Raw genomic sequence first — 57,671 nt, 5'->3', positions numbered from 1 at the left:
GAAAATTCGTCGCTGTCCGGATTGATAAATCGCTTACCGGCTTCTTCATTGAAGGCGGGAGTGATCAATACCAAAGGAGAGATACACACGAATTTGTTGTTGGTCTCGAGCGTGGGCTCAGTCTCCAATTCGGTGTATTCTGGCGAAAGGATTAAATTGCCCAGCTCGATTTTTGGCGTGGCAAAAACCTGCTCAAGCAAGTAATCCATGAAGTCTTCACTTTGTGAAGAAACGACGAGCGTCACCAGACTGGAGTAATAATGCAAGCCACTTCTACTTACTTTTGTCTGACCTTTGAGGCCTGAAAAGTTGAAGAAATTGTAGTTGAAGAATTCCTCTCTTCCTCCTTTTACAATTACTCCTTTGAGGAATTGCGCAAGGATATACTGGTGATGGAAAGGCAGGTAGGAGCCTTTGTTTTTAAGTGAAAATATAAGTCTAACTCTCACGGTGATTTAAAAATAAAATGAGACAATTATGAATTAAAATACTTATTTGTTTGGGTGAATAAGCAATGGTCAAAAGTACGAATAAATTTGAAAAAAAGTTAAACGTTGAACCTAAAATGCATAATATCACCGTCTTTTACAACATATTCTTTTCCTTCGATTGAAATTTTACCGTTTTCCCGACAGCCTGCTTCATTCTTGAATTGTTGGTAGTCAGCCAGTTTGATGACTTCGGCCTTGATGAATCCTCGTTCGAAATCAGTGTGAATAACTCCGGCTGCCTGAGGCGCTTTCCATCCTTTTTTTATGGTCCAAGCTCTAACTTCCTGAACTCCTGCTGTGAAATAGGTGATTAGATCCAATAATGAATAAGCGCCTGATATCAAACGATTCAAACCGCTCTCCTCTAATCCATATTCTGAAAGAAACATCGCTTTCTCATCTGCATCTTCAAATTCGGCAATTTGGCTTTCAATTGCGGCGCAAAGAATAATGACATCAGCATTTTCTTCTTTTACATTTTCCTTCAGGATATCCACAAATTTATTGCCTGTAAGAATACTGCTCTCATCCACGTTAGCTACATACAGGACAGGTTTGATCGTCAATAAATGAAGGTCTCTAACAGCCTCAAGCTCTTCCTTATCCGCTTCAATCGCCCGTGCATTCATGCCTGATGTCAGGCCTTGTTTGAATCTATTGAGAATCTCGAGCTCCGCCTTTGCCTTCGGTTCTCCGGATTTAGCTACTTTTTCGATTCGTTGGATTTTCTTTTCCACAGATTCCAAATCCTTCAGTTGGAGTTCAGTATCTATTACCTCTTTGTCAAATATAGGATCAACTCCCCCGGCCACATGGACAATATTATCGTCTTCGAAGCATCGGATTACATGAATGATGGCATCCACTTCGCGGATGTTTGCAAGGAATTTGTTTCCGAGACCTTCTCCTTTTGAAGCGCCTTTGACTAAGCCTGCAATATCGACGAACTCGATGATTGTCGGGACAACCCGTTGCGGATTGACCAGTCCTTCAAGAATTTGAAGTCTTTTGTCAGGAACCGATACTACACCTACGTTTGGTTCGATGGTACAGAAAGGGAAGTTCGCTGCTTCTGCTTTGGCGCTTGACAGCGCATTAAACAAGGTAGACTTTCCCACATTTGGAAGTCCGACAATGCCACATTGTAATGCCATTAATTCGTTGCTTTAATTTTAAATATTCGATAGGATTTGTACCCTCTGAAGAACTCCATTACGGATACTCTGAATATGGTATAAACCGGAATTGCAAAGATCATCCCCGTGATACCTGCAATTTTTGCCCCGGCAAAGATAACAACAAATATCTCAAGCGGGTGAGCCTTTACTGTTTTCGAGAAAATCATTGGCTGCAGTACCAGATTATCAGAGAGTTGAACTACTGCAAAAACTGATAATATCTTAAACAAAAAGTAGGTATACTCTGCATCGCTCAAAAAAGTACCTGTTGAAATTCCCACAATGATCCCGAAAGCTGATCCCAAAATAGGCCCTGCATACGGGATTAGATTTGCAACGGCAGCAAACAAGGCGATAGTGAGTGCGTAATCGACACCGACAAAGCTGAGTCCCAAACTGGCAATGGAAAAAATGAAAAGCATTTGGATCAGGAGGCCAAAAAGATAGTTTGAAAGCAATTTTTCAACCTTGGTAAAAGTGGCAACAGATAATTCGAAATAGGCATTGGGGATAAGATTCAAAAGATTTCTTCGCAACAGGCCATTTTCTAACAGCAGAAAAAATGTAATAAATGCCACAGCCATGATGCCGATCAAAAAGTTGCTGGTCAAATTAATTAAGCCACTGATGAAACTACCAAAGTCAAAAGTTCTGATAAAATCGATTATTGAGGTCTTTAGCTCTTCGAAAAGGGAACCGGGTTTATTTTCCAACAGCTGATACCTTAAAAGGAAACGTTCAATTCTTCCAATTGGCTCTTGAATTTGGGTATAAATACCTTCAAGGTCCATTTCAGAAAGGATGAGTATCTGATTATTAATCAGGGGAAGAAACAACAAACTCAAAAGAAAAAACAATAAAATTATGGAGGCATAAGAAATCAATATAGCCATCCATCTCGGAATATGCTGTTTGACAAGATGGAAGTCATTCAGTCTGTTTGTGAGAGGCCGCAGCAAAGCGGCAATGATCAATGAAAGAATAAGATAAAGGGTGACATTGGAGAAATACCAACCAAATAATAAAAAGGCTGCGATAAACAGAATAAGGTATAAGAAAAACCGCTGCATAGCTACAAAATAAAAGGAGGCGTTTGCCTCCTCAAATATACCGTAATGAACTGTGGATTAGCAATCACTAAGTTTTTGTTGGATTATTCCCACTTTAATTCATCGTTGATTTCATTTTCAGAATCTTCTTTTTCAAACTGGGTGAAATCGATCTCCGGCATCAACTCCTCCTTGAGGTGATCTACGGTCTCGTTAAGTGCATTCGCAAACTTGAAGAAATCTTCTTTATAGAGGAAGATTTTGTGTTTTTCATATGTAAATCCGTCTCCGTTCATTTTCCTTTTACTCTCCGTGATGGTGATGTAAAAGTCATTTGCCCGGGTGGATTTAATATCAAAAAAATAAGTTCTTTTTCCTGCTTTAACTTTTTTGGAGAAAATTTCTTCTCTGTCGTATCCTCTATGATCTTCCACAGTGCTTTCTGATTTTAGTGTTGGGTTGTACTAAATGATGGGTTAAAGTAAAACAAAAGCCCCGTAGAATTCAAAAAGGAATTTTACTTTTTTTTGAAACTGCAGTTAAAAGAGGGTTTCAAAGGTTCAAAAACAAGAATGAGTGGCAGAAATTCAACAACGAAAGAGTGGAATTGAAACCACTCTTATTCGCCGTGCATAAATGCTTTTTTTGCAAGTAACTCTTCCTCTGTTTCTCGATTGTCAGGATCATCGACGCAGCAATCAACCGGACATACAGCAGCGCACTGCGGCTCTTCATGAAAACCGTTGCATTCGGTGCATTTTGCTGTCACGATGTAATAAAACTCGTCTGAAACAGGCTCCTGTTTTTCAGTGGCGTCCACTACTGTGCCATCCTCCAGGGTTACTTGTTTTAAGGTTGTTCCTCCTCCCCATGTCCATTCTACTCCGCCTTCATAAATTGCTGTATTTGGACATTCAGGTTCGCATGCACCACAATTGATGCATTCGTCTGTAATCATTATTGCCATGGTTCAATCAATTTGAATCCCAAAAGTACAATCTCAACAGCTCCAAGGCAATAAAAAGTTGTCATACTAATTAATTTAATTTTATTCCAAGCTTAGACGGTTTTGGTACCTTTGTGCTATGGAAGTAAGATTATCGTCAAAGGAAAGGATTGAGGCTTTTTGCAGATTGGGTAATTTGCTCAGCAATTTAAACGTGGAGGAAAAGGATGATCTTTTCCGAAGAGCTAATAATCAGAATAGCTGGTTTACAAAGGTCACAATGGAGTCTGCTTTGAATGGTCTTTCCAAACTTTTAGAAAAAGAAAAACTTGAAAAATGGCTTTCTACATACTCCCTTGCTGAAACCCCAGTTTCTCGAAAAGTCGGAATCTTGATGGCGGGAAATATCCCGGGGGTTGGATTTCATGACCTGATGTGTGTCTTGATTTCCGGCCATATTGCAGTTCCTAAACTTAGTTCCGCTGATTCCTTTTTTTCACAGTGGCTGATTAACCGATTATTGCAGCTTGAACCTGGTTTTGAAAATTACATTCAGGTGGAAGAGATGCTGAAAGGAATGGATGCTTATATTGCTACAGGCAGTGATAATTCGGCCCGATACTTTAATTATTATTTTGGCAAATACCCAAGCATCATACGGGCAAATAGGACTTCGGTAGCAATTTTGACAGGAAATGAAAGTCAGGAAACCTTGGATAGATTGGGGCAGGATATATTTCTTTACTTCGGATTGGGCTGCAGGAATGTATCCAAGATTTTCGTCAAAAACGTAGTCCAACTCCAGCATTTTTTGGATGTGATGGAGAAGTTTAACTGGGTTGCTTTAAATCATAAATACCTCAACAATTACGAATACATCAAATCCATCTATTTGGTCAATAGTGAGCCCCACTTAGACAATGGTTTTTTGATTCTCAGAGAGAGCACTGAACTCGTTTCACCAATAGGTGTCCTTTTTTATGAAGTGTATGGCTCAAAGGAAGACCTTATTCAAAAATTAGATTCATTGGAATCAAAAATCCAATGTGTCGTAGGAGATCCAAATGAAATTCCGGGAGCTATTAGCTTTGGTGAAGCGCAGTACCCCGAGCCATGGGATTATGCGGATAAGGTGGACACCCTGAGATTTCTTTTAGGACTCAAGTAATCAATGTGGTAACAGATTCAGCTGCCTTAGGTATAGTTACGCAGAATTTACTGCCTTCACCTAATTTGGAATCAACAGTCATCGTCCCACCATTTTTAAGGATATATTCCCGAACTAATACTAATCCTAGACCTGTTCCAGTTTCATTCGCCTGTCCTCTTGTGGTAAAAGAGATACCATTATTTAACTTATAGAGGTTCTCCTCGGAGATTCCAGTACCAAAATCCCGTACACAAAGTTTCAGATTATCGCCTTGAATTTCATTGGTGACCAAAACCTTGGAATCCGGATTAGAAAATTTCAGTGCATTAGAAATCAAATTCCGGACAATTAATTCCAGCATATTTTTATCTGCAAAAGCCCATGCGTCTTCAAAACCATGAAGTTCGATTGTGATGGATTTTTCTATAGCTATTCGATCTAAAAGGTTTTTTTGGCTGTTGAGCAACTTTGCCAAATCCACCACTTGAGGCTGTAAGTATTCACCCCGAAGTTGTGAGCTCGTCCAAGCCAAAAGGTTTTCCAGGAGAAGAGCAACATGTTCCATGTTTTTGGATACCTCGGGAAGCATGTCCAGAAACTCTTCTTTAGAAATAACACCGCTTTGAGTTAAGTGTATAAGTTCTTTAACTCCAAAAACAGGGCCTTTGAGGTCATGAGAAATAATACTGAAAAACTTATCCTTGAGATCATTCAATTGTTGAAGTTCTACGGTCTGATTTTTCAGTTGCTCATTTGTTTTTATTTGTTCGGTGATGTCATCCATCAGGAGCAAAACGCCAAGTGCTAATGTCTTACTGTCATTTATTTGAACAGCTTCCACGCGAAGAATTCTTTCCTCACCATCAAGGGCGATTCGACTTTGGATCGTGTGATTTTTTCTCTCCTTTATTAATTTTTCGATCTCTGGCCTATGGGAAAAAATAAGTTCGGAGGCCTGCCCAATTCGAATTTTATCTGGTTGGGCACAAAAGTTTTTTGAGGTAGCGTTGAAATCAACAATCTTGTTTTGATTGTCGAAAATCAAAACTCCACGGGTCATCGCTTCTAGAATTTTATCTCTTGCGACAGGCTTTAAATTGAGAAGATTGAACTTCAAAATGGCGATTGAAATCAAAAAATAGGAGAAAAGAAAAGAGAACGGAGTCATGTCCAAGCCCTGAAAAGGCTTCAACCAAGAGAGCTGATATAAGACATTGATAACCAATGGGAAAAATCCACCTATTATCAAAAGTCTCGTTTGAAGCTTAAAGTGAATATTTGCATATTGGAAACGATTCCAAAGGACTAAGGTGCCCAGAAAATAAAAGAAATAGGAATAGATGACCAGGACAGGATACCAGATTCCTTTTTCGATACCTAGGATTGGAAAAGGGCCGTCTGCGATCAGCCAACTGTCTTTATAATGGAGATTGTGCCAGCTGTTTGTAAGTACAATCAGGTAAGTGAGGAAAGGTAGAATGAAAATTAAAGGATAAAGCCATGGTTTTTTGGAGGTGTCGTACGCAGTATATTTCAGTGCAAAAACCAACCAACAAGAAGGTGCCAATACCAGTCCTATGTATTGGAGTTTAACCCAAAAAAGCATATCCTCCAGAGTTTGAGCGGTGAGTTCGACACCGTAAAAAAAGCCCCAAATTGATGAAGCAAGCATGGTAAATGCAATCCATCTGACAGAATCTTCTAATTTGAGTCCGATGTAAATTGAAAGTCCTCCGACCAGTAGGCTCGAAAAAATGAGCGTCAAAGCATATGGATTGAGTATAAATTCCACAAATTCCAGTGTTTACCTTCGATTAGATGAAAGTTAAAAATCGGTTTAATTATTCAATATTAATAAGATAATATTTAACTAAAAAATTTTGAGAAAGCCCGGAAAAGAAAATCTTCTTGATCATTTGATTTCACCCTTTGGTTTAGTTTTAATTCTTACATTTTTAACCTTCTCTCTGGTGTTAGTCGGCAGCACAGGAGAGGAGGTGGTAAAGACTTACGATTTTACCCAAGCATTCGGATTTTGGCAAAATGGTTTTTTTGGCTTGATGGGTTTTACCCTTCAGATGATGATGATCTTGGTTTTCGGTTTTTCGCTTGCGGTGTTTAAACCTGTCAATTTATTTCTCAGAAAGCTAGCTCAGCTACCGTCTACTTTGGTCTCGGCAGTACTGCTTACCGCGGCGATTACCATGATAGCAGGTTTGCTTAACTGGGGTTTTGGCTTGATAGTAGGAGCAGTGCTCGCAAGATTTATGCAGCAGGCGCTTCTTGAAAAGGGGCAAGTTTCTAATCCTGCGCTACTTGCAGCATCGGGGTATTTGGGGATGGGGATCTGGCACGGTGGTTTTTCTGGTTCAGCACCACTTAGCGTCGCAGAAAGTGGTCATTTTCTTGAAGCAAAAGCCGGCGTGATTCCAGTTGAGTTCACCCTATTTTCAGCATTTAATCTAGTTACCACGTTTGGTCTTTTTCTGATTTTCATGGGCACTGCATGGTATTTAGCCCGAAATAGCTCAAAAACTTCTGATTCAAACCATGCGTTATCAATCGATCCCCTGGAGCCGGGAAAACAAAACGGATTAGCAAGGATTGCTGGCTTGTTTATGCTTGGAGTTATACTGGTGGGAGTGGTATTTGCAGAGGAGTCAGGACTTGGTTTTGTCTCACTCAACTGGGTCAATTTTCTCCTGTTTTCTATCACACTGATCGCATATAGAAGTTCTTTGAATTTTTCAAATGCAATTGCCAATGGTTTGAAAAGCTCCGCTGATATATTTATTCAATTTCCATTTTATGCCGGAATCCTCGGATTAATTACTGAATCAGGCCTGTTAAATGAATTTGTCAAGATGGGCAATGAGATTACAAATCCTGAATCTTTCCCGCTTTTTTCATTTTTCAGTGCCGCACTGGTAAACTTCTTTATTCCTTCCGGTGGGGGACAATGGGCTGTTCAAGGTCCCATCATTTTGGAAACTTCTGCGGCGATGGGATTGGATACCGGGAAAATGGTGATGGTATTTGCTTTTGGGGATCAAATCAGTAACCTCCTTCAACCTTTTTGGGCGCTTCCTCTTTTGTCTATCACAGGTGTGTCTGTCAGAAAAATTTTCCCCTATACGCTTGTTTTCTTTTTGGTAGGATTGGTTTGGTTGTGGGCTTCGATTTTTTTCTTTTTTTGAATAAAATGTGTGATGAAAAGTTTAAAAACTCGAACAAACACTACAATCCAGTCTGCGGTTGATTACCTTTTCTGAGGGCTTTTCCCTATATTCGCACTTGAAAAAATCGAACCTTTTATCCACATAAATATCCAAAATAATGGCTTTTGATATCGAAATGATCAAAGCGGTGTACGCCCGGTTTCCGGAGCGAATCGCAGCAGCGCGAAAGGCTGTAGGGCGCCCACTTACTTTGACAGAAAAAATTCTTTATGCGCATTTGAGTGAAGGTCCTGCTTCTCAGGCATATAGTAGAGGTGCTTCTTATGTTGATTTTCAGCCTGATCGTGTGGCGATGCAAGATGCAACGGCACAAATGGCCCTTCTTCAATTCATGCAGGCAGGCCGAGACCAAGTGGCTGTCCCATCTACTGTACACTGCGATCACCTGATCCAAGCAGAAGTAGGTGCCGTAAAAGATTTAACAAAAGCCAAAGATAAAAATAAAGAAGTATATGATTTTTTGGCATCTGTATCCAATAAATACGGAATTGGATTTTGGAAGCCGGGAGCGGGGATCATTCACCAAGTGGTGTTGGAAAATTATGCTTTCCCTGGAGGAATGATGATTGGAACTGATTCACACACACCAAATGCAGGCGGTCTCGGAATGATCGCAATCGGTGTCGGTGGTGCCGATGCCTGCGACGTAATGGCAGGCTTAGCTTGGGAGTTGAAGTTTCCGAAATTAATCGGGGTCAAGCTCACTGGAAAAATGTCCGGCTGGACCTCTGCCAAAGATGTAATTCTTAAAGTAGCCGGAATTCTTACTGTAAAAGGGGGAACTGGAGCAATCGTTGAATATTTTGGCGATGGCGCACGCTCGCTTTCTGCTACCGGTAAAGGTACAATCTGTAATATGGGTGCCGAAATTGGCGCTACTACTTCTATTTTTGGTTATGATCAGAAATCAGCAGCATACTTTCAGGGAACCGGCCGAGCGGACGTTGCATCACTTGCTGATTCAATTGCCGAACATTTGACCGGTGACGAGGAAGTTTATGCAAACCCGGGAATGTATTTTGATCAAGTAATTGAAATTAATCTTTCTGAACTGGAACCGCATGTGAACGGTCCATTCACCCCGGATTTGGCATGGCCAATTTCCAAATTTGCTGCAGCAGTAAGGGAAAATGGATGGCCTGCGAAATTGGACGTAGGATTGATTGGCTCTTGTACCAACTCCTCCTATGAGGATATCTCCAGAGCGGCCTCTTTGGCTCAGCAGGCAGTAGACAAAAAACTTGTTGCCAGATCTGAATATACGATTACTCCGGGTTCAGAGCAGGTTCGATTTACTGTAGAGCGAGATGGTTTCTTGGATACTTTTGGAAAAATGGGAGGCGTAGTGTTGGCAAATGCATGCGGTCCTTGTATCGGACAGTGGGCTCGTCATGGTGCTGAAAAACAAGAGAAAAACTCCATCATCACTTCTTTCAACAGAAACTTTGCAAAGCGAGCCGACGGTAATCCAAATACCCACGCATTTGTAGCTTCTCCTGAGATTGTAACAGCCTTGGCAATTGCGGGTAATTTGACTTTCAATCCCTTGACAGATACCCTGACCAATGCGGATGGTAATGCCGTGATGTTGGACGAACCGACGGGGATGGAACTTCCGCCAAGAGGATTTGCAGTGGAAGATGCCGGCTATCAGGCTCCTGCTGAAGATGGTTCAAAAGTTAGTGTACTGGTTGATCCTAATTCCGATCGACTACAATTACTTGACTCTTTTAAGCCTTGGGAAGGGACAGACCTGAAAGGATTAAAACTATTGATAAAAGCAAAAGGAAAGTGTACCACTGACCACATCTCCATGGCAGGTCCTTGGTTGAAATATCGAGGTCATTTGGATAACATTTCAAATAACATGCTGATCGGTGCAGTCAATTATTTCAATGATTCAACCAATAGTGTAAAAAACCAATTGACTGGTGAATATGCTGAGGTTCCTGCCACTCAGCGAAATTACAAAGAGAACGGAATCGGTTCAATTGTGGTGGGTGACGAGAACTATGGAGAAGGCTCCTCCAGAGAGCACGCTGCTATGGAGCCTAGATTTCTTGGAGTAAGGGCAATATTGGTGAAGTCTTTTGCACGTATTCATGAGACAAACCTTAAAAAGCAGGGAATGCTGGCATTGACTTTCGCTAATCCTACTGATTATGAATTGATTCGTGAAGACGATTCCATTGACATCGTGGGTTTGACTTCGTTCCTGCCTGGAAAACCTTTGGAAGTGGTTTTGAATCACAATGATGGAACTGCCCATACGATTACCGTGAATCATACCTACAATGAAGGCCAAATCATGTGGTTCAAAGCAGGTTCTGCATTGAACTTGATCAAGGCTGCGATTTCCTAATTTTAGCAAAATTAAAGTAAAGCCGTAGCGTCCTCGTTACGGCTTTTTTTCTACCCAACGATGAAGAATTGTTCTCCAAATGGTTGCTTTCCGGTCTTTCTGTCAATCCTCCTATTCAGTTTGATTTCTTCAACAGCATTCGCTCAAGTAGAAAGTGATGAAAGAGCGCTGCTTAATGTGAAGAATGGGATCAGTATTTCCAAGGATTCACTTTTCATGCTAAATCTCAGATTTAGAATGCAAAATCGGTTTGGATTTAAAACAGAGAGTGGAGAAAATTTATCCATTGAGGAAACTGATTTTCGGGTAAGAAGACTAAGGTTGCGTTTTGACGGGTATGTTTTAAATCCAAGAATCCAGTATTACATCCAATTAGGTTTTTCTAAATCAGATCTTGACTTGGATGCCGGTGAATTTGCACAGCCGATTCGGGATGCAATTATTTACTATTACCTGAAACCGAATCTATATTTTGGATTTGGTCAGTCTAAATTACCCGGGAATAGAGAACGGGTGATTAGCTCCGGAAACCTCCAATTTGCTGAACGCTCTATCGCAAATGGAGTTTTTACTCTTGACCGAGATTTTGGTTTTTTTGGATATTATACCCTGCCGACAAGGGGCAAAGCAGAATATCAATTGAAAGGAGCTTTAAACACAGGGGAGGGAAGAAATCCCTCACCTGGTGATGGAGGCCTGAGCTATACAGGGAGATTTGAATATCTGCCATTTGGCAGCTTCCTGAATAATGGAGACTACTCTGAGGGCGATCTCGAATTCGAAACGAGTCCAAAATTGTCAGTTGGCTTGACTTATAATTTGAATAAAAATGGTGCAAGGGCTAGGGGGCAAATCGGACAGTACCTCTATGAACAGCGGGATCAGAATGTATTTATCGCAGATGCCATGTTCAAATACATGGGGTGGGGAGTGCTCACAGAATACTTTCATCGAAGTTCTTCAGATCCGATTACTGAGAATGCACAGGGACTTAAGCGAGCCGTTTGGGTTGGCAAGGGTACAAATGTCCAATTGAGCAAAATGATTTCTGGAAAATCGGAGTTGGCATTTCGTTATGCAGCTATAAGACCTGACGGATCCATAGAAGGGCTTGAAAAAAGAGGTGAAGAAACCAACTTGGGGTTTACCCGATATTTGAATGGGCATCGGATCAAAATTCAGGCAAATTTTGGATACAGTTGGTTTGATGGTGTATTAGAACTGCAGGATACTGACAATTTTTGGTTTGGAACCTTCCAAGTTGAGTTTGGGATTTAATTTTTTTGCAAAAAAATGTATTTATAATTTATTTTATTTGGCATGAAATACAAATTGCTGTATGTTTACAGGATGAAAGTGGTCTTAACTGATTACTTTCAGTGTAAAGACCCAGGAATAATAATTCGATGCAAGACAAAGGAATAAACAGCACGTTTAAAAAGATCATTTACGAATCTTCGGAAATGGTCTTCCTTGCTGACGATTCCTATCCCTATTCCATTTTTTATGCAAACGAATCCTTTGAGGAGGAGATCGGAGAATCCTTAAAAGACAAAACTTTGGTCGGGCTGGGGCTTGATATTAACGCTTACATTTTCAAAGAAGAGCTGATTCTTTCCCATAAAAAAAAGGATTATTCGTTCAAACTTGAATTGCCACAAGACAGTGGATCAAATTATTTTCTTTTCTACAAAGGGAGAGAGGTAAAAACCCACGGACTTCCAAGTAAAAAAGAAGCCTATCAATTTTTTACTTCCAAACTCGATCTGATAGCTATCGGAAAATATGATCATCTGACTTATTTAAATTCGACCGTTTTACCGGTACTGGGTTACGAAGCGGAGGAATTATTGAACACAAATCTTTGCCCATTCATTCATGAGGAGGATTTAGACCGAGTCCAGCAAATCTGGAAAACTCACCAAAAAAGTCAGGAAGTTGCTTTTTGTGAATTGCGTTTTTTAGGAAAAGACGGAATATATCGAAATCTGGAATGCTCGGTGCAATTCAATCCAGAGACATTTTTTCTTATTGCGAGGGATATTACGAATCGAGTTATCCAGTCAAAAAATGACAAGAAATTAGATTCTTTGCTTGATAAGGTACCGGAATTGACAAAATCCGGAAAATGGAGAGCTGATTTGGATTCCAATGAATTAGTATTGGAACTAGCCACTGAAACTATCCTAGCGAAACATTTGGAGAAAGGAGTGCTTACTGATCTGTTTAAGGCTAATTTTTTAAATCAAATCAGAGAGTCTGCTTCAGCTATGAATCCCCAACAGGAAGAGTTTGAAGGGGAAATCCAGATTTCAGAAAAGTTAAACCTTGGCTATACGGCCTTTTTCCCGGAGAAAAAGAGAACCCTTGTTTGGGGAATAATCTGGGATGATAGCTTGGGTCGAAAAATTAAAAATGAATTAAATTTTCATCAAAGGCTTTGGGTCGAATCGCCAGAGGCGATGATGATAGTGGAGCCGAATGGGAAAGTTTTTTTGACAAACCATCAAATGCTTGAATTTTTCGGGTTCGAAAAAGACACCGAAATTTCTCATTTGAAGGACTTGAATAGCTATTTTGAAGAATCTGATCAGTGGTCTGAATGGATTCATTCTTCAACTTTGGACCATTCGATCACGAGGTTTACAACTCTTTTAACTAACGAAAAGGGAAAACAGCTTACCCTCGAAGTGGCTGCCAAAAATGTAGCGTTTAACGATTCTGAATACATCTCGCTTTCCTTCAGGAATATATCCGAAAAAATAAAACTTGAGGAAAAGGTAGAAGCCAGCAGTAATTTCCTGATGAATCTTACTGAGCAGGTTCCCGGAGGATTGTACCAAATGGTATTGAATGCTGAAGGACAAATGAATTTCTCCTTTCTTTCGAAAGGGATTAATTCTGTATTGGGACTATCGCCTCAGGAAATTCAGGACTTCTCAGACATTTCTTCCGCAATATCAAAGGTACATCCACAAGATCTCCCTCAGGTAATTATGTCTTCGGTAGCGTCTGCTCGAAAATTGGAACCATGGCAGTGTCAATTTCGGGTCAAATCAGGGGAGAATAATCAAGATTACCGTTGGGTGCTCGGAGCTGCCAGACCTCAAGCTTTGGAAAACGGAGATATGGTCTGGTATGGTTACCTTACCGATATTTCAAAACAGAAGGAATTCGAGGCCAAATTGGATGAGGCTAGGATGGCTGCGGAAAAGGCCAATCAAATCAAATCAGATTTCCTTTCCATGATCAGTCATGAGTTGCGGACGCCCCTCAATGCGATCTCAGGATCAGTTTATTCCCTTTTCCACGATGAACACACGGAGAATCAAAAATCCGCACTCAATACGATCAATTTTGCGGTTGACAATTTGATTATCATGATCAATGATCTTTTGGATTTCCAAAAAATCGAGGCTGGAAAATTAACCATTGAGAAGGTTCCGTTTAATCTGAAGAATATTGTCGATCAGGTATTGAAAGGTTTGTCTTTCCATGCCAAAGACAGCAAAAATAAACTTGAATTGCACTTGTCAGAAGGACTTGACATCGCTGTCAAAGGAGACAAAACCCGACTTTCACAGGTAATGAATAATTTAATCACCAATGCCCTCAAGTTTACCAATGAGGGAAATGTGGATGTGAAAATCGAACTGCTTGAACAAGAAAGAAATAAGGTAAAAGTTTACTTTGAAGTAAAAGATACTGGAATTGGAATTGCACCGGAAGATCAGGAAAAAATCTTCAATGATTTTGACCAGGTCAAGCCAACATTCAGCTCAAAATATGGAGGTACAGGCCTTGGGCTATCGATCACCAGAAAACTCCTAAACTTGATGGGGGGTAAAATCGGGTTGGATTCTGATGTAGGAAAAGGAAGCAGATTCTTTTTTGAATTGGAATTTGATTTAGCTGAATTGGAACTTACACCTCCATCCAAAGTTGAGAATTCCACCCCTTCATTTAAAAGTCTTCATCTTCTGATGGCTGAAGACAATGAGGTGAATTCACTGGTCTTAGGAAAAATCATTAAAAAATGGGGCTATACTTTTGAGCGGGCTCACAACGGACAAGAAGCTGTGGAGGCCGTGAAAAACGGGAAATTTGACTGCATTTTGATGGATATTCAGATGCCCGTTATGGATGGTTTTGAAGCTACTATCGCGATAAAGAAATTTTCCAGTACTCCCATAATTGCCTTGACTGCTGCGGCAAAGCTCGAAATCATGGAGCGAATTGATGAATGTGAGTTCGAGGGCTTTGTAGCCAAACCAATTGATGCAGCTGAACTTCTGAAAAAGATCAAAGAAGTGATCGCGGAGAAAAGCTACAAGGCCTGAGCCTTTTGATAGTATTCCTGGACCAAATCCATTTCAGGATAATTTTTGACAAGATCAGTTAGGTATTGCAAAGCAGAAATTTTGTCCCCTTTCATTACATAGTAAATCCCTTTATTCCGTAAGGCAAATGGGTTTTTGGTGTCTAATTGAATACTTTGATTGATGAGATCTATAGCTTCCTCAGGTCGGTCTAAAAAAAGCAGGTATAATCCTTTATTGTTGTAGAAATAGGCTTGTCTGTTGTCAAGTACGATGGCCTTCTCCACGGAAGTTAAAGCGTCTTTCAAATTCCCTTCATCGAAATAAATCATCGATCGGAGGTTGTGCAGGTTGGGTTCCGATGGATTTATAACTTCCGCCTTGGAAAGTATAGCTTTAGCAGACTCGTATTGTTTTAAATAATATCGGATGGTGGCCTGATTGACCAGCAGGTCTGAATTGGTGGGGTCCAGTTCAGATGCTTTTTCAAATGCCTGAAGTGCTACAGGGAAATCTTTAAGTTTTTCCTGACTAAGCCCTGTTAGGAAGTAGCTTTTCCAGTTGTCGCTTTCAAGCTTTAGCAGTCGATCGGCATCCTCCCGGGCTTTATAAAATTCTCCATTGTCCAAGTAATTTAGACCTCTTTGAAAAATAGCCTCAAAGTATTCCGGACGGAATTGGATGGCTTTACTTAGGTCTTCTATGCTTTCATCCAGCTGATTGAGTTTAAGATGTGCCATTGCTTTATTAAAATAAGCGTCAGCATAAGTGGAGTCCAACTTGATGGCCTCGCTGTAGAAGACAATCGCAGATTTCGGGTCGTTTTCCACCAGTTTCTCATTTCCTTTCAACAGGAAACGACCTTTTTTATTTTCTTCACTATCACAGCTGATTAAAGTGAGGATCAAAATTCCCAGGATAATTTTATTCAGTATTCTCATTTTTTGATTTAGGCTTTTCGTCTTTTTTTTCCTCACCCAAAAGCATAGCAAATGGTTTGGTGTTTTCACTCAGGTCAAATATTTCCCTAAGAATAGCCATGGCTGGAATTACCAGAATCATCCCGGCAACTCCCCAAATTGCGGCTCCTACAAGTAAGCCCAAAAAGGTAATGAATGCATTCAAGTTTACGTTTCCACCGACAATTTTTGGAGTCAGGAAGTTACTTTCTACCATTTGAATCACTTGGTAAATCGCCAAGGCAGCAATCGGGACAAACAAACTGTCCATGGTCAAAAACGAATAAACAGCTGGCAATAAAGCGCCGACAAAAGGTCCGATGTAAGGAATGATGTTTAATACTGCCCCAATAATCCCAAAGAAAATTGCATGCTTGATCCCCAATGCCGAATAGGCGGTGATATTCAGAATAGCCAATATGACCATGACTTTACCTACACCGGTGATGTAATTTTGAATTACCTTCCTAAGGTTGGTTATTCTCATTTTCACCAAAGCCGGGTCTTTGTCTTGATATATTTTCACCATCATTTTGGTAAGATGATCCCGATAGAGAAGAAAGAAAAACATAAATACCGGAATTAATACCAAGCCCGAAAGCGAGCCAATTGCCTTCAGCGCAAACGCAGAAATGCTAGTGCTATTTTCATTAAGCATCTTCGCAATCGAATCTGACTGAGCTTTTTCTGCCAAATTTTCACTAAATCCCAGTTTGTCGGTAGTCCAAGTGTCTATTCCTTCGGCCACAGAGACCAGACGGGCTGAGACATTATTGAAGTCCTTGGTGAAGCTCACTACGTTTCCGATGATAAAGCTGATCAAACCTACCACAATGGCTATCATAAGCAATAATGAGATCACACTTGATAATGTTCGTGGAACCTTATACTTCTCCAAAAACATACTGAAGGGTGTGAAAAGAATTGCGAAAAATCCGCCCATGAAAAGCGGTACCAAAAGGCTTTTGCCAACAATCAGGAAGAAGATTAAAACAATAATGAATGCCATCACCGAAAGGGCTTTTAAGTAGGCAGGCATATTCATTTGCTTGGGTATCATAAAATATAAATTTGGAAAAAAGTGCAGGACTAATCTATAGCTTTTTTAATTAAGCAGAAATTAGACCAGAGCGCTTTAGCAATGCTTCAGGTTTGGGTTCTCTACCCCGAAACCTTCGATACAGGATCGAAGGATGTGCTGTGCCTCCTGCCGAAAGGATATTTTTTTCAAAGGAAGATGCAGTTTCCTGATCAAAAACACCTTTTTCCAAAAATAACTCGAACGCATCAGCATCCAGTACTTCTGCCCACTTGTAACTGTAATATCCTGAAGAATAGCCCCCCTGGAAAATATGGGAAAAGCTCGTGCTTGCCATAGTTCCTTCTACTCGTGGTAAAAGATCAGTTTTCTGCATGACTGCTTCCTCAAATTTCCTTACCTCCGCTATTGGGCTTGGGTCTTGACTATGGTAGGCCATATCCAAAAGCGCAAAACTGATCTGCCGCATCGTCATATAGCCCTGTTGGAAATTGGAAGCGTTTTTGATTTTCTCAATCAGTTCTTCGGGGATTTTTTCACCGGTTTCATAGTGTTTCGCAAAAAGATCCAAGCATTCTTTTTCGTAGCACCAGTTTTCGAAAATCTGGGAGGGGAGTTCTACAAAATCCCAAAAGACACTTGTTCCGGTGAGCGATTCGTAGGTTCCTCTGGCCAGCATTCCATGAAGTGCATGGCCAAATTCATGAAAAAGCGTGGTGACTTCATTGAAGGTCAAAAGGCTTGGTTTGCTCTTCGTCGGCTTTGTAAAATTACAGACGATCGAAACGTGCGGGCGCTGCTCCAGTCCATTTTCTGTGCGTTGTCCTTTGAAAGAGGTCATCCAAGCCCCGTTTCTTTTGCCTGATCTTGGAAAAAAATCCGCATAAAATACAGCAAGGTGCATTCCGTTACGGTCCTTTACTTCATAAGCTGTGACATCCGGATGATATACCGGAATGTCGGAGTTTGGTTGAAATGTAATCCCAAAGAGCTTACCTGCAGTTTGGAAGACACCCGCAATGACATTTTCAAGTTTGAAATACGGCCGGAGCAATTCATCATCCAAGGCATATTTTTCTTTTTTGAGGAGTTCGGAATAGAATGCAAAATCCCATCGCTCAAGGTTTTCTAATCCATTCAGTTTTTTTGCAAATTCGGCCACTTCAAGTACTTCCTTCTCAGCTTTTGGCTTTGCTTTAAGAAGCAGTGACTCCAAAAACTCCAGTACTGCTTTTGGACTTTTGGCCATACGCTCCTCCAAGACAAAATCTGCATGAGAGGCATATCCAAGCAGATTAGCCCGCGCGTGACGAAGTTTGAGAAGGTTTTTGATGATCTCCTGATTGTCGAGTTCATCTCCCTTGGATGATTTGGTGTTGTAAGCCAAAAACAACCGCTTGCGGAGTTCCCTGTTTTTGGCATAGGTCATCGCCGGGATGTAGCTTGGGTAATCGAGTGTAAAAGCCCATTTGCCTGGATGACCTTTTTCCTCTGCTATCTGGGCAGCTGCTTCTTTGATACCTTCGGGTAGGCCATCGATTTCAGCCTCATTCTCTATCAAATGAACATATTTATTGGTTTCAGCAAGGATGTTTTCTCCGAATTTGAGACTGAGTTGAGCCAATTCCTGGTCGATAGTTCGAAGTTTTTCAGCATCCTCCGGACTCAGGTTTGCGCCATTCCGGACAAAGGATTTGTAGGTTTTTTCCAGTAGGGTCTTTTGTTCTTCGGTGAGTTTGAGAGTTTCTTTTTCATTGAAAACGGTAGCTACTCGTTGGAAAAGATCTTGATCCAATAATATGTCATTGGAGTATTCGGTCAGCAGGGGGGAAATCTCCCGAGCCAGCTTTTGAATTTCGTCATTGGTCTCCGCAGAATTGAGGTTAAAAAAGACAGCCGAGATTACATTCAGTTTTTTACCTGATCGATCAAGTGCTTCAAGGGTATTTTGAAAGGTAGGCACTGATTCAGATTTGATTTTTTCTACATCTGCCTTGGCCAATTTTATGGCCTCTTCAATTGCAGGAAGAAAGTGATCGTTTTTTAGAAGATGAAAAGGTGCAGTTTCAAATGGGCTTGTAAATTCAGCCAAAAGTGGGTTTTTCATGAGGAAGGATAAACGTTTGGGTAATTAATCAGGCGCGATCCATTTTGGTTCGAGGAGATGCCCTACTTTTTTCAATTCGGTTGCTAAATTACCAATTTGTTCAGTAAAGCTTTCAAGTTGCCATTGGTGAAATGGAACTTTGTTGGATTCTTTGAGGCTTTTCCGATGGGTTTCAAAATCGCCCAGTCCAAAGGAAGATTCTGCACGGTTGACTAAAATCCAGTATTTCTGTCTGTTGTAAAACTCTTGTAATTCTTTGCCTTCTTTTGTTCCTCCATTGATCAAGAGCTGATCATTTTTTTCTTTTTGCACCATGATTTCCCAATCCCTGTCACACAAAAAAAGAACACGCTTCCAGGTACGTCGGGCAAAAATCAAATCAGCTATTCGCTCTTGGTCAGATTTGACCAGATTGGATGTCGCGTGATAGACCAAAGTCAAGGCTAGATTTATTCCATTGTATCGATTGTTGAGTAAATAGTAACTTCTTTGGTAGTATAAAATAGAATCTTCCAAATGTTGATCTCCTTGGCCACATTCATAGAGTTTCTTCTCCACAGCTCCTGCCGAAGATACCGTTTCAGGGTCATTGGTATGGGCCAAATTAATCGAATGGAGGTAGCTCAAAGACCTATTGAGGGCAGAGACTAAATCCGGCTCAGCGGCCTTGTATGTAGTAAAAGAAAGTCGGTGAAATAAATAGGGATCTTTCTGACCGGTATTTCCTCCTGAAAGTAAAATAGCCGAATGAAAAAGGTCCCGGGCTTTGGCAAACTCCATGATATCTATGGCATCTTCTGCTTCCTGAATTATCAAAGAAAGCGCTTTTCCCACTTCAGGGATCGGCTGGGACTTGTCGCGATCGACCACTGCTCTTTCTAGTTCTGCTTGGAGTTTGGGAGGAATGAGTGAGTTGAGGTAGGTATAAACAGGACTATCGGCTTCGTTCTTATCCAATACAGTTTGGATCACAAGGTCCAGTGCTGCCCGAAATCGTTCCACTTCTTCATAGTCTATGGCGTCTCCCAGATGTTGATAGCTATGAATGACTACATGATTGAGGTCAAAGGGATACACCAGCTTGTCTTCCGAAATTACTATGGTTGTATAGGGGCGCAAAGCATGCCTTACACCCAATTCATACAGCGCATTGGCATTCAGTGTAGACAGGTCAGCTATCACTAGATCAGCCTGGAGCAATTCTTTATACATTTGCACATCGATGGATCCGGAGTGTGTAATTTCATCAGCCCGGACACATTCAATGTTTTTGGCTTCCACCACAGGTTTGATCAGGAGGCGATAGGATTTGTTTAAGTCCAGTTTTCTGCCGTTGATGTAGTCGGTTTTTATACCGAAACCCATGACTACAAAGCATCTTTTTTTAACATCACTCATTTCGAAAAAAATTAATTTTGAAATTGATCGGTAAAGTAAAGATTCTGAAAGGTAAGGTTTTATAAAAGTAAAATCTGCGAAACAATTTTTTTCGCTTATTAAATTTTGAATAAAGAAATTATCCAACCGGATGTAGCTTTCTCAAAAATCGAAATTTATGAAAGCAATTCTTATCAGTACACTATTCATTCTTGGATTCCTTACTCAAGCAAAAGCACAGCTTGTCATTAAAGATGGGCTATATTTTAACAAGGCAGGGAGACAAGTTTGGATTGTGGAGACCAATGGAAAGAAACATCAGCGTGCACTGCTCTACAAAGTTTCCAAAGACTCGCTTTTCTTTGTTGAATCCAATCTTAAAACTCTTTCTCCACAGTATGCAGACCTTGAAATAAAGAGCTTGCATTATTCTGATATAGATACGCTGGTGACTCAAAAAAACAGGCCCGGTGCTAAAGGTGCTGTAATTGGAGGGGTGATTGGGTTTGCTGCAGGAATGGCGATTAGGGCCGCTACTTATGATCCTGACCCGATTACAAAGGTTGTTGTAATTCTTACGGGAGGAGAATCGGCCCATTATTTTATGTCAGGACTTTTGGGTGCCTCAGCAGGAGTGGCAATAGGTGCTGGTATCGGTGCAATCGCTAAAAAGAAGTGGGTCATTGGTGGAAATAAGGAAAACTTCGAAAAGGCCCTTCTTCTTCTCGACGAAAGAGCCTATTGGAATAAATCAAGCAGACCAAGACCAAGTCCTAACCTGTGATTCAATGAAAATTTACTGCCTGTTCAATTACTTATCATGTTATAGGATTAATGGATAGCTAAGGGAAGCAAAGTCAAAACTTTCAATATAACCGAATACCAAACCTGAGTTTCTCCATTAAATTTTCTTATTTATGAATCAATTCAAGCAATTGGGATAGAAAAATCTCAACTGCACTAAATGGGAGCATTTGAGGTAATAAATAAGAGGTGAACGGTTTTCCGGCCACCTCTGGTTCTGTTATAGATATCCTAATTTAAAACTCAAAATCACAACTCATGGCTTCCATTCCGATCGGAGCTCCGTCAGGAATACTTAGCGACTGTTGGGGGCTCAGCTCCTCCGGCAATTTCAAATAGGTCTGGATTTTTTCATTGAGAATTGCCTTTGAAAAATGGAAAATGTTTCCTATTATTGCCTTTGAAAAATGGAAAAAAAGGTTTGAACTGCCTTTGAAAAATGTATATTCCCCGAAATATAGATAAAGAACTGCTGGCATGGCGCAAGGAAAAGACCGGCAAGCCTTTACTGGTCAGAGGTGCCCGTCAAGTAGGGAAATCCACTGCCGTAAGGGAACTGGCCAAACAGTTTGACCATTTTCTTGAAGTGAATTTCGAGGAACAACGCACCCTGCATTCCTTGTTTGAAGGTGATCTCAACCCTTTGGAATTGTGCGAAAACCTGTCCATTGTATCCAATGTTCCGGTTGTTCCCGGAAAAACCCTGGTGTTTTTTGATGAAATACAAGCCTGCGTACCGGCCATTTCTTCTCTTCGTTTCTTCTACGAAAAACTTCCGGAACTGCACGTCATAGCCGCGGGATCTTTATTGGAGTTTGCACTGGCTGAAATACCTTCTTTTGGAGTGGGTCGGGTACGGTCAATCTTTGTTTACCCACTTGGTTTTGATGAATTTCTGACTGCTATGGGGGAGGATTCTCTTTTGAATGCCAAGAAAAAAGCCTCAGCATCCCGGCCTCTTGCTGAGCCTCTACACCACAAACTGCTCACGTATTTGAAACGGTTCCTGGTTTTGGGTGGCATGCCTGAGGTTATCCGTAATTATAGCCAATACAGGGATATGAAGGTAGCCGGACAACTTCTCGATGATCTCATCATTTCGCTCAGGGCCGATTTTGCAAAATACAAACACCGTGTCCCCTCTTTGCGTATTTCGGAAGTATTTGATGCCGTGGTCAGGCAGTCGGGTGGCAAGTTTGTCTATGCAAAAGTGGCAACGGAAGCTAATCATAAACAAGTGAAAGAAGCTGTGGATCTATTGTTGATGTCGGGTCTGGTGATTTCGGTCACCCATACCTCTGCCAACGGACTGCCCCTGGGTGCGGAAAGCAATCCCAAAAAGCAGAAAATGCTGGTTCTTGACACAGGTATATTCCAGAGGATACTCGGACTGAATATTACCGAAGTTCTTTTTGACGATGACTTTGATGCAGTCAACAAAGGGGCCATTGCCGAGCAGTACTGCGGGTTGGAACTCCTGAAAGCGGTTTCCTGCTACCGACAGGAGAGATTGTATTACTGGCATAGGGAAGCCCTGAACAGCAATGCGGAGGTGGATTACCTTGCCCAAAAAGGGCAGGACATTATTCCAGTGGAAGTGAAGTCCGGGAAAAAGGGTTCGATGCAAAGCCTCCATCTGTTTCTCAAGGAAAAAAAAAGTCCCTATGGGGTCCGGTTCTCCAACGAACCCTATGCCGCCTTTGAAACCATACAGGTCTGGCCCTTATATGCCGTTTCGGATTTTGTGAGGGGCGGATGATCTGGGGAAAAAATCGGTATAAAATACAGCAAGGTGCTTTTCATTCCGGTCCTTCACTTCGTTTGCTGTGACTTCTGGATATTACCATTAAGCTATGCCCAGTGTCCTTTCAAAACTTTTAATAACGGGAATCTCCGACCATACCGATTAACTTGGGCTCCAAGACAAATTAATCGCCTTAAATCGCCTGGAATCAAACTTTTTTAGCTTTTAAAAAAGACTCGTATTTAAATCTATTTTTTTTAAAATTTTATGGGGTCACTTTCGGGCATTACCTCCTCTTAATATCAGAAGGTTGCACTAACCCGGTACTTCTATGATTAATAACCCAAAATTGCCAAATAAAGAAGAAGTCAATGTTTATCCTTTGGGGCATTCTGAATCCATCAAGGTTTATGAGAATAAATCTGACATGGATATCTGGAATGCTTTTAACAAGGGGGATGAATTTGCCTTTAATTATATCTACAGAATGTATGTCATAGTTTTGTTTAAATATGGCTGTCAGATGTGTAAAGATCAAAGCCACATTCAAGACTGCATTCAGAATATTTTTATTGACCTGAGAAGAAAAAGGGGCTCGCTCAGCGAAGTACAGAGTATTAAATCCTATCTGTTTAAAATCTTATACCGGGAACTGATCAGGAAATCAAACAAATCCAAAGAGGAGATCTGTAAGGAGCCTGAGAAGATCCAAAAGAATTTTAGCATTGAATTTTCGCAGGAAACAAAAATTATTCATCAGGAAAATGACCGGGAAAAATTTGAAAAAATACAGGATGCTATTAATAAACTTACCTGCCGACAGCGGCAAGCCATTTTATTGCTCTATGAAGAAGGAATGACTTATAAGGAAATTTCAGTAGCAATGGATTTAAATGAAGTAAAATCAGCACGGAAGGTTGTTTACAGAGCTTTGAGCACATTGAAATCATTGCTCCAAAAGAAATAAGACAGAAAATTATAAACAGATGAACTACAAAGATTACGATATAGCCAACTTTATTACCGATGAATTTTTCATTCAGTGGATTAAAAGCCCGAATGAAAACAACAGTCATTTTTGGGAAAAATGGATGGCTCAGCATCCGGAGAAAAGGGCTATGGTAAATGAAGCAGCAAATCTGATCCGGTCTGTGAAATATGCTCACAGTCCTGAATTTACAGACAAAATGTATGTGGAGACCTTCGAACAGATCCTTAAGGCAGATAATGAACATAGTTCGGTCAAAAATTCCAAGCCTACACCCATTTCCTCCTCCTCAAAAGGCAGCTTTTTGTTTTTTATACCACTGAGAGGAATTGCAGCCTCCGTGTTGGTTTTATTCTGTCTCTGGGCGCAATATGAGGCATTCAATTACCGTCCTGAGCCTGTAGAGAAAGCCGAAATACCTCTGATCAAAAGATCCAACCTGGCTGGGCAAAAGTCCATTATTGATCTGCCTGATGGAACCAGGATTCACCTAAATTCAGAAAGTGAAATCGAATTCCCCAAGGAATTCTCAGCCGATTTCCGCTTGGTAAGGTTGAAAGGCGAGGCGTTTTTTGAAGTGAAAAAAGAGCAGCGCCCATTTTTGGTGGAGAGCGGCAGTACAAAAATCCGTGTGCTGGGCACTTCATTCAATGTCAGGCAAAAAACCAATGAGCCACTTTATGTGGCTTTGGTCACCGGTAAGGTCAGGGTCGATGCGGTCAACGGAGATCAGGTAATCCTGAATCCCGATGAAATGCTAGTCATGGAAAAAGACGGAAAATTTTCCAAGACAGGATTCGACCCCATGGATGTTACCGGATGGAAGGACAATTATCTGGTATTCAAAAGTGCCAAATTTTCGGAAGTAAAGAAAAAGCTGGAACTCTGGTATGGAGTCAATATAACATTTAAAGGAAACCCTGATAAGGACTGGACTTACTCCGGAGTCTATAAAGACGAGATGCTGGAAAACGTACTGCGTGGAGTCTGCATGACTTCGGGAATGACTTTTAAAATCGATAAAAAACAAATAACCATCACCAACCCAAAATAATATGAAAAACCTAGTCCTAAATACCAGTTAACAAAAAAGGCAGGAGCTGTTCTTGGCGGAACAGGATCCTGCCCGTGTAAATGCCTCTATCAAATTGGAATGCGAGGGAGGCATTAGTCCAAGTATTTCTACACTTAAACCATTCAAACTTATGGATAATAATTTACGCAGACAACTGATTATGCTGTCCAAACGATTAATATATGCTTTTCTGTTCCAGCTATTTCTATGCACGGTCATATTGGCTAACACGGGCAATGCCCAGCGGAAAACCATCGATCAAGTAAAGGTTTCTTTAAATCTTAAAGAAAAGTCCCTTGCCCAGTTTTTCAGGCAGGTGGAATCCAAAACGGATTTCAAGTTTACTTATACGGATAATCTGCTGGATCTAAACCAGTCTATCACAGTTACGGAGAATAATAAACCGCTTTACGATGTTTTGGTGGCTGTCTCTAAACAGACCAATTTGAATTTTGTACAGGTCAATGAGAATATCCATGTGAAAGCCCCCAAGAATAACAAAAACACCGTGGAAATTTCCCCATTCGTGGATATTATCATTTCTGGAAAAGTTACGGATAGTAAGGGAGATCCCTTTCCAGGAGTATCTGTACTTGTTGAAGGAACTACGACGGGCACTGTTACTGATATTGATGGCAAATACGCAATTGAAGCACCTGAGGGAGGGGTTTTATTGTTTTCGTTTATTGGTTTTGAAAAGCAACGGATAAGAATTGATAATCTAACAACTATTGATGTCATATTGAAGGATGATGTTAGATCCTTACAAGAAGTTGTTGTAATTGGATATGGCTCTGTTCAAAGGGCCGATATTACCGGCTCTGTGGCACAAATTTCAAGTAAAGATATTGATGCCTTACCTGTTCCTAACGTCCAACAAGCCCTTAGGGGAAGAGCTCCTGGTGTAAGAGTAATTCAGAATTCAGGACAGCCGGGTTCATCCGTTCAAGTTCAAATTAGAGGAGGAAATTCCTTTCTTGGAAGCAATCAACCATTATATGTGGTGGATGGATTTCCTTTGGCAGGCGGAATAGATTTTCTTAACCCTTCAGACATTGCTTCGATAGATATCCTTAAAGATGCTTCTGCCACTGCAATCTATGGAGCAAGGGGTGCAAATGGAGTAGTAATTATAACCACCAATAAAGGTAAAGAGGGTGTTAATAGGGTTTTGATTGATAGTTATTATGGTGTTCAGGAAATCGCCAAAAAGTTCGACTTGATGAATGAAAAACAGTTTGCAGAGATTGCGAACGAATTGGCAAGAAATGATGGGCGACCTGAGGTTTTTGATATCAATAATCTCCCTAACATTAATACAGACTGGCAGGATGAAATTTTTCGAATTGCTCCAATCCAAAGCCATACTCTAACATTTGATGGAGGTAATAATCAATCCAGGTATTCAATTTCCGGTAATTATTTTCAGCAAGATGGTATTGTAATTGGCTCAGGCCTTCAAAGAGGTTCCTTACGAATCGGACTTGAACAGAAAGTGAAAGATTTTTTAACTGTAGGGTCCAATATTATAGCAACCCGTCAAATGACCGATAATGTAAATGCCAATAATGGCCATAGGGGTAGTGGAATACTTTCTGCAGCCTTTGTTTCTCCTCCCACTATAGCACCTTTTGATGAAAACGGAAACTTTTCCCAAGTAACCAGATACTATTTTAGCCCAAATGTCCTACAGAATCCTTTGCTCTTCGCAGAAATATTCAACAAAACCACAAGTTCAAATCTGCTGGCTGATGTTTCACTAAATTTTAAAATCACTGAGGATTTGTCGTTTAAGGTGATTGGTGGAGCCGAACAGGGCTTTTTCGAAAATGATTTTTATTCCCCATCCATTCTAAGGCTATCGTCTCCAAATGGAAATGCAAGTACCTCCATAAATCGAAATATTTCCTTTTTGAATGAAAATATTTTAACCTACAACAAGGCATTAGGAGCCCACAGACTCAATCTTGTTGGAGGATTTACATTCCAGGATTTCAGAAGTAAAGACAATAGGTCAAGCGGAAGCGGATTTGTAACCGATCTTTTGCTTAATAATAATTTGGGAGCAGCCCAATTAACCAATCCCAATTCATCTGATTTCTCGGAATGGACAATTTTATCTTGGTTGGGTAGAGCCAATTTTTTTCTAAACGACAAAATTCTTTTTACAGGCAGTATCCGGGCGGATGGATCTTCTCGATTTGGGGCAAACAATAAATGGGGATATTTCCCTTCAGGTGCAGTTGCTTATAGATTATCTGACGAGACATTTATGAAAGAAATTTCTTGGATCAGTAACCTGAAAATAAGAACGAGTTATGGTGTAACGGGAAGTACTGCAGTTTCCCCTTTCCAATCACTAAACAGATTGGGAGTTCAAAGGGCAACTTTTGGGAATAATGATGCAATTGGATTTGTTCCGGCTGCTGTACCCAATGACAATTTAAAATGGGAAACTACAGAGCAATTGAACGTGGGTATTGACTTTGGCGTGATTGAAGAGCGTTTTAGGCTTACCGCAGATTACTATGTGAAAAATACACGTGATTTATTGGCAAGGGTAACCCTGCCGGGCTCTACAGGGTTTAATTCTGTTTTAGTAAACTTAGGAGAAATTCAAAACAAAGGATTTGAGTTGGGTATTTGGGGAGATATTTTAGTCAAAGAATTCAAGTGGGATGCTTTTGGCCAAGTTTCTTTCAATGAAAACAAGGTGGTCAACATAGGTGGCAGTGATGTATTTGGTGGAGGATTGAGTTTGCCATTCGGATCACCAATAAATATTGCCAGGGAAGGTCAGCCACTTGGGATGTTTTGGGGATTTTTGGAAGACGGTCTAAATGAAAACGGATCCATAAAATTTCAGGATTTAAATGGAGATGGGATTATCAATAACCAGGATCAAACCATCATTGGTAATCCTTATCCTGATTTCATTTACAGTTTGAATAATAATTTCAGCTATAAAAACTTTGAATTGAACATTTTTATTGAAGGTGTACAAGGTGCGGATATGTTTTTCGCAACGGGTGGGTCTATATCCAATTCCTTCAATACCGGAGAAAATCAATTGGTCAGTGTATACAACGACAGGTGGACACCAGAAAATCAAAACGTTAATGCTTCTCATCCAAAAATCAGTTCCAATACTGTTTTCAGAGCCTCTAATCGGTTCATACATGATGCTTCTTTTCTAAGATTAAAAAATGTCAAATTGGCCTACAATCTTCCTTTCAGCAAGTGGAATATAAAAGGAATCAGCAATGCGCAGGTATACATAAGCGGACAAAACCTGATCACAATCACAGAATATCCGGGGCTTGATCCTGAAGTGAATACAAGAGGTGAAACGGGTGATTTGAGGATTGGCATAGACGAAACAGGCTATCCCATTGCAAAATCTTATACAGTTGGATTAAGAATTGGATTCTAAACATAAAAATTCGAGCTATATGAAAAAAATATATATTCTTCCATTGATCTGCATCTTGCTAACCAATTGTGTTGGTATTTTAGATGAGGATCCTAAGAGCTTTATTTCTAAGACAAATTTCTACAGAAATGAATCTGATGCTTTTGCCGCTCTATTCGGTACATATGGAACACTCGGCAATGGTTCATTTCCCACCATTTGGTTTATGGCTTTATTGGAGTGTAGATCAGACTATGCAAATGGCAGAGGAAGCCAAGTTTCCATTAGTAATTATGAGCAACCTTTAGATGCTTCAAATCAGGTGAGAGCTTGGAATTCGTACAATGAAATTTATCAGGGGATAAATAGGGCCAACGCGGTTTTGGATAATGTTTCCGGAATCCAAATGAATGAGAATACTAAGAAAATCATTTTGGCAGAGGCTAAATTTCTTAGGGCTTTCTTTTACAGTAACCTTGTAAAATATTGGGGAGGGGTTCCGATTAGAGATAAGGAATTTACAAACTTTGCTCAGATAGCTGCTCCAAGGGCATCCAAACAAGTTGTATGGGATTTTATCATTAAAGATCTCACTGAAGCAATTCCTGATATGGCAAATAATTTTCCATTAAGTCAGGCAGGAAGAGCGACTTCATGGTCCGCGAAAATGCTTTTGGCTGATAGTTATTTGAATTTAGAGAACTGGCAAGCTGCCGCCAATTTAGCCGAAGATGTGATTAAAAATGGTCCGTTTAGCTTTGTGGATATAGATGAACCCAATGACTTTAACCGAAAATTATATGGAATCGATGTAACTTCTCATACCGAAAATATTTGGTCCATTCAACATTCTGAAACAAACGGCAATTCTGTTCCTAATTTTTTGCATAGGACTCAACCCGGAGGATATGGGGTGGGCGGTGTATTTGCTTGGATACCTGTTATGACTTCTTTTTTAGGCACTTGGGATAAAAAGGATTTTAGGCAGATCTACAATACATATACTTTTACTGTAGCGCCTTCAGGACAGATAATTCCTTTGCCAGCTCCTTCCCCCTTGTTTAAAAAATATCAGGATGGGAGTGCTGCATCAGGCTCAGCTCACAGAAATAATATCCCGGTTTATAGATTGCCCGAAGCTTATTTGATTTATGCCGAAGCCAGTGCTAAGGCATCTAATTCTGTAAATCCGCTAGCTGTTGAAAGGCTGAATGCAGTAAGAAGGAGGGCATATGGATTTGATCCACTTTCACCATCTTCTATAGATTATCCTTCCAATTTACCGGTTAACCAATTTATCGACCTTGTAATTCAGGAAAGAGGATATGAATTTATCCTTGAAATGAAAAGATGGAATGATCTTTTGAGAACAGGTAAAGCGAAAGAGGTGATTCAAGCTACCGGTAAGGTCTGGAATGATGTGAGCCTTTTGTTTCCTATACCAGTGGATGAGATAAATAACAACCCGGCCATGACGAAAGAAGATCAAAACCCAGGCTATTGATAAAATTACCCTAGGATACAGTTCCTAGGGAAACTTTTTTATTTTCTGTCTCAATACCTACCAAATTAGGATCAGTAGAATTGAATGAAAACATTCTGATTTAAATATTTCATTCTTTTAAAAAAAGCTTCATTTAAAAACTCAATGTTCATGAAACAATCATCATATACGAATTTTAATACAAAATTAGTTTACTTCTTGCTTTTTATTATTCTTGGATGGCAATCTTCTTGTACTCCCAATGACAATAAAGTTATCAATGATTCAAATTATGAATCTGACCTCATCATTTATGGGGGCACTTCAGCCGCAGTAACCGCCGCCGTTCAGGCCAAAAAAATGGGCAAATCTGTGATTATTGTATCACCTGACATTCATCTTGGTGGGCTTTCTTCCGGAGGACTGGGCTGGTCCGATACGGGAAAAAAAGAAGTTATAGGAGGGCTTTCCCGTGAATTTTACCAGAGGGTATATGAAAAATATCAAAAAGATGATGCATGGAAATGGGAAGACAAGTCGGAGTTCGGAAATGTGGGGCAGGGTACTCCTGCTCTTGACGGGGAGTTCCGGACCATGTGGATATTCGAGCCACATGTAGCGGAAGCAGTATACGATGAGTGGATTGATGAACTTGGGATAGAAGTGTTGCGGGACGAATGGTTGGATAGAGAAAGTGGCGTCACTGTAGAAGGTGGGAAAATAACTTCTATACGCACCCTAAGTGGAAAAGAATTCAAAGGAAAAATGTTTATCGATGCCACTTACGAAGGGGACTTGATGGCTGCTGCCGGCGTAAGTTACCATGTGGGTAGAGAGGCAAACGCGGTGTATGGAGAAGAATGGAATGGCATTCAGACTGGCGTTTACCATCATCGTCACCATTTTAAGGTGTTGGATCAGCCAATCGATCCTTATTGGACACCAGGTGATCCTTCTTCGGGTTTACTGCCACGGATCAGTGGAGAGCATCCTGGGGTAAAGGGGCAAGGAGATGACAAAGTTCAGGCCTATTGTTTTCGCATGTGCATGTCCAACCATCCAGATAACCGGATTCCATTTCCACGACCAGCAAATTATGACTCGACCCAATATGAAATACTGGTTAGGATTTTTAATGCTGGCTGGGATGAGTGGTTTGGTAAATTTGACATGATACCCAACCGAAAAACAGACACCAATAACCACGGTCCCTTCAGTTCGGACAATATCGGCATGAATTACGACTATCCGGATGCCAGCTATGAACGGCGCAAGGAAATCATCCAAGAACACCGGGATTATCAAAGTGGACTGCTTTATTTTGTTCAAAATGATCCAAGAGTGCCGGAGAAAATCCAAAAGGAATTTCAGAAATGGGGATTGGCCAAGGATGAATTTACGGATAACGGTAACTGGCCCCATCAAATATATGTACGAGAAGCAAGACGTATGATTGGCAAATATGTAATGACAGAGAACGAGCTCTTACAAAAGAAACCTACTCCAGAATCTGTGGGCATGGGATCGTATACCATCGACTCACACAATATTCAACGCTTTGTGGATGAAAACGGACATGTGCAAAATGAAGGGGATATCGGGGTTTCCTTACCTGGTCCCTACGAAATTGCCTATGGTTCCTTGGTTCCGAAAAAAGAAGAATGTACCAACCTAGTAGTTCCCGTAGCGGTTTCTTCCAGTCATATTGCTTTCGGATCCATCCGAATGGAACCTGTATTTATGATTTTGGGCCAATCAGCTGCCACTGCTGCTGTAATGTCACTTGATGAAGGAATTGCTGTACAGGACTTGCAATACATCAAGCTACGTGAAAGATTGTTGGTTGATGGCCAAGTACTTACTTTAGAAGATAGGATTATTTCTAAATAATTCAAAAGACCACATATTAAAGTGGAGCACTCAAGCACCAGATAGTGGCAGGTTTTTATACTACAGAAATAGGGTTTAAAGATGTAGGTTATCTGGCAAACCGACCGAATGTTTAGGATGGAGTACCAAAAGAAGTAATGGACTGCTACGGGCTTGAACCGGAAAAAAAATTGCCGGAAATTATTTGAAGCCGGAAGACAACTCCACACTCGCTTCATGGGATGATCAAGGTAATTTGATTGCTTAATTTTCAAATATTGATCAGACAAAATTTAACTTAATAGAATTATGGAAAAATTAATTGGTTTTTTGACTGCGTATTTAGTTTTATCTTTCTTGCCAAATCAATCAGTGGCGCAGAAAAATCAGCCTAACATAATCATTATCTATATTGATGATCAAAGATGGGATGCTTTAGGAGCTTCAGGTAATGAAGTTATTCAGACTCCGAACATGGATTCGTTAGTTGAATCCGGTATGTATTTTCCTAATTCTTTTGTGACTTTATCGATTTGTACTCCAAGTCGGGCAGCGTTGTTGACAGGCAAATATGGAAGCAGTAGTGATGTGATGAGTCAAAATCTGAATACAGTAAATCCAGATATTAAAACTGTAGCTCAATATTTTAAAAAAGAGGGATACAATACATCTGTTTTTGGGAAATGGCATATTTCAAATTCACCACAATCAATGGGTTTTGAACACGAATATTATTTTAAGGGATTGGCCCCGTTTTGGGATGTGCCTTTTATTAAAAATGGTGTTGAAGTTAAAACAATTGGATTTATAGAGGATGTAATTGGAGAAGGGGCAATTGAATATTTAAGAGAAATTAGTAATAGTGATAAACCTTTTTTTATGTGGTTCAATACATTTTCTCCTCACATGGATAAAGATTTTAGCTGGCCTTCAAAAGGCAGGACTTTGTCAAAATATCCAATTGAAAGTATGCCTCTGCCAACTAACTGGCCCGCAGATTTTACAGATAAGCCACCTTACATAGAGCATAACAGACCGCATCAAAGGGCATTAGAATATGGGTATTCAAGAGCCTACCCTCTTCAAGACCATATAAGAGGATATTATGCAGCCACTACAGATATGGATGCAGCTTTAGGGAATCTTATTTCCGCTATATCTGAATTGGGTCTATTCGAAAATACATTTATTTTATTGATGGGTGATAATGGTTGGTTTATGGGCGAGCATGGATTAACGAGTAAAGTCTTGGCTTATGAGGAATCAATTAGAGTGCCTTTAATAGCTATTGGTCCAGGAATAAATCCAGGAAGATCAGATGAATTAATATTGAATATTGATTTAATGCCGACTGTTTTGGATTTGGCAAATATTGAAGTTCCATCCAATCTGGATGGTAAGAGTTTTAAAAATCTTTTGGGGTTTGAAAAAAACAAGAACAGTATCTGGAGAGAATTTGTTTTTTATGAAGCACCCATTCCTGTACATGGCACAAAACCTCATTATGCTATTCGTACGAAAGAATGGAAATTAATACAAACATTCGATGAAAATGAACCTGATAAGTTGATTTTTGAGGAACTATATGATATTAAAAATGACCCTGATGAAATGCATAATTTAGTAATGGATAGTACCAAAGAACCAATTTTAGAATCGCTTAGAAAAACAATTGAAAATAAAATTTACTGGAGTAATGAAAATAGGTTTAACCGATAGATTTGGACTCAAAAAAAGGTTTATTACATATGGATTTGCAATATCTTTTATAAGATCATTTGATAGTTGAAGGAAGACTTTTTCTGCAAACAAATATGGTGAATTGTAACGGTGTTGAGGACGATTAGGAGTATGATTTTGGGGTATAGCCGCTACTTTAGATGGTATCATAGCAGCTGCTACAGTGGTTCGAAAGGGACGTTCTGTTATTCTTATTATACAGTCCATTCATCTTGGTAGGTTAACGAAAGTAGGATGGGGTGCAACCGGTATTAATATAGAAATAACCACTAAACCTTTTGAGAGTTGTTTGTACATATAGTTCTCAAACTACTTTCGGATCTATCAGGATGCAACCTGTATTTATGAACTTGGGGAAGTTAGTGGCTACTGCTGCTGTCTCGTCAATGTTTGAAGGTATAGCTGTTTTGGACTTGCAATACAGCAGGCTAAGTGAAAGACTGCTGGGTGATTGACAGGTCCTTACCGTAAAAGATAGGATTATTTCAAAATAAATCAATAGTCCACAATTTAATGGTAAACAGTCAAGTGGTTCCGAAAAATTGTAATAAGCTGAAGCTTAAAATTAATCCAAACAGAATTATGAAAAAATTATTACCATTTCTCTGCCTTTCCATACTATGGGCAACTTTGGCCTGTTCGCCAAATGGGGAGAATGAACCGGAACAATTTGATGTAGTAGTTTATGGTGCCAATTCCGCTGGAATCATAGCTGCCTATACCGCCAAAACCATGGGGAAATCAGTGATTCTGATCGAACCAACCGCCCACCTTGGGGGATTAACCACAGGCGGGCTTGGTTATACGGATATTGGGAACAAATATGCTGTAACCGGGCTTTCCAGGGATTTCTATCGCAGATTGGGTAACCATTATGGAAAATTCGAGCAATGGATATTTGAACCCAGTGTAGCCCAAAAAACATTTCAGGAATATTTGGACAGGGCAGGTATTGAGGTGTACTATGATTATCGGGTGATTGCATCAGAAAAGAAAGATGGTTACATCAGGGAAATCGAATTGGAGCAGTCCAGCAATCCTTCCTTAAAGACCAATTGGAAAGTAGCGGGAAAGATGTTTATAGATGCCACTTATGAAGGCGATCTCATGGCCTTGTCAGGGGTAAGTTATACCATAGGCAGGGAGGCTAATGAAAAATATAGTGAAACTTATAACGGAGTGCAGTTGATGAAGGGTCACCAGTTTCCGGATGGAATAGATCCTTACAAAACACCGGGAGATCCTTCCAGTGGATTGCTTTGGGGGATCAGTGATGGGAAACTGGAACCGGATGGCACAGGGGATGATAAAATTCAGGCTTATAATTATCGTATTTGCCTGACCAATGACCCAGGCAATCGGGTGGAAATTACCAAGCCGGAGGGATATGACCATTCCATGTTTGATTTTTTGGTCAGGCTTTTTGAAGCACAACCCAACAGCAAAAATCTCAATAACTATTTTATCTGGAGTCAGATGCCCAATAACAAAACCGACATCAATAATAGAGGGGGGTTCTCTACAGATATGATAGGCATGAATTATGAATATCCTGAGGCCGACTATAGGCGCAGAAAAGAAATCATCGATGAGCATACTCATTATACCAAATCTCTGCTTTATTTCTACAAAACGGATCCCCGTGTGCCTAAGGAAATCCAGGAACAGATCCAGGAATGGGGCTATCCTAAGGATGAGTACACGGACAATGGCCACTGGTCACCACAGCTTTATGTGAGGGAAGTGCGAAGGATGGTGGGTGAATACGTGATGACGCAGGCCAATTGTGTGGGAGACGAAGTAGTGGAAGATGGAGTGGGGATGGCTGCCTATACCATGGATTCCCATAATATACAGCGGATTGTTATAGAAAAGGATGGAAAGACGATGGTGAAAAATGAAGGCAATGTGGAAATCGGAGGATTCGGTCCTTATCCCATTGCTTACCGTTCGATCATTCCCAAGGCTGAAGATGCCAAAAACTTATTCGTGCCTGCAGCCATGTCAGCCAGTCACATCGCTTTTGGTTCCATTCGGATGGAGCCAGTATTCATGGTTCTGGGGCAATCTTCTGCGGTTGCAGCCTGCTTGGCCATTGATGAAGGGAAGACCGTTCAGGAGGTGAATGTTGCAGCCTTGCAAAAGGAGTTGAAAGAGAATCCTCTGGCCGATGGAAGCATTGCGGAAATCCTGGTGGACAATGATTCCTGGGAAGGTGTCAAAGTCACCGGAGACTGGGAGAGGGTGAGTAGTGGAGGATATGGTCCCAGCTATTTGAGGGATGCCTCCAAAGGTGCCAGCCAAAAATCCGCAAGGTTTAGCCCTTCCATTCAAAATGATTCCCAATATGATGTATATGTTTATTTTTCAAGGACAAAGGAGGCCAGTTCCCGGACTTTGATCGAGCTTTTTGATGGGAAAGAGAAAAGGGAAATTATGGTCAGGGAAGAGGACATCCGAGTGGAAGGCCAAACTTCCGGTGAATGGGTTCATTTGGGGCAGTTTGCTTTCAAAGCAGGAACAGGCCCTTATGTGGAAATAAGCAATAAGAAAGCAGATGGGGTTGTTGTAGCCGATGCAGTTTTATTTGTACCAAAAAATAAATAACCTAAAATGGCCGGTTGGAGAAATGCCTTTATTTTATAAGAGGAGGAGTTGTTATATCAATTGATATTAAAAATTTAACTAGTGGCAATATCTAATTGAATAATTGAAAGTTATCATAAAAAGGCAAACACTAAAATATTATGAACCTCATTATTTTATTGATCTCATCTGCAAGTATCCTGCTGATAGCCTATTTTACCTATGGTAAATTTGTGGCAAGCAAACTAAAGATCAATAATAAGAATATAACACCTGCTCATACGCTTGAAGATGGAATAGATTACATCCCCAGTAAAACCCCGGTTGTACTTGGTCACCATTTTGCCTCGATTGCCGGTGCCGGACCGATTATCGGGCCGATCATTGCCATTGCTTTTGGCTGGATTCCGGCAGTGATCTGGATACTGGTGGGTGGCATATTTTTCGGTGCTGTCCATGATCTGACCAGTATGGTGGCATCCATGCGTCATGATGGAAAATCCATTGGTGTGATTATCCAAAAATATATAGGCCGGAATGGAAAACAACTATTTCTGATTTTCAGCTTTGCCACATTAATATTGGTTATTGCGGTATTTGCGGATATCATTGCCAAGACTTTTGTCAATAATCCGAGTGTCGCTACGGCTTCTATTTTGTTTATTATTTTGGCAATATTTTTTGGTTTTGTAAATAAGATCACAAAAAACAAAAAGGGGGCTTTTACTATTGCGTCAATAGTAGGAGTAGTACTGATGTATTTTTTTATTTATGTAGGTATTCAGATTCCATTTGCACTGGACTATAAGGTATGGGTAGTGCTTCTTATGCTTTATGCATTTATCACTTCAGTTACGCCTGTCAGTTTTTTGCTTCAGCCACGCGATTACCTCAATAGTTTTTTATTGTATGGATTAATGGTCTTTGCTGTCATTGGGGTTGTGATAGCAAATCCCGAAATTAAAATGGATAATCAGGTACAGATAAATGCGGAAAATTTAGGATACATTTTTCCAGTACTTTTTGTTACTGTTGCCTGTGGGGCAATCAGTGGATTCCATTCTCTGGTAGCTTCCGGTACGACTTCCAAACAGGTAAATAAAGAGGAGGATGCAAAAATGATTGGTTTTGGAGGAATGTTGATTGAATCCTTTCTGGCTATCATTTCTATTGGGGCTGTAATGGTAATCACTAGAGCAGAATATACCAGTCGGTTAATTTTGGAAGGCCCGGTGAGCTTATTTGCTGGAGGTCTCGGTGGCATCATTTCGTCGACGGGAATATCTGTTGGGCTTGCAACTACTTTTGTTGCCTTAACCGTATCGGCCTTTGCACTGACCACATTGGATACCTGTACACGATTGGCGAGGTTTACTTTTCAGGAGTATTTTGAAGATGTGGATAACAAAATCGGGAAAATGTTTGCAGGAAATCGATATGTAGCCACTTTTATAGTGGTTGCATTCGCTGTTTTTCTCCTCACTTCGGGTGAATTTACAACGCTGTGGCCGATTTTTGGATCTGCAAACCAAATGCTTGCAGCTATGGCGCTTCTTGCCGTGGCCGTATGGTTGATAAAGCGAAAAGTCAATTCCACATTTGTATTGATTCCCATGTTCTTCATGTTTGCGGTTACGCTCAGCTCCCTATTTCTTTTTGCTGTTCAAAATTTTAACAAGGGGATGTATATATTGGCTATTTTGGCTGGACTGCTTTTTCTACTTTCAATTGTATTGATCTATCTGGCTAAAAAAAGCTTGAAAAAAGAGCTGAAAAAACCACAAGTAGAATTAAAAAAGTATGTTTAAATAACCGCTAAAATAAAGCCATCACAATGTGAAAATATTTTTTTCCATCGCTGTAGGTTTGAAGGATGAGGGTTATCTGGGTAACCGAACGAATGTTCGGGACGGCGTGCCACAGGAAGTCAAGGACCGGCATGGCCCTGAGCCGAAAAAATATATCCTAATATTATTCATGTGTTTATAATTTGTTTTTTAATGGCCACATGGAATACCCCCAGATAATCATGCTCATGTGTGTCGTTCTTTCGACATGGGTATTTCACCACCTCTTCTCCCCTAAAAAATCCCAATAAAATCAATTTTTAAATCCTTATGGGGTCATTTAACATCTTAATACACTCTTTAATATAGAGCACCGAATTAAGGAAATATCAGGATAGGTGTTTAATTCAAAAAATAATATTCATACGCAAGTTGGGTTATATGTTAATTGATAAAACCAGCCAGGACTCCTGACTGGTTTTGTTTTTGAATTTTTCTGCCAAAATATATTTAAGTCCAATTCATTTCTTTCTAAGATAGGCTAACCTTATAAGCCTACAACCCATTCTGGCATTTGGCTCCGAATTTAAAACTCAAAATCACAACTCATGGCTTCCATACCGATCGGAGCTCCGTCAGGGACACTCAGCGGTTGTTGAGGTGTCAGCTCCTCCGGCAATTTCAAATAAGCCTGGATTTTATCATTGAGATAGGCCCGATGTGCCTTTAGGTTTCCGCTGTTTCCTGCCATGGCACCGATTTTTCCGAGGTGCATACGAGTTATGGCTCTTACCGTCTGAGAAGCATTCGAATTTTTAGAGAGCGCAACCAAATGGTCCACCAGTTTAGCTTCCGTCATCAGTTTGATCTCGTCTTTCAATCCGCCCGGCATGGTGGCAGAAAAAACCTGTGCGGTCACCTGATTGAGTAAAGTCTCGAATCCGGGGAGTGATTTGTCCTGCAAATTTTGCAGGTAAACCCGGTTGATCCGACCACTTTCGAAAAGGAAGCCGAATGTGGCATCCACGATATTTTCCGCAGGTGCAATGGGGTCAAAAGTAGGTCCGGTGCGGGAAGGGAAGGTCTCACGATTCCTTGTATACCCATAAGGTCTTGGAGGAATCAATGCCAACACATGGGCGGGAACCTCAAGCTGATTGCTGGAAATTGTAGCCAATAGTGCAGAAAGAGCTTCATTTTGATCTTTTGCGGATATCCATTTTTGATTTGTCTGATTGTCACCTTTGATTTTATAAGTATAATCCAAGCCGCCGATCAACTTGCTTGTGGCCTCCAGTTGGTAGCGATGCATCAGATAAAGCGGCACAAACACTTCCTCAAGAATCGCCTGCGGCTCTCCGGTACGGATGGCATTGAGGCCAAAGGATTTCATGCGGTTTTCTCGCAACTTGAGCATTCGCATCAGTTCTCCCGGGGCTGAGGCTCCGTTGTCCCAGAGGTGGGAGCGGGGATGTACTCCACTCGGATTTCTGGAATCCGAATCGGTGATAAACTCAAAGCCTGCGGCGTAGGTATCTGTCAATGTTTTCTCCAAAAATTCTTCTTCGCTCTGCCCTGGAGCAGGATTTCCATAGCCGTATTTGATCGCCCATTTGTCCCATTCTCCGATTTTCAGGTCATAGGCTTGACTGAAGTCCAGCTCGCCGTTTGCGCCTTCGGTAATTACAGGATGCGGATAGTCCATCACGGACGCCCGATTGGTTGGCGAGGTGGCATAGCTGTGTGCCACACCGATGGTATGCCCTATCTCATGGGCAGAAAGTTGTTTTAATCGATCCAATGCCATTTGCATCATGCGGGGATTAACAGGCTTCCCTTCTTCAAAGGGCTGAAGCAAACCCTGAGCAATCAAATAATCTTGCCTTACTCGCAATGAGCCCAAGGACACGTGTCCTTTCAAAATCTCGCCTGTCCGAGGGTCTCTGACGCTTGAGCCGTAAGACCAGCCTCGGGTAGAGCGGTGCACCCACTGAATGACATTGTATCTCACATCCAGCAAGTCCAAGCCTTCGGGGGCAAGTTCTACACGGAAAGCATTTTTGAAACCGGCAGCTTCAAAAGCCTGCGCCCACCAGTTTCCTCCTTCGATCAGAGCAGAAGCCACAGGCTCCGGTGTTCCGCGATCCAGGTAATAGACGATCGGTTCTACCACCTCTGAAACTGCCGCTGCAGGATCTTTCTTCTCCAGTCGGTGGCGGGAAATAAATCGTTTCACCAATGGCTCGTCGATTGGAGTGGTGTAATCTTGATAGCTAATAAAGAAAAATCCAGCCCTTGGGTCAAATTTCCGCTTGGCATAGAGTTCAGGAAGTGCGATAAACGAATGTCTCATCCGGACTGTGACCGCCTCAGGAGTTGGGGTAACCGATCTTAAATATCCACCTGCGCCAGTTCCGGTCAGGGTGATGGTAGCTTCCACTTCGGTGTTTTGAGGAAAGTTTTTGATCATTTGAAAATACAAGCCGCTTCGTGTGGCATCCACGCGATAGGTGCCCTGTCGGGATCGAGTGAGCGTTTCGGCTACACCATGGGCATCTTGAAGGTAGAAGTTGGTTGCATCTACAATCAGCTTTTCTCCTTCTTTCTGGACGATTTCAAACCCCCAAAGGACTGATTCTGCAAAAGCATCTTGGATGGACTTTGCCTCATAGGGATTGTCAGTGTAGGCTCTGAAACCGTAGTTTTTGTGTACTAAGAGGATTTTACTGCCCGTTCGACGGAATTCGACCACGCGATCATCGCCCAATTGACCTCTATCCAGACCGATATCATTGGAGCCTACTCCGGCAGTCAAGGCATTGACATAGAGGAATTCCTTATCGAGGCTGGAGATTTCAAGGTAAATTTTGCCTTTTTCCTCATCAAGGTAAAAGGGCACAAATCCGTCTTTTTTGCTCATTTTGTTCAGATCAAGGTTTTGAGAAAACCCTAGAAACGACAAAAGCATCAAAAAACTCAGAAGGTAAAGTGGTTTTTTCATAGATAATTTGCTTTGTCCCAAATTATCAAAAAGCCAAGGGACTTCAGCACCATTAATGGAAAATCACCGAAGAAAATATCGGATCATCAGGGAGGTGTCTGTTTGATTTGGACCATCGATAGTCTGAAGGCCACTGCTGATCACCTCCCGATCGGTATAGCTGGTTCGGGAAAACCTGAAATAGGCGGTTAGCTTTGAAGTTAATTGATATTGCCCCAGCAGGTAATACCGCATTCCCTGCCCAAAAAATGCCGGAATGGAAAAAGTCCACAGGACATTGTTTTCAAAAGCATACAGCCTGTTGTCATAGGTTTCAGCATCGAAAAGTGCAATTCTTCCTGTCAGTCGCCAGCGGTTTTGTCCGTATTGCACATCCTGTAAAACCATCCATCCATAAGTAGGATTTTCCCCAATTTTCAGCCTGCTCGTGAGGATTCTCGATCTGATGAAAAAGTCTTTGGACAGGTGGGTTTCAAGGCTGAGCATACCATTGATTTTATTGACGGGATGTACCAGGTAGGGGAGGGAAGGTTCGCCCGAGTCAGGGAGATTTCTGTCCTTTTGCTCTTCCCGGATTTGGATGAATGCAATCAGATTCCGGGTGGGTTGGTAGCTAAAGCGCGCAAGCCATTCGTATCCTTTGGAAGGGGCATAAACGCGATAGCGAAGCCAGGGGAAATTGAAATAATCATAGTACGCATTGATTTTCCAGCGTTTTTCTGGTCTTATCTGAATTCCCAGATATACCCCCTGCTCATTGATTGGCCGGGTGTTTTCAGAAAATCCTGAGGAATAGAAGCTGTGGAAATCTTTGTCATACTTTCTCCAAAGCAGGGAAAAATCTACCTGTTTGCTCAGGCTACTTACGAATCCCAAAACAGTTCCTGTACCTCCGCTTTGGGAAATGGCAGATTCCCCAAAAAGGAAGAAGTTTTTCCAATTGTAATTGAAATACAAGCTGGAAACCAAGTTGCTTTGCCCTGCAAATTCGAAGCGATTGTAGAGCTGTGGGGTTCTGACCCAAGGCCGGTCAAATCGTGTGAATAAGGAATTTGCACCCAATTGAAATCTTCCGGAGGGGTGAGAAAATTGTGCATTTCCTCCCAGATTGGTTTCTTGAAACTGATTTTTTGTAGACAGTTCACTTGGAGTTCGGTGAAGGCCGGATTGGTTAAATGAGCTGATGAAGATTCTGGAAGATTCCAAACTGTCAAGGGTAGCTGAGATTCTCCCATCCCTAGCGGCATGAGAAGTGATCAGGGTACCTTGCCAATTTCTAAACTGCCGGGTAACTCCTATTCCTCTGAAAAAACCGAATTCCAAGGCAGCGGTGTATGGCATAATCCCGATGCTGCTTCGCCTGACTGTGGGTACTGTTTCCGCTCCTTTTCCAAGCGAATATCCCGCACCAAAGATCAATCCCTGACCAAAAGATGCCTGATAATCACCCAGCGAAATGGTTTTCCATTTGCCGACATAATACCGCGTAAAGTGAGCGGAGAGAAAATTAAATCCATAGCGAGCCGTTTTTCTGTCCCAGATGAATTGCTCACCGGCATCTTTTTCTAAGGTGACTCCCATACTGAAATCCCGTGCATGCTGAATTCTAAACCTTAGGTATATCGTATTCGGATCGCCAAGGTATCTGCTTGAAACAATTCCGTTTCTGCTGGTATCAGCAGGGGTATATCCTCTACGGGTCTGCCAAGTTCGCTGATGGCGAAAAAGGAGATAGGCTTGTTCCTCCTCCTTGACACGATCCCAGAATTTTTTACTTCTCAGGCCTGAGCCTCCCAAGGTGATGAAAGGCATCAGGCTTTCGATGGTTTGAAGGTCAAACTCAGGCACGGCTTGAAGTTCATAGAGCGAAAGCAGAGGACCAAGCGTATTTCTGTAATTGATCAAGCTGCTGACTTGCAAAGTGCTGAGCAGATAAGTGGATTGTAGGACTTCTGCATCTGCCTTATTGATATCGATTGGATTGAGGTAAAGCTGGAATAGGGCCTCATAGATTGATTCATAGTCTATTTCCTCATCCTGAACAGGAAAAAGCCGTTCCATGAAGGACTCCATGTCAATGGGTTGTTTTGGAGGACTTTGTGCGCTCGTTGCAAAAGTCATTAAGTAAAAAACCAAAAAAACACAGATTGACTTCATCATTCCCCAAGTTTCATAACCAAGCTCAAATGATGTGTTCTTCCCAATGCCGTATTTTGGCCGTAGGAATAGTCAAACCCGAAATGATCTTTTCTTATTCCCAAACCGAAGCTCATTCGGGCAGGATTGCTGCTGATCCCTGTCCTCAGATAAACCCAATTCCTAAGCTGATATTCTAATCCTGTTTTGAATACCGGATTCAATGCAATGTCTTTTTCGATCTCAGCGAGGAGTCTAACTGTTTCAGTGGGTAAATAGCAAAACCCCATCTGGACGGCTGTCGGTAACCTTTGCTCATTATTTTGGCTGAGTTTGGCTCTGTTTAGATTGGAAAAGTTGGCCCCAAGGAAAAACTTTGGGCCAAGTTCTGCCACACCTCCAAAAGAAAAAATGAAAGCATTTCCAGTCCCGAATCCTTCAATCTGGGTTTGAAACCAATCCACTTTGGCTCCTAAACTTACTATCCCCAGGGTATTGGAGAAGCCGACTCCCAAAAGTTGTTGGTTGAAAAGCTTACCTCCAAATCTGGAAATGCCGAGTCCTATTGTCCCGAATTCATTTTTCCAGCCCAATGCCAAATCAACCGTGTTTAGGTCCGAAATCCCAAAGCGGGAATCAAATCCAGCGGAAACCTGAGTTTCCCGGATCCGGTCTAATGCACCGATATTATTGAAATAGGTCCAAGCATCGGGTAGAAAGATTTTTGTATTGCCCATACCTTGGCTTCGGGCGCCATGAGCCTGAGTGATTGGATCAGACTGGGCTTTTAAATCGCCAACAGCCCAAATCCAGAAGCACAAAAAAAGGAATTGCTTCATCGGGTTCGGTAAAAAATCTGAACCTAATTTAGTTAAAAATCGAACTTAAGAAAAGTAATTCTCTGAAAATCAGAATGGAGCCTTGAAGTTGAAGAATAGGTTCCCTTCGCCTTGATTATTCAGGGAGTATTCGAATCGAAATACTGCATCATAAACACCAACGATATCCAATCCTAAACCATAGCCAAACAGGTATTTATTGGTCAATCTCAGATTCTCGGGGATATTATTTCGATCAGTCACCGTGCCGTGATCGAAATTGCCACTTAGGTAAAATTTAAAAGGTATCGTGCTGAATTGCTCAAAAGGCATGTAGCTTGAAATATCAAATGATAGATCCAAAAGCTTGTATCGAAGACTGTTTTTTTGCACGTAGAGTTGCTGTCCTTCTATGACATTCAGTTCATATCCGCGAATAAAGTTTGGTGAATATCCTATTCCACGGATCAAGGGGTAAGGTTGGTTAGGACTGAGGTACCATACGCCGGTCAATCCTGTGGCCAGATGGAATCTGTCATTGATTTGAAAATATTTATTTGCGATAAAATTCAATTCAACCTCATCGATATCCTGAGAATTTATCACCCCATATTTGGTTGCAGTCAATTGAAGAAACTCCCCCTGAGTTGCATAGGCTATATTATCCCGTTTGTCGTGACGAAATGAATACTGAAGAAAAGGATAACTCAGGGTATTATTTTCTCCGGATAAGTAATTTGGATTTTCGATCAAAACATCAGGATTGACCCATGTTCTGCTAAACCCCAAGGTTAGAAAATGAAAATTGTAAAACGTTCTTCTATAGGTGTACCTCAATGCCGTGGAGAAAGTTTTTCTCAATACATCCTCGGTCTCATTGGTGTAAAATACCTGCTTGTTGTTTGCTGATCTTATGGGGATTGTCTTTTGATCTGCGTAAGTCATCTGAAAAGCAAGTCCCTGTTTTTGCTTCTTGTCAATGTAGGGTTTGGTATAGACCAGGTCCAATTCTTTTGTGAAGCCAAGCTGCCCGGAAAACCGAAGCTTTTCATTTCTGCCACCTACATTGCTATGGTTGATTTTCAACCCGTAATTTACCCGTGAAAAATCTCTTCCCTGATTAGTCCACCATTCTGAAAAATTCCGGTCTGCAAGTTGGAAAATGACCGATGGAATTACATACCAGCGCTCTTTTACAGAAATGAGGATCTCGACTTCTTCATCTTCAGTGAAAAGTGGGGTGATTTCCACTTCTGTAAACAGCCGAAGATTATAGATTTTTTGTTGGTCAGCTTTGATGATTCCCATGAATGTCTCCCAGTCGTAGAAGAAATCGGTAGTAAAATCAAGCTCTCGAAGAATGATGCTTTTTTGGGTTTTTATATTTCCAATAATGAAAATATTATTCACTTTTACCCGCTCGGGAGTAGGTGGGTTGACAGGCTCTAGAGTAGTGTCTTGCGCCTTGATCTTACCGAGGCCCATCAGCAAAAAGATAACCGAAAGGGTAAGTAAATTTCTCAAAATGGGAATCAAAGAAATTGTATTTGAAATCGAGCCTGCCTTGGGTAGACTGGCTTGGCCCATCCGACCCACAGTGGGGTTATTATTAACCAAGCAAGATTCATCCCGATAGCTATCGAGATGGCTGCTGCAAAACAATTTATAATCATTTGAATTTTTTGGTTGCAACTTGCGTACTTAACTTAAAGGTTTCTTGAATGGTAAAAACATACTTGAGAAAGATAGCCATATTTCCAGTCTTGGTTTATCAATATGTGATCTCTCCGCTGTTTCCGGCTAGTTGTCGCTATACTCCGACCTGTAGTCAATACATGAAAGAAGCGATTCTGAAGCACGGTGTTTTCAAAGGAATCTTCTTGGGATTTAAGCGGATCGGGCGGTGCCATCCATGGGGAGGGCACGGTCATGATCCGGTTCCTTAAATTTTTTCGGCCTTAATCCCATTTTTTAGAGCTCTTCCCACTAAAATTATTCCAATTAGCACTAAGGGAATACTTAACAGTTGTCCCATATTGAATTGCATGGATTGCTCAAAGTCGACCTGTACCTCCTTGAGAAATTCCCATACGAATCGCATACCGAATACTGAGATAAGGAATAGCCCCAACAGTAAACCTTCCGGTAATCTCGACTTGTATTTTGCCCAAAGTGCAAGCAGGATTAAGAAAATCACAAAATAAGACAGCGCCTCGTAGATCTGCGTCGGATATTTGGTTCTGCCAAAAGTCTTCACGGTAACCAAATAGCTGTTTGGCTGTTCAATAATTTCGAAGTTTAAAGGACTTTCTACGGGTTCGGCCAGGTATTCTTTGGATGATTTAAATTGCGTCAGTGCATATTTGATGTCCCGTTCGAGGATTGCAGAAAGGTCTTCTTTTGAAAAATTCCCCTTATTGATCTTCAGTTCAAAATTCACAGGAACTATGCCCGTTCCCTGAAGTTCGTCCGATCGGTCTATGGGCTTATACGCTTCAATTGATTCAAAAGGGACTTTGAGCGTTTCCAGGATTTCCTCAGCATCTCTTGCAAAAACAAATCCGCTGTCTGTGCCGGTATCTTTTCCTCCGATTTCAGAGTTCATCAAGTTGCCGAATCGAATCAATGCTCCGGTCAGAGCTGTGACAATCACGATACGATCTACTACCCAAAGATAACTTTGTCCCGGTGTTCGTTTGGAATATATCCAAAGTGCAAAAAGAATGGCAATGGCAGCCCCATGAGAGGCCAAGCCACCTTCCCATACCTTTAGGATATCGATGGGGTTACTCAGATACTTTTCCGGCTCATAAAATAGAACATGGCCTAATCGTGCACCAATAATCGTCGCCAATACCATGTATATGGTCAATTTGTCCACAAGGGTTTCGTCCTGCCCCTCTTTTCTGAAAAAATACACCATGAATTGCTGCGAGATGATAAAGCCCATTGCAAAAAACAAACTGTACCATCTCAAGCGCTCAAAGCCGGAAAAAACAGCCTGATTAGGATCCCATACAACGTAATTCAGCAAAGATTCAAGCATAATGTCAGATTAGATTTGGTCTAATAGTTCGAGTTCTTCAGCAAAGCCACCGGAAAGAATCGGAAAGCGATACCAGGTTTTAGGGTCAACGTTGAATTCATCAAGGTGAAATGAAGGAGCCAATCGCTCGCGTTTCCACTGATTTCTGGACCAAAGTCGGAAGAATTTTTTGATATAATCCTTCAATACGGTTTGTTCAAGTCCAAGTTCATCATTTAATAACAGGAAAATATCCATTGGAGATCTTTTGTCCCGAATGGCCAAGCGCTCTATTTCTACAATAACAGCATAAGGCATCAAGTCTTTTTCATCCGTTTGGGTTCGTTCCAAGGGACGGAGTTCGGCCGTAGGAGTCAGGGAATTTACATACGAAAGACCTGGTCGATCCAGATTTTTTTCGGCCCATTGTAACCATTGCAGGATGAAGTGCTTATCCACGGCGGCAATCGGGGAGATGCTTCCGCTGGTATCTCCGTCCATGGTGGTGTAGCCGACGTCTCCTTCACTGCGATTGGAAGTGGAAAGCAAAAGCGCATTCTTCAAATTGGCAAGCATCCAAATGATTGGAGATCGGGCCCGTGCCTGAATATTCTGTAAAGTAATATCGTCCTGTTCCCAAGTCAGTTTTCTTCCGATTGCGGTTTCTATTTTTGTAGTGTAGGAGTTAACCTCATCATCAATAGTCCAGGAGTAAAATTTAGCACCCAAGCTTTCTGCCAATGATTTGGCAGACTGAAACGTGTCAATTGAGGAATTTTTTGTGCCCTGATAAGCTGTGGTCAGAAGTCTTCCGACGAGTTCTTTCTCCGGATTGTCGGATTTTGGAGAAAAGGATAGCTCCAGTTTTTTTACAAACTCATTCAATCCCAATTCCTTGATTCCCCTTCGAACCATTTCCGCGACCAAAACGGCGATCGTTGAGGAATCTGCACCTCCGGAGAGCGACAATACAAATCCGTTACTTTTACTTTTTCGCAAATAATCAAATAATCCCAAGGCAGAAGCCTGAACAAACTCCCATTCTTTTGGATGGATGGGTGCGATATTCTGAGCTTTATCTTCCAATTCAAAGTGAAAAACCTGAAAATCCCGGAAGGAGAGTAACTGGTTTCTGCCGACTGTTTTTCCGGATCTTGTCAAGAGAATTTCTCCGTCAAATATCATTCTGCCAGCTTCATTGCCCAGCAAATTGACATAGCAATAGTAGCAATTGAAGATTTCAGAGCTGTATTCAAATAGCTCTTTTCTTTCTGCAGTTTTTCCCATTGCAAAATGTGAGGCACTTGGATTGAAGATCAAATCTACTTTCCGGTCCCGAAGTCGGTATCCGGGGCGGACTTTTCCTCTCCAGGCATCTTCGCAGATTTCAAATCCATAATGAATTCCCCTGTGATGAAAAGTGAGATCCCCAAGGGGGATGTTTTTCCCTTCAAATTCAAAATCTATGACCTGATTTGCTTCCCAGGGAGTGAACCATCGAAATTCATAATGTACGCCATCAATGGCCATAAATTGCTTTGCTACAAAGCCTTTCAATTCCGCGTTTTCGATAACAGCGACGGTATTGTAAACTTTGTCCTGAATCCTGACCGGCAGTCCGACAGCCACGGTAATGTCTTGACAGAATGGAATCAATTTCCCGAGTTGGGCTAAGGCTTTTTGAGGATACCAATAGCTTAAAAATAGATCCTCGGATCCGTAACCGGTAATTGCCAATTCAGGAAAGCATAGAATTTCTACACGTTCAGATTTTGCCTCTTGGATAGCTTGCAGGATTCTATCCAAATTGCCTTTCCAGTCGAGTGGAGTTTGATTGACGGTAGCACCTGCTAGTTTGATTGCAGCCATAGATTTAACGAAGTTGATAAAAATGTAGGTCTAAACGGCAATGTTCAGGATATCGCAGGCATTTTTTGAAGCTTCCTGTTCGGCTTTCTTCTTTGTACTTCCTTTTCCCTGTGCAATAGACTCCCCGTCGACATTCAGTTCTACAACAAATTCTTTGTAGCGTTGGTTACCGTTGATTTGCAAAACTTTGTAGTCTACCGTTTTGGATTCTTTTTGGGACCATTCGATAATTTTACTCTTGTAATTGGTTACAGTACTGATCATTCCATCCAGATCCATGTGAAGCAATATTCGCTGGAGGATAAATTTTTGGGTGAATTTGTATCCTCTGTCAAGGTATACTGCTCCAAGGAATGCCTCAAGGATATCTCCAAAAAGGGATTTGTTTCCCGTGAATTGTCTATTACTGACAACTTGCTCCAAGGTTTTCTTGAGCCCTATTTTTATTCCTATTTCGTTGAGTGTTTCTCGATTTACGAGTTTGGATCGGGTTTCAGTGAGGAATCCTTCGTCTCGATAGGGGAATTTTTTGAAAATATGCTCGGCTATTACCGACCCCAAAACAGCATCTCCCAGAAACTCCAGTCGCTCATTGGATTTTTTAAACCCCGAGGACGTTTCTTCGCCGAGACCTGAGGGAGTAAGCGCAAGACGATAGAGGGACAAATTTAAAGGCTTGCGTCCAATGATCATTTTGATCGAGGATGCAAGCCTTTTGTCTTGTGAGTTAAAGAATAGAGTGTGGATTCCGAGCCTCTGGAAAATTTTCACTCTGATCAGTTGTATTTTTTAAATATGACGGAACAGTTGTGACCGCCAAATCCAAAGGTATTACTCAGCGCATAGTTGATTTCTCTTGCTTGCGCTTTGTTAAACGTTAAATTGAGTCCAGGATCAAACGCTTCATCGTCAGTAAAGTGATTGATCGTTGGAGGAACGAGACTATGATTGATAGCAAAGATTGATGCTATCGCTTCGATTGCCCCTGCTGCACCCAGCAAGTGTCCAGTCATCGACTTTGTACTGCTGATATTCAATTTATAAGCGTGCTCTCCAAAAACCTTTTGGATTGCTTTGGTCTCTCCTACATCTCCCAGTGGAGTAGAGGTGCCATGTACATTGATGTAATCAATGTCTTCCGGATTAAGACCAGCATCTTCCAAAGCAATTTTCATCACGCTACTTGCACCTAAGCCTTCAGGATGCGGCGCAGTAATATGATAGGCATCTGCAGTCATTCCTCCACCTACAAGCTCGGCATAGATTTTTGCTCCGCGTGCTTTTGCATGCTCCAACTCTTCAAGGATCAATGCCCCTGCACCTTCGCCAAGAACAAAACCATCACGGTCTTTGTCAAAAGGTCTGGATGCTGTAGTAGGGGAATCATTTCGCTGGGATAGCGCTTTCATTGCGTTAAATCCACCAACTCCTGCCTCAGATACAGCTGCTTCAGATCCGCCACTTATAAATAAGTCGGCTTTTCCAAGTCGGATGTAATTGAAAGCATCAATAAGTGCATTGGTAGCCGAAGCACAGGCTGATACGGTTACGAAGTTTGGACCTCTGAATCCATATTTTATGGAAATGAAACCTGCCGATATATCAGCGATCATCTTGGGAATGAAGAAGGGATTGAACCTTGGGGTTCCGTCTCCTCTGGCAAAATCAGTCACCTCTTCTTGGAAGGTTCTGAGTCCACCTATTCCTGATCCCCAGATTACACCAGCTCTTGACAAGTCAATGGATTCGAGATCAAGTCCCGAGTCTACAATCGCTTGATCGGCAGTAATCATGGCATACTGGGTGAAAGCATCCATTTTCCTGGCCTCTTTTCTGTCCATAAACTGGTCCAGATCGAGGTTTTTGACCTCGCAGGCAAATTGAGTCTTGAAAAGTGAAGCGTCGAAGCGAGTGATAGGCGCAGCGCCACTCACACCATTAGCCAGTCCCTTCCAGAATTCTCCGGGGGTGTTACCTATGGGGGTGAGTGCGCCTAAACCCGTTACAACAACTCTTTTTAAATTCATATAATGAATTCAGCAGTACTTATTTTACGTTTGCCTCAAGGTAGGTAATAGCCTGACCTACAGTGCCAATTTGCTCGGCTTGGTCGTCAGGAATAGAGATATTGAATTCTTTTTCGAATTCCATAATCAATTCAACAGTATCTAGAGAGTCAGCACCAAGGTCATTGGTGAAGCTTGCTTCCATAGTCACTTCAGACTCTTCTACGCCAAGTTTGTCAACAATGATGGCTTTTACTTTTTGTGCAATTTCAGACATTTTGTGATCAGTTTAGTTATTAACACTCCGCAAAGAAATATATTTAAAACCTAATTGACAAAGAAAAGACCGAAGTTAATTTTTATACAATTTGTCTGATCGCATGGGTCAATTTAAATTTCTACCTTTGTTTCGATCACCTTTCTTCCTCCATGAAGAAGACCAAATTATACATAGAACCTACTTTTGAATTTGAACTTTTAGGGCTTGTTTCGCCTGTCAAAGACTATAAAATGGCTTGGTTGATCAATCGGGAACTGGATATTGATTTGGTCAAATCCGAAGATCTTCAAATTGAATTTCTGTCCTCACCTAGGCTGGAAATCTCCCAATATTTACTTTCTTTACCGCATGGTTTTATCCAACTTTTAAAAAATAAAGCACTTAATACATCCCAGCAATTGGCGTATTTGATACCAGAATTGCGAAATTTGGATTACTTCCTCTTGGTACAAGACCAAACACAACAAACCAGTATTAGTATATTTGTCGATCAACTTGCTAAAAACCCCTTTATTCAAAGTGTGGTCCGGCTGGACATTTCAAAAATTAAATCAAAAGAAAACCTATTAACATATTAAAATCCAATGAGCCACCTCCCATTTAAAAAAACAAAAATACTAGCCACCATCGGTCCGGCATCGAATAATTACGAAACGATTAAAAGTTTGGCTGCTGCCGGTGCAAATGTTTTTCGATTGAATTTTTCGCATGGAACACACGAAATTCATCAGGAAGTCATACAGATTATTCGAAGAATTAATAAAGAACTGGATTGTAATCTTGGGATACTTCAAGATCTGCAGGGGCCTAAAATCCGTGTAGGGGAGGTCGAAAATAATGGAGTGGAAATAAAGGCTGGAGAACTGTTAACTATCACTAATGAACCTGTGATTGGAAGTTCTTCGCTGGTGAGCACAGTTTACCAGAATCTTCCCCAGGATGTAATTCCCGGCGACAGAATCCTCATCGACGATGGTAATCTGGAAGTAATAGTAAACAGTACAGATGGCAAAAATGTAAATACCACGGTAATTCACGGAGGAATCTTGAAATCCAGAAAAGGCATCAATCTTCCCAATACCAAAGTTTCTGCACCTTCCCTGACTGAAAAGGACATCGAAGATCTTGAATTTGGTCTGTCTCAGGATGTAGATTGGATTGCACTGTCTTTTGTAAGATCAGCAGAGGATATTTTGGATCTAAGAGAGCGGATTATTGCAGCCGGAAAAGATTGTAAAATCGTCGCCAAAATCGAAAAGCCTGAAGCACTCGAAAATATAGATTCAATCATCGAAGCGACAGACGCCATCATGGTTGCCAGAGGTGATTTGGGTGTAGAAGTGCCAATGGAAATCGTTCCTCTTTGGCAGAAAAAAATGGTCGAGAAATGTAAGATTGCCTGTAAACCAGTGATCATAGCTACCCAAATGATGGAAAGTATGATCCAAAACCCTCGACCAACCCGCGCCGAAACCAACGATGTCGCCAATGCAGTATTGGATGGTGCGGATGCCGTGATGCTTTCCGCTGAAACTGCTTCGGGAAAATATCCAGTCAATGCCGTCAAAGCGATGACCAGCATCATTACATACCTGGAAGAGAATGCAGACATTTACCATAACCTGTATAAAATTCAAGAAGACGACTTAACATTCCACAGCAATAACCTGATCCTAATGGCCTCGAGATTGTCCAGAAATGTGAAGGCCAAGGCAATTGTTGGAATTACTTCTTCTGGATTTACCGGGCTTAGATTGGCATCCCACCGACCTTCGGCCAATATTTTTGTTTTTACCAGAAATAAAAAACTCCTTACGCAACTCTCATTGGTTTGGGGTGTGCGAGCTTACTATTATGAAAGTCAGGTATCTACTGACGCGACTTTCACGGATATAGAAAATACTTTACAAAAAGATGGTCATGTGAAGTCAGGTGATGTAATCATCAACACCGCCAGTATGCCGCTGAAAGAAAAGGGAAAAACCAATATGCTTAAAATTCACTTGGTTGAGTGAGGTTAAAGGCAAATACAGGAATTTAGTTTTCTGATTTTAGGTCAATTCAAAGGATGAATTTAACAGTTCATCCTTTTTTTTATACAGTTGAGCGGTTATGATTAGACCTGTTGACTTGACTTTGGTTATAGATCCAAATAAACCAAATCAAACTATGACAAAACTATTCAAATACTTGCTCATGGGATCGCTGTTTTTTTCGATCCTGTCGTGTAGTGATGATTATCAGGGACCAATCCCCTTTCCTACACTTATCGAAGCTGCAAATGAAGCAGGCTTAACAACACTTGTAGCCAGCGTCCGTGCTATTCCGGGTTTAGAGGCAACGCTTCAAGACCAACCTGCCATTACGGTATTTGCGCCAACCAATGACGCTTTTGCAAATGCTTTGCGCACTTTTGGTGCCACTGATCTCAACGATTTGGTGATCAAACTAGGAGGAGCCCAAAATTTGCAGACTGTTCTTGGTTTCCATGTCGTTCCTGCCGTTGCGTTCTCAAGAAATTTGAATGAAGTAAACATTTTTACAACCCTTGCTGGTCAGCAGTTAAGAGTAAATTCTACTCCAGGCGCAGTAACAGTCACTGACGCAGCTGGTAACGTGGCCCGAGTTATTCAGGCGGATGTACAGATAGAGAATGGTGTGGTACATGTGATCGATCGTGTATTGATTCCTTCCATTGAATTGCCAAAGCCAAATTTGGTAGAGGCGGCAACTAAGGCAGGATTAACTACACTGCTAACAGCAGTGACCGCTGTTCCGGGTTTACCAAGTGCATTATTAAGTGCGCAGGCTATCACGGTCTTTGCGCCAACCAACGAAGCATTTGCAGCTGCGCTAACCGTATTTAAGGCAAAAGACTTAAATGAATTGGTAATCAAAATCGGTGGACCTGCCAACCTTGAAAAAGTATTGGGCTTTCACGTGGTGCCTGCGGTGGCTTTCTCTGCTAACCTGGCAGCTACAAATTCCTTTACTACGTTATCTGGACAAACTATCGTTGTTGAGAAAACAGGATCAACTGTATCCGTAAAAGATCAATTGGGTAGAGTAGCTCAAGTCGTGGCCGCTGATATTGCTATTGCAAACGGTGTCGTCCATGTGATTAATGGAGTAATGTTGCCTGATTTGAAGCTTCCGACCGTAGTAGAGGCTGCTACAGCTGCAGGATTGACAACATTATTAAATGCGGTGACAGCTGCCGGTTTGGGTAACACACTACTCAATGCTAACGCAATCACTGTCTTCGCACCTAGCAACGCTGCTTTTACTGCTGCTCTTCAAGCATACAAAGCTGAAAATTTAAATCAACTGGTCGCTAAAATAGGTGGTATTGCCAATCTCCAAAAATTGCTTGGATTCCACGTTGTGCCGGCTGTAGCATTTTCTTCTGACCTAGCCGCTTCCAATACATTCACAACTTTGGCAGGTCAACAACTTACAGTAACCAAAACAGCCTCCGGAGTAGCGGTAAGAGACGCTCTTGGAAACACTGCAAATGTGGTAGCTGCTGACGTAGCGATCAAGAATGGTGTCGTGCATGTGATTGATAGGGTTCTTCTTCCTACTATAGAACTTCCAAATGTGGTAGAGGCTGCGCAAGCTGCCAATCTTACTACACTTCTTCAGGCAGTAACTGCCGCAGGACTGGGGAACACCCTTTTGAATGCGCAAGCTATCACTGTTTTTGCTCCAACCAACGCTGCTTTTTCTGCGCTGCTGAGTAGCCTTGGCTTCAGTTCACTTGATGCTATGGTGAGTGCGCTGGGTTTACCTGCCGTTACCAAGGTCCTTGGGTTCCACGTCGTTCCTGCCACTGCTTTCTCCTTTGATTTGGCTTCAGGTTCGCAGATGGTTCCTACTTTGGCCGGAGAGATGCTCACAGTAACTCGAAGTGGTAACAATGTAACCGTCACTGATAAAGCAGGGAAAACCTACAATGTTGTGGTAGCCGATGTTGCTATCAAAAATGGCGTTGTTCATGTGATTGACGGTGTTCTATTGCCCACCCTTTGAAAAACTAATGGATTAAAAGAGGAACAGAAAAATTCTGTTCCTCTATTTTTTTTAAAAAGGAGAAACGAAGCTTAAATCAAGCGCTAGGAGGGGAAATATGTTTAGTCATCGCTACAGTCATTGGTTTGCCGGAATCTTGGGCAGCTATTCTTTTCTGAATATATATTTCCTTGATGGTGACCGACTGTTTGCGGTTGCTATTGAGCCATTTGCTTTGTTTATTCTGATTTTGGCTTTGACGTTTTCGGTTTGGGGCCTCAATCGACTAATCGAAAAAAGGATTGCCGGCCATGATTTGTCCACCCACCCTTTAATTTTTCAATTCGGAATCAGCGTAATAGGGGTATTGGTTTTATCATTTATTTCCTCCCATGCTACGGGCTTAATTTTAAGCGGACCGTACTCATTTACTTGGCAGAATTTTCTTCTCACTACAGCGTTCACATCCAGAATCAATCTTTTTCTAAACTGCATTAATGCAATTTATTTTTTCAATCAAAAGCTTCACGAGAAAGCTTTTGAATCAGAAAAATTAAAAACATTGACCATCGAGGCCAAACTTGAATCTGTTAATTCACAACTGAATCCACACTTTTTTTTCAATAATCTCAGTACACTTTCAGTGCTGATCCATCAGGACATCCATCTGGCTGACCAATATCTTCAAAAGCTGAGTGAGATCTATCGCTACATTCTCAAGAATAAAGGAAACGAACTCATTTCCCTGGCAGAGGAGATTGACTTTCTAAAAAAATATCTGGAATTGCTTACCATCCGCTTTGAAGACTCCCTGAGATTTTCATTGGACTTGAAAAATCCGAGTTTTGAAAAACTGATCCCTCCAGCGGTGCTCCAACTTTTGGTAGAAAATGTGGTGAAGCACAATTTTTTCACCAAAAAGAAGCCACTTGAAGTTTCCATTACTTCTGACGGTTTTTTTCTGAAAATTCATAATAAAAAACAACCAAAAACAGTGGTTGATTTTTCTTCGGGTATCGGCCTTCAAAACATATCAGATAGATATAGGTTTCTAAACAGTAGTATTCGAATTGAAGATGAACCGGGTCATTTTCTGGTCGAACTGCCACTGATCGATGACAAAACACTTACTTCTAGTCGAAGACGAGCCACTAGCACAAGCACGAATTAGCACGATCATACGGAAGCATCGTCCTGATTGGGTGGTCGCAGATACGGTTCAAAGTATCTCCGAGCTGGAACAAGCTCTGAAAAACCAAGCTATTTTTGACCTTATTCTTTGTGATATTCATCTGGCTGATGGGCTGAGCTTTAGGGCTTTTCAAAACAAAAAAATTAAGATCCCGATAATTTTTATTACAGCGTATGATGAATATGCATTGCAGTCTTTTGAGCATAACTGCATCGATTATGTCCTGAAACCAATACAGGAAGAGCGCTTGGTCAAAGCTTTTGAGAAAGTGGAAAGTTTAAGTCAAAGTCCCGTATCAGAGGGTTTTTCATCTGAATTTGTTGATAAATTTATCCAGCGTTATACCCAAAAAACTTTCAAAAGACGCTTTTTAACTAAAACTGGAACAAAGCTTTCCTTTACCTCGGTGGAGGAGATAGCGTTTTTTTATGCGGAAGGTGGGGTCACCTTTTTGGTTACTTCAAATTCTTCCCAGAAATTTATGATAGATCATAGTCTCAATGAACTTGAAACTGAACTTTTGGATCCAAATAAATTTTACCGAATCAATAGATCCTTCATCATTAATTTAGACAATCTGTTGGAAATGAAACCTTATCATAATGGTCGGCTGGTGTTATCTTTGAATGCAAAAAGTGAAGAGGTAATTGTCGTGGCAAGAGAGCGGGTTAACGAATTCAAATCCTGGATCGATCAATAAAATGAATAAAGTCTTTTTTTTAATCCTTTTTTTTGGGGCTTTTACTCAATTAAATGGCTTTGCGCAAACCAAAGATCAAGCATCCTTCGATTCGCTTAAGCGTGCGCTAATTCAAGTAGATCAAGAATTGTATGCTGTACAGCTCAACTTGCATCAAGCCCAAAATCAACTCCAAACCGGAATTTTGGTCGCAACACTCGGCTACACTGTAACAATTATCGGAGGTCAATTGCTAGGCACAAAACCTGAATTGGGAGAGACTTTACTTTATGTGGGTGGCGCAACTGGTATTGTAGGAACAGTGATTCTGTTTAAGGGGTTTAAAAAAATCAGTCTTGGGCCTCCGGTTTCCCGGAATCGCTAGCTTTTATTTCCGGGCTGCAGTTTCTTCATCCGGACCAATTGGAGTCACCATCACCACTTTTTCACGATCAACCATTACGGAACCGGGAGCGGCACCTTTCACTTTTCTTACAAATTTTGCCTCGGTGTAAATTACAGGTGCAAATGATTCTGTTTTGAACTTAGAGTAAAAAGCAGCCAAGCCTGCGGCGCGTTCCAAAACTGTATTGGGCAATGCCGACATCCCTTTCATCCGGATCACCACGTGAGAACCAGGGACCTGACGGGCGTGAAGCCAAAGATCATCCTTGTGAATAAATCCCCGAAGCATTTCATCGTTGTCCTTTGCTGACTTACCTACCCAAATCGTAAAACCTTCAAATTCAAAAACCTTGAATGGCAATCCGCTTATTTCTTTAGTGATTGCCTTGTCCTCCTTGTTGGTTTTTTGATAGGTTTTGAGTCCTTTATGCCCAGTGATTTCTTCGATGGATTGGATTTTTTGTTCTAGTTCTATTCTGAGATTTACTTTTGAGGCGATTGTTTTTTCGATTTGATCCAATTCGATTTGCCGGTTTTTGGATTTT

The 57,671-nt window shown here is 41.2% G+C and carries 43 protein-coding genes (2 of these 43 cut by a window edge); 23 read left to right on the top strand and 20 right to left on the bottom strand.

Going from position 1 to position 57,671, the window contains the following annotated elements; all coding sequences use genetic code 11:
* From cas6 to Q8M62_RS00580, 5 genes are all read right to left on the bottom strand, one after another.
* Positions 1 to 449: the beginning of a CRISPR-associated endoribonuclease Cas6 gene (gene cas6 / locus Q8M62_RS00600; RefSeq protein ID WP_304900086.1), read on the bottom strand. 451 nt of this gene lie to the left of the window's left edge; only the first 449 of its 900 coding nucleotides appear in the window; the start codon lies at positions 447 to 449; its stop codon lies off the left edge, out of view.
* Between the two features lie 98 nt (positions 450 to 547).
* Positions 548 to 1,645, bottom strand: a complete 1,098-nt coding sequence (gene ychF / locus Q8M62_RS00595) for a redox-regulated ATPase YchF (protein WP_304900087.1) — start codon at positions 1,643 to 1,645, stop codon at positions 548 to 550.
* Positions 1,645 to 2,739: an AI-2E family transporter gene (locus tag Q8M62_RS00590; protein WP_304900088.1), complete on the bottom strand. Its 1,095-nt coding sequence runs from the start codon at positions 2,737 to 2,739 to the stop codon at positions 1,645 to 1,647. Before Q8M62_RS00590 ends, ychF begins: the two co-directional genes overlap by 1 nt.
* An 83-nt stretch (positions 2,740 to 2,822) precedes the next feature.
* On the bottom strand, positions 2,823 to 3,152 hold the full coding sequence (locus Q8M62_RS00585; RefSeq protein WP_092729619.1) for a DUF3276 family protein: 330 nt from the start codon (positions 3,150 to 3,152) through the stop codon (positions 2,823 to 2,825).
* A 185-nt stretch (positions 3,153 to 3,337) separates the two neighbouring features.
* Positions 3,338 to 3,685, bottom strand: a complete 348-nt coding sequence (locus Q8M62_RS00580; RefSeq protein WP_304900089.1) for a 4Fe-4S binding protein — start codon at positions 3,683 to 3,685, stop codon at positions 3,338 to 3,340.
* A 175-nt stretch (positions 3,686 to 3,860) separates the two neighbouring features.
* Between Q8M62_RS00580 and Q8M62_RS00575 the strand changes: the two genes are divergently transcribed.
* The gene (locus Q8M62_RS00575; RefSeq protein WP_304900090.1) at positions 3,861 to 4,832 is read left to right on the top strand and encodes an acyl-CoA reductase; all 972 of its coding nucleotides are present in this window, start codon (positions 3,861 to 3,863) and stop codon (positions 4,830 to 4,832) included.
* Here the strand turns inward: Q8M62_RS00575 and Q8M62_RS00570 are convergent.
* Positions 4,825 to 6,606 carry a histidine kinase N-terminal 7TM domain-containing protein gene (locus Q8M62_RS00570; RefSeq protein WP_304900091.1) on the bottom strand — a complete coding sequence of 594 codons (1,782 nt, stop codon included), beginning with the start codon at positions 6,604 to 6,606 and terminating at the stop codon, positions 4,825 to 4,827. The genes Q8M62_RS00575 and Q8M62_RS00570 overlap by 8 nt on opposite strands.
* Before the next feature lie 88 nt (positions 6,607 to 6,694).
* On the opposite strand from Q8M62_RS00570, the gene Q8M62_RS00565 reads away from it, so the two are divergent.
* The 4 genes from Q8M62_RS00565 (at position 6,695) to Q8M62_RS00550 (ending at position 14,755) form a co-directional block, all read left to right on the top strand.
* Complete coding sequence (locus Q8M62_RS00565) at positions 6,695 to 8,011, top strand: TIGR00366 family protein (protein WP_304900092.1); 1,317 nt, start codon at positions 6,695 to 6,697, stop codon at positions 8,009 to 8,011.
* Positions 8,012 to 8,150: 139 nt separating this feature from the next.
* On the top strand, positions 8,151 to 10,415 hold the full coding sequence (locus Q8M62_RS00560) for an aconitate hydratase (protein WP_304900093.1): 2,265 nt from the start codon (positions 8,151 to 8,153) through the stop codon (positions 10,413 to 10,415).
* A 60-nt stretch (positions 10,416 to 10,475) separates the two neighbouring features.
* Positions 10,476 to 11,693: a porin gene (locus Q8M62_RS00555; protein WP_305667993.1), complete on the top strand. Its 1,218-nt coding sequence runs from the start codon at positions 10,476 to 10,478 to the stop codon at positions 11,691 to 11,693.
* 128 nt (positions 11,694 to 11,821) lie between these two features.
* Entirely contained in the window at positions 11,822 to 14,755 is a 2,934-nt protein-coding gene (locus Q8M62_RS00550) for an ATP-binding protein (protein ID WP_304900095.1), read from the top strand.
* Here Q8M62_RS00550 and Q8M62_RS00545 read toward each other — a convergent pair.
* Genes Q8M62_RS00545 through Q8M62_RS00530 form a run of 4 tightly spaced genes read right to left on the bottom strand, consistent with a single transcriptional unit; the run spans position 14,743 to position 20,237 of the window.
* Entirely contained in the window at positions 14,743 to 15,675 is a 933-nt protein-coding gene (locus Q8M62_RS00545; RefSeq protein WP_304900096.1) for a lipopolysaccharide assembly protein LapB, read from the bottom strand. The two genes, Q8M62_RS00550 and Q8M62_RS00545, sit on opposite strands and share 13 nt — an antisense overlap.
* Entirely contained in the window at positions 15,659 to 16,753 is a 1,095-nt protein-coding gene (locus tag Q8M62_RS00540; protein WP_304900097.1) for an AI-2E family transporter, read from the bottom strand. The genes Q8M62_RS00545 and Q8M62_RS00540 overlap by 17 nt, the downstream gene beginning before the upstream one ends.
* Positions 16,754 to 16,802: 49 nt before the next feature.
* Positions 16,803 to 18,839: a M3 family metallopeptidase gene (locus Q8M62_RS00535; protein ID WP_304900098.1), complete on the bottom strand. Its 2,037-nt coding sequence runs from the start codon at positions 18,837 to 18,839 to the stop codon at positions 16,803 to 16,805.
* A 24-nt stretch (positions 18,840 to 18,863) separates the two neighbouring features.
* Positions 18,864 to 20,237 carry a tetratricopeptide repeat-containing protein gene (locus tag Q8M62_RS00530; RefSeq protein WP_304900099.1) on the bottom strand — a complete coding sequence of 458 codons (1,374 nt, stop codon included), beginning with the start codon at positions 20,235 to 20,237 and terminating at the stop codon, positions 18,864 to 18,866.
* A 157-nt stretch (positions 20,238 to 20,394) separates the two neighbouring features.
* On the opposite strand from Q8M62_RS00530, the gene Q8M62_RS00525 reads away from it, so the two are divergent.
* The 11 genes from Q8M62_RS00525 (at position 20,395) to Q8M62_RS00475 (ending at position 37,725) form a co-directional block, all read left to right on the top strand.
* The gene (locus tag Q8M62_RS00525; RefSeq protein WP_304900100.1) at positions 20,395 to 21,000 is read left to right on the top strand and encodes a hypothetical protein; all 606 of its coding nucleotides are present in this window, start codon (positions 20,395 to 20,397) and stop codon (positions 20,998 to 21,000) included.
* 459 nt (positions 21,001 to 21,459) lie between these two features.
* Positions 21,460 to 22,779, top strand: a complete 1,320-nt coding sequence (locus Q8M62_RS00520; protein WP_304900101.1) for an ATP-binding protein — start codon at positions 21,460 to 21,462, stop codon at positions 22,777 to 22,779.
* A gap of 316 nt (positions 22,780 to 23,095) precedes the next feature.
* Positions 23,096 to 23,731, top strand: coding sequence for an RNA polymerase sigma factor (locus Q8M62_RS00515; RefSeq protein ID WP_304900102.1), 636 nt, complete (start codon positions 23,096 to 23,098; stop codon positions 23,729 to 23,731).
* Between the two features lie 19 nt (positions 23,732 to 23,750).
* Positions 23,751 to 24,806, top strand: a complete 1,056-nt coding sequence (locus Q8M62_RS00510; RefSeq protein WP_304900103.1) for a FecR family protein — start codon at positions 23,751 to 23,753, stop codon at positions 24,804 to 24,806.
* Between the two features lie 151 nt (positions 24,807 to 24,957).
* The gene (locus tag Q8M62_RS00505) at positions 24,958 to 28,260 is read left to right on the top strand and encodes a TonB-dependent receptor (RefSeq protein WP_304900104.1); all 3,303 of its coding nucleotides are present in this window, start codon (positions 24,958 to 24,960) and stop codon (positions 28,258 to 28,260) included.
* 19 nt (positions 28,261 to 28,279) lie between these two features.
* On the top strand, positions 28,280 to 29,743 hold the full coding sequence (locus tag Q8M62_RS00500) for a RagB/SusD family nutrient uptake outer membrane protein (protein WP_304900105.1): 1,464 nt from the start codon (positions 28,280 to 28,282) through the stop codon (positions 29,741 to 29,743).
* Between the two features lie 150 nt (positions 29,744 to 29,893).
* On the top strand, positions 29,894 to 31,612 hold the full coding sequence (locus Q8M62_RS00495; protein WP_304900106.1) for an FAD-dependent oxidoreductase: 1,719 nt from the start codon (positions 29,894 to 29,896) through the stop codon (positions 31,610 to 31,612).
* 288 nt (positions 31,613 to 31,900) lie between these two features.
* Positions 31,901 to 33,310 carry a sulfatase-like hydrolase/transferase gene (locus Q8M62_RS00490; RefSeq protein ID WP_304900107.1) on the top strand — a complete coding sequence of 470 codons (1,410 nt, stop codon included), beginning with the start codon at positions 31,901 to 31,903 and terminating at the stop codon, positions 33,308 to 33,310.
* A 299-nt stretch (positions 33,311 to 33,609) separates the two neighbouring features.
* On the top strand, positions 33,610 to 33,786 hold the full coding sequence (locus Q8M62_RS00485) for an FAD-dependent oxidoreductase (RefSeq protein WP_304900108.1): 177 nt from the start codon (positions 33,610 to 33,612) through the stop codon (positions 33,784 to 33,786).
* Between the two features lie 127 nt (positions 33,787 to 33,913).
* The gene (locus tag Q8M62_RS00480) at positions 33,914 to 35,938 is read left to right on the top strand and encodes an FAD-dependent oxidoreductase (protein WP_304900109.1); all 2,025 of its coding nucleotides are present in this window, start codon (positions 33,914 to 33,916) and stop codon (positions 35,936 to 35,938) included.
* A 140-nt stretch (positions 35,939 to 36,078) separates the two neighbouring features.
* The gene (locus Q8M62_RS00475; protein WP_304900110.1) at positions 36,079 to 37,725 is read left to right on the top strand and encodes a carbon starvation protein A; all 1,647 of its coding nucleotides are present in this window, start codon (positions 36,079 to 36,081) and stop codon (positions 37,723 to 37,725) included.
* Between the two features lie 565 nt (positions 37,726 to 38,290).
* On the opposite strand, the gene Q8M62_RS00470 is transcribed toward Q8M62_RS00475, so the two are convergent.
* The 4 genes from Q8M62_RS00470 to Q8M62_RS00455 all read right to left on the bottom strand — a co-directional run bounded on the left by Q8M62_RS00470 (position 38,291) and on the right by Q8M62_RS00455 (position 45,246).
* Positions 38,291 to 40,705 carry a zinc-dependent metalloprotease gene (locus Q8M62_RS00470; RefSeq protein WP_304900111.1) on the bottom strand — a complete coding sequence of 805 codons (2,415 nt, stop codon included), beginning with the start codon at positions 40,703 to 40,705 and terminating at the stop codon, positions 38,291 to 38,293.
* 63 nt (positions 40,706 to 40,768) lie between these two features.
* Positions 40,769 to 42,865: a helix-hairpin-helix domain-containing protein gene (locus tag Q8M62_RS00465; protein ID WP_305667992.1), complete on the bottom strand. Its 2,097-nt coding sequence runs from the start codon at positions 42,863 to 42,865 to the stop codon at positions 40,769 to 40,771.
* Positions 42,862 to 43,680, bottom strand: a complete 819-nt coding sequence (locus Q8M62_RS00460) for a hypothetical protein (protein WP_304900113.1) — start codon at positions 43,678 to 43,680, stop codon at positions 42,862 to 42,864. Before Q8M62_RS00460 ends, Q8M62_RS00465 begins: the two co-directional genes overlap by 4 nt.
* 69 nt (positions 43,681 to 43,749) lie before the next feature.
* Positions 43,750 to 45,246, bottom strand: a complete 1,497-nt coding sequence (locus Q8M62_RS00455) for a BamA/TamA family outer membrane protein (RefSeq protein ID WP_305667991.1) — start codon at positions 45,244 to 45,246, stop codon at positions 43,750 to 43,752.
* A gap of 134 nt (positions 45,247 to 45,380) precedes the next feature.
* Here Q8M62_RS00455 and yidD point away from each other — a divergent pair, with 134 nt between their 5' ends.
* Positions 45,381 to 45,605 (top strand): membrane protein insertion efficiency factor YidD, encoded by a 225-nt coding sequence (yidD, locus tag Q8M62_RS00450; protein ID WP_304900114.1) that lies wholly within the window; start codon positions 45,381 to 45,383, stop codon positions 45,603 to 45,605.
* Here yidD and Q8M62_RS00445 read toward each other — a convergent pair.
* The 5 genes from Q8M62_RS00445 to Q8M62_RS00425 form a co-directional block, all read right to left on the bottom strand.
* The gene (locus Q8M62_RS00445; RefSeq protein WP_304900115.1) at positions 45,602 to 46,705 is read right to left on the bottom strand and encodes a prolipoprotein diacylglyceryl transferase; all 1,104 of its coding nucleotides are present in this window, start codon (positions 46,703 to 46,705) and stop codon (positions 45,602 to 45,604) included. The two genes, yidD and Q8M62_RS00445, sit on opposite strands and share 4 nt — an antisense overlap.
* A 9-nt stretch (positions 46,706 to 46,714) precedes the next feature.
* On the bottom strand, positions 46,715 to 48,553 hold the full coding sequence (nadE, locus tag Q8M62_RS00440) for an NAD(+) synthase (protein WP_304900116.1): 1,839 nt from the start codon (positions 48,551 to 48,553) through the stop codon (positions 46,715 to 46,717).
* A 30-nt stretch (positions 48,554 to 48,583) separates the two neighbouring features.
* Entirely contained in the window at positions 48,584 to 49,246 is a 663-nt protein-coding gene (gene rnc, locus Q8M62_RS00435; RefSeq protein ID WP_305350997.1) for a ribonuclease III, read from the bottom strand.
* 83 nt (positions 49,247 to 49,329) lie between these two features.
* The gene (fabF, locus tag Q8M62_RS00430; RefSeq protein ID WP_304900118.1) at positions 49,330 to 50,580 is read right to left on the bottom strand and encodes a beta-ketoacyl-ACP synthase II; all 1,251 of its coding nucleotides are present in this window, start codon (positions 50,578 to 50,580) and stop codon (positions 49,330 to 49,332) included.
* A 19-nt stretch (positions 50,581 to 50,599) separates the two neighbouring features.
* The gene (locus tag Q8M62_RS00425) at positions 50,600 to 50,836 is read right to left on the bottom strand and encodes an acyl carrier protein (RefSeq protein ID WP_026950184.1); all 237 of its coding nucleotides are present in this window, start codon (positions 50,834 to 50,836) and stop codon (positions 50,600 to 50,602) included.
* 152 nt (positions 50,837 to 50,988) lie between these two features.
* On the opposite strand from Q8M62_RS00425, the gene Q8M62_RS00420 reads away from it, so the two are divergent.
* The 6 genes from Q8M62_RS00420 to Q8M62_RS00395 all read left to right on the top strand — a co-directional run bounded on the left by Q8M62_RS00420 (position 50,989) and on the right by Q8M62_RS00395 (position 57,106).
* The gene (locus Q8M62_RS00420) at positions 50,989 to 51,417 is read left to right on the top strand and encodes an IPExxxVDY family protein (protein ID WP_304900119.1); all 429 of its coding nucleotides are present in this window, start codon (positions 50,989 to 50,991) and stop codon (positions 51,415 to 51,417) included.
* A 6-nt stretch (positions 51,418 to 51,423) separates the two neighbouring features.
* A complete protein-coding gene (pyk, locus tag Q8M62_RS00415; protein WP_304900120.1) occupies positions 51,424 to 52,854 on the top strand; it encodes a pyruvate kinase in 1,431 nt (476 codons plus the stop codon).
* 154 nt (positions 52,855 to 53,008) lie between these two features.
* Positions 53,009 to 54,871 carry a fasciclin domain-containing protein gene (locus Q8M62_RS00410; RefSeq protein ID WP_304900121.1) on the top strand — a complete coding sequence of 621 codons (1,863 nt, stop codon included), beginning with the start codon at positions 53,009 to 53,011 and terminating at the stop codon, positions 54,869 to 54,871.
* A 97-nt stretch (positions 54,872 to 54,968) separates the two neighbouring features.
* Positions 54,969 to 56,021, top strand: a complete 1,053-nt coding sequence (locus tag Q8M62_RS00405) for a sensor histidine kinase (protein ID WP_304900122.1) — start codon at positions 54,969 to 54,971, stop codon at positions 56,019 to 56,021.
* A complete protein-coding gene (locus tag Q8M62_RS00400) occupies positions 55,966 to 56,742 on the top strand; it encodes a LytTR family DNA-binding domain-containing protein (RefSeq protein WP_304900123.1) in 777 nt (258 codons plus the stop codon). Before Q8M62_RS00405 ends, Q8M62_RS00400 begins: the two co-directional genes overlap by 56 nt.
* 1 nt (position 56,743) lies before the next feature.
* The gene (locus tag Q8M62_RS00395) at positions 56,744 to 57,106 is read left to right on the top strand and encodes a hypothetical protein (RefSeq protein WP_304900124.1); all 363 of its coding nucleotides are present in this window, start codon (positions 56,744 to 56,746) and stop codon (positions 57,104 to 57,106) included.
* 3 nt (positions 57,107 to 57,109) lie between these two features.
* Here Q8M62_RS00395 and Q8M62_RS00390 read toward each other — a convergent pair whose 3' ends face one another.
* A protein-coding gene (locus Q8M62_RS00390; protein WP_304900125.1) for an NFACT RNA binding domain-containing protein crosses the window boundary here: on the bottom strand, positions 57,110 to 57,671 show its 3' portion. The gene runs 1,019 nt beyond the window's last position; 562 of the gene's 1,581 nt are visible here — the last part of the coding sequence; its start codon lies beyond the right edge, outside the window; it ends in the stop codon at positions 57,110 to 57,112.

The sequence above is a fragment of the Algoriphagus sp. genome (assembly GCF_030694375.1).
Classification (GTDB): domain Bacteria; phylum Bacteroidota; class Bacteroidia; order Cytophagales; family Cyclobacteriaceae; genus Algoriphagus.
The sequence above is the reverse complement of the archived record's forward strand: the minus strand, read 5'-3'. Positions and strand labels throughout refer to the sequence as shown.

Excerpts from the sequence above, each read along its gene's own strand:
- Q8M62_RS00480 (WP_304900109.1), top strand. The coding sequence starts at position 33,914 with ATGAAAAAATTATTACCATTTCTCTGCCTTTCCATACTATGGGCAACT.
- Q8M62_RS00405 (WP_304900122.1), top strand. The coding sequence starts at position 54,969 with ATGTTTAGTCATCGCTACAGTCATTGGTTTGCCGGAATCTTGGGCAGC.
- Q8M62_RS00420 (WP_304900119.1), top strand. The coding sequence starts at position 50,989 with ATGAAGAAGACCAAATTATACATAGAACCTACTTTTGAATTTGAACTT.
- pyk (WP_304900120.1), top strand. The coding sequence starts at position 51,424 with ATGAGCCACCTCCCATTTAAAAAAACAAAAATACTAGCCACCATCGGT.
- Q8M62_RS00540 (WP_304900097.1), bottom strand. The coding sequence starts at position 16,753 with ATGATACCCAAGCAAATGAATATGCCTGCCTACTTAAAAGCCCTTTCG.
- Q8M62_RS00530 (WP_304900099.1), bottom strand. The coding sequence starts at position 20,237 with ATGAGTGATGTTAAAAAAAGATGCTTTGTAGTCATGGGTTTCGGTATA.
- Q8M62_RS00475 (WP_304900110.1), top strand. The coding sequence starts at position 36,079 with ATGAACCTCATTATTTTATTGATCTCATCTGCAAGTATCCTGCTGATA.
- Q8M62_RS00505 (WP_304900104.1), top strand. The coding sequence starts at position 24,958 with ATGGATAATAATTTACGCAGACAACTGATTATGCTGTCCAAACGATTA.
- Q8M62_RS00520 (WP_304900101.1), top strand. The coding sequence starts at position 21,460 with ATGTATATTCCCCGAAATATAGATAAAGAACTGCTGGCATGGCGCAAG.
- Q8M62_RS00470 (WP_304900111.1), bottom strand. The coding sequence starts at position 40,705 with ATGAAAAAACCACTTTACCTTCTGAGTTTTTTGATGCTTTTGTCGTTT.
- Q8M62_RS00510 (WP_304900103.1), top strand. The coding sequence starts at position 23,751 with ATGAACTACAAAGATTACGATATAGCCAACTTTATTACCGATGAATTT.
- Q8M62_RS00555 (WP_305667993.1), top strand. The coding sequence starts at position 10,476 with ATGAAGAATTGTTCTCCAAATGGTTGCTTTCCGGTCTTTCTGTCAATC.
- Q8M62_RS00410 (WP_304900121.1), top strand. The coding sequence starts at position 53,009 with ATGACAAAACTATTCAAATACTTGCTCATGGGATCGCTGTTTTTTTCG.
- Q8M62_RS00460 (WP_304900113.1), bottom strand. The coding sequence starts at position 43,680 with ATGAAGCAATTCCTTTTTTTGTGCTTCTGGATTTGGGCTGTTGGCGAT.
- Q8M62_RS00495 (WP_304900106.1), top strand. The coding sequence starts at position 29,894 with ATGAAACAATCATCATATACGAATTTTAATACAAAATTAGTTTACTTC.
- Q8M62_RS00545 (WP_304900096.1), bottom strand. The coding sequence starts at position 15,675 with ATGAGAATACTGAATAAAATTATCCTGGGAATTTTGATCCTCACTTTA.
- rnc (WP_305350997.1), bottom strand. The coding sequence starts at position 49,246 with ATGATCATTGGACGCAAGCCTTTAAATTTGTCCCTCTATCGTCTTGCG.
- Q8M62_RS00515 (WP_304900102.1), top strand. The coding sequence starts at position 23,096 with ATGATTAATAACCCAAAATTGCCAAATAAAGAAGAAGTCAATGTTTAT.
- Q8M62_RS00525 (WP_304900100.1), top strand. The coding sequence starts at position 20,395 with ATGAAAGCAATTCTTATCAGTACACTATTCATTCTTGGATTCCTTACT.
- nadE (WP_304900116.1), bottom strand. The coding sequence starts at position 48,553 with ATGGCTGCAATCAAACTAGCAGGTGCTACCGTCAATCAAACTCCACTC.
- Q8M62_RS00535 (WP_304900098.1), bottom strand. The coding sequence starts at position 18,839 with ATGAAAAACCCACTTTTGGCTGAATTTACAAGCCCATTTGAAACTGCA.
- Q8M62_RS00395 (WP_304900124.1), top strand. The coding sequence starts at position 56,744 with ATGAATAAAGTCTTTTTTTTAATCCTTTTTTTTGGGGCTTTTACTCAA.
- Q8M62_RS00560 (WP_304900093.1), top strand. The coding sequence starts at position 8,151 with ATGGCTTTTGATATCGAAATGATCAAAGCGGTGTACGCCCGGTTTCCG.
- Q8M62_RS00590 (WP_304900088.1), bottom strand. The coding sequence starts at position 2,739 with ATGCAGCGGTTTTTCTTATACCTTATTCTGTTTATCGCAGCCTTTTTA.
- Q8M62_RS00490 (WP_304900107.1), top strand. The coding sequence starts at position 31,901 with ATGGAAAAATTAATTGGTTTTTTGACTGCGTATTTAGTTTTATCTTTC.
- fabF (WP_304900118.1), bottom strand. The coding sequence starts at position 50,580 with ATGAATTTAAAAAGAGTTGTTGTAACGGGTTTAGGCGCACTCACCCCC.
- Q8M62_RS00500 (WP_304900105.1), top strand. The coding sequence starts at position 28,280 with ATGAAAAAAATATATATTCTTCCATTGATCTGCATCTTGCTAACCAAT.
- Q8M62_RS00425 (WP_026950184.1), bottom strand. The coding sequence starts at position 50,836 with ATGTCTGAAATTGCACAAAAAGTAAAAGCCATCATTGTTGACAAACTT.
- Q8M62_RS00580 (WP_304900089.1), bottom strand. The coding sequence starts at position 3,685 with ATGGCAATAATGATTACAGACGAATGCATCAATTGTGGTGCATGCGAA.
- Q8M62_RS00400 (WP_304900123.1), top strand. The coding sequence starts at position 55,966 with ATGACAAAACACTTACTTCTAGTCGAAGACGAGCCACTAGCACAAGCA.
- Q8M62_RS00465 (WP_305667992.1), bottom strand. The coding sequence starts at position 42,865 with ATGATGAAGTCAATCTGTGTTTTTTTGGTTTTTTACTTAATGACTTTT.
- Q8M62_RS00445 (WP_304900115.1), bottom strand. The coding sequence starts at position 46,705 with ATGCTTGAATCTTTGCTGAATTACGTTGTATGGGATCCTAATCAGGCT.
- Q8M62_RS00455 (WP_305667991.1), bottom strand. The coding sequence starts at position 45,246 with ATGGGCCAAGCCAGTCTACCCAAGGCAGGCTCGATTTCAAATACAATT.
- Q8M62_RS00550 (WP_304900095.1), top strand. The coding sequence starts at position 11,822 with ATGCAAGACAAAGGAATAAACAGCACGTTTAAAAAGATCATTTACGAA.
- ychF (WP_304900087.1), bottom strand. The coding sequence starts at position 1,645 with ATGGCATTACAATGTGGCATTGTCGGACTTCCAAATGTGGGAAAGTCT.
- yidD (WP_304900114.1), top strand. The coding sequence starts at position 45,381 with ATGGTAAAAACATACTTGAGAAAGATAGCCATATTTCCAGTCTTGGTT.